Source organism: Burkholderia sp. MSMB1072, from assembly GCF_001524725.1.
Classification (GTDB): Bacteria; Pseudomonadota; Gammaproteobacteria; order Burkholderiales; family Burkholderiaceae; genus Burkholderia.
In genome coordinates this window covers 54,442-112,112 of sequence record NZ_LOYC01000056.1, presented here as the reverse complement: position 1 = coordinate 112,112, position 57,671 = coordinate 54,442, and the positions used below count along the sequence as shown (strand labels likewise).

Genomic DNA, 57,671 nt, shown 5'->3' with positions numbered 1-57,671 from the left:
TACGAATAGGTCACGCGCGCGACCGGCAACCCGAACGCGTCGCGTTCGTCGGCGAGCGTCACGCGGTTGTCCGCGCGCGGCAGCGTCTCGCCGACGATCTTCAAGCCGGCCTGGAAGTTGTAGCGCGCCATCTCGCGCTTCAGCGCGTCGCCCCACAGCCCGCGCGCGGCGACCTTGCGCGCCCATTCGATCGGCAGCGGCCCCTGGCTCATCCAGCAATAGCCGCCGAAGAAATCCTTGCCTTCGTCCGCATAGTTCCAGTGCTCGGTGATCGACAGCGACGGCGGCCCCTTGTACCAGCGCACTTCGTCGTCCATCGTCCCCCACGACGCCTGGTTGAGCTGCGCCATCAGGTAGCGGCCGACGAGGCCCGAACGGTTCGCGAGCCCCTGCGGATGCCGCCCGTTCGCGGACAGCAGCAGCAGGCGCGGCGTCTCGATCGCATAACCGGCGACGACGACGTTGCGCGCGCGCTGGAACCGGGTGCGGCCGTCGCGCGCGTAGTGCACGCCGGTCACGCGATCGCCGTCGGCCTCGATCCGCAGCGCCATCGCGAGATCGCGCACTTCGGCGCCGGCCGCGACCGCCCGCGGAATCCACGTGACGAGCGCACTCTGTTTCGCGTTGGTCGCGCAGCCGGCGATGCAGAAGCCGCGGTACACGCACGGATGCGCGCGGCCGCGCGGCGCGGACAGCGTCGCGAGCGGCGTCGGCGTCCAGTCGATGCCCAGTGCCTCCGCGCCGCGCGCCAGCACGAGCGCGGCCGCGTTCAGTTCGTGCGGACGATACGGATAGCGCGGGCGCGACGGCCCCCACGGGTAGTTCACCGGCCCGCTGATCTTCAACGCCTGTTCGACCTCGCGGTAGTAACGCCACATCTCGCGCCAGTCGAGCGGCCAGTCGACGCCGTAGCCGAGCGCGGTGCGCGAGCGAAACCACTCGGGCCGGAACCGCAGCGACACCATCGCGAAGTGCACGGTGCTGCCGCCGATCGCGCGGCCGCTGTTGTTGGTGCCGAGCGTGAGCGGATCGGCGCCGTCGCAGATCCGCTCGTCGGTCCAGAACAGCTTGTGCTGATGCGTCTCGTCGGACGCGAATTCCTCGAGGGGCCGCCACCATGCGCCCGCGTCGAGCGCGACGACCGAGAAGCCGTATTCGGCGAGCTTGCACGCGAGCGTGCCGCCGCCGGCGCCGGTGCCGACGATCACGAAATCGACCGCGTCGTCGTCGCGGAACATCCGCATCGGCGACCAGCCGCCGACCCGCAACGGATCGGGCGCACGGCCGTCGCGGCCGCGCGGCGACGGGGCGGACAGCGGTTCATTGGCGGCCATCGCGATCGCCCTCCTCCACGCGCATTTCCGCTTCCCACGGGTCGCGCCGGTTGAAGTCCATCCGCACGTAGCCGCGCGGGCTCGCGGGGCCGCCGAAGCCGATCTCGTTCCACGCGAACGGATGGCCGTAATACGCGCCGCAGATATCCATCAGCACGCGCTTCGCGAAGAACGTGCGCGGGTCCATGCCGGCCCAGGCCGGTTCCATCTGTCGATCGACGTCGCCTTTCTGTACCGCGTGCAGCAACGCGTCGGCGTCGCGCGCGGCGAGCGCCGCGAACGGGCAGCCGTGCGCGTGCAGCGCCATCGCGTCGAGCGCGGCGAGGCCCGTCTGCCACGCGGCGCGCAGCGGGGGAAGACGCGCATCGCGATAGCCGTCGCCGTCGTCGGCCGCGAGCCGCGCGTCGACCAGCGCGGCGGTCGGGATCGCGCCCGCGCCGCCCGGCTGCTGCGGCACGATGCGCGTGCACAACGCACCGAGCGTCGCGAATCGTTCGGCATCCAGATGACGCGGCGCATTCGCAGCCACGCGCAGGCGCGCATCGATCGCGCGCCGCGTCGCATCGTTCCACGACGGCGTGTCGCGCTTGGCGAGCACGTCGTAGCCCGGATAGCGCGGCAGCGCGACCGGCTTGCGGTTCGCATCGCTCATGACGCCTCCTGTTCGGCGAGCGCGGTCGCGGCCAGCCCCGCGATCGCGAGCGCGGTGAAGCTCGGCGGCGCCGGCAGCGGTGGGCCCGACAGCAGGTTCTGCGACCAGTTGCGCCAGCCGCCCATCTGCCGCGCGACGCCGCGCGCATGAAACGCGACGCCGACGAACCCGAGCACGGCCGTCGCGCGCAGCCACCCGCGGCAGAACCGCCGGTCGGCACGCGGGCGCGACAGCGCGAGCCGGGCAGTCGCCAGCGCGGCAAGCGGCGGCACGACGAGCGGTGCGAACATCGCGCGATGCTGGAAGGCGCCGCGAAAATGCAGCAAGCCGACTTCGCCGAGCGTGCCGACGAGCCCTGCCGCGACCAGCCCGGCAAGCGCCCGCCCGGCAGGCAGCCCGGCGAGCCGCGGCGCATCGGCGGGACCCTCGCGCAGCCGCTCGCCCGCCGCGCCCAGCGCGCCCGACAGCAGCAGCGCGAACGGCGCGCCGAGCGGTGCGCCATAGAACAGGTTGTGCCAGCTGAAACCGCCCGGCCGCTTCGTCACGTTGTACAGGTGGAACGCGGAACCGGCGACGCCGACCGCGGCCGATGCGACGTGCACCGCGTCGCGCAGCCGGTGACGCACGGGCGTATCGTCCGCGTGGCCGTGCACGCTCGCGATCACCGACAGCGTCGACATCGCGAGCGGCGCGAGCATCGCGCGATTGTGAAAGGTGCCGCGATAGTGCTCGACGCCGCTGTCGGCGAGCACCGAGCCGGCCAGCAGCAACGCGCTGCGGTTCAGCAGCCGCGCGGCGTCGGCCAGCAGCCTGTCGCGCTCGGCGGCGCGATGTCGGCGGTGTCGCATCGTTCCTCCTCGTCGGGGTTAAAGCGCGAAATCCAGCAGATCGGCGGTGCGCAATTCGAGGCCGAGCCCGGCGCGCGTCGCGTCGATTTCCAGTGCGCCGTCGACGAGCATCGGCGCGCCGTCGAACAGCATCCGCTCGATGCGGACGTGATCGTGAAACCATTCGACGTGGCGCAGGCGCGGCGCCGCGCAGCCGATGTGCCGATGCAGCGCGGGCGCGCAATGCGCGGACAGGTCGACGTGGTGCGCATCGGCGAGCGCGGCGGCCGCGAGAAAACCGCTGACGCCGCCGCAGCGCGTCGCGTCGGCCTGCAGCACGTCGACCGCACGGCCTTCCAGCAAGCGCCGGAAATCGTCGGGCGTATACGCGTACTCGCCTGCCGCGACGTCCACCCGCGCGCCGACGTGCTCGCGCACGAATCGCAACCCGGCGACGTCGTCGCTGCTGACGGGCTCCTCGAACCAGCGTATGTCGCAATCGGCGGCCGCCTGCGCGAACGCGAGCGCCGTGCGCGGCGCGTACGCGCCGTTCGCATCGACGAACAGGTCGACGTCACGCCCGAGCGCATCGCGCGCCGCGTGCACGCGCGCCGGATCGCGCGCGTCCTCCACGCCGATCTTGATCTTGCACGCGCGCACGTGCTCGGCGCGCCATCCGTCGAGTTGCGCGGCGAGCGTCGGCGCATCGTAAGTCGTGAACCCGCCGCTGCCGTACACCGGCACGCGTTCGCGCAGGCGGCCCAGCAGCAGCGCGAGCGGCACGTCGGCGAGTTTCGCCTTCGCATCCCACAGCGCGGCATCGAGCGCCGATATCGCGGTCGCCGCGATCCCGCTGCGGCCGAGGTTGCGCACCGCGCGCCACAGCGCGTCGACGGCGGCCGGGATGTCCACCGCCGGCCGGTGGCGCAATACGCCGGCCAGCAGCGACGTCACGAGTGGCACGGCGCTCGCGTCCGTGTACGTATAGCCAAGCCCCGTCACAGGCCCCGCGTCGATCTCGACGACGACGACCGTCGTCGCGGTCCATGCATAGGTGCCGTCGGCTTCGGGCCGGTCGGTCGGCACGCGATACGCGCGAGCGCGCACGTCGTCGATCGCCGGCGCGGCGGAAAGGGCCATCGTTGCGCTCCGGTCAACTTGCTTTTTGCTTGCGGACCACGCGTGCAACCGCTGTGCCCGACGCGCGCGGCGCGGCACGTGCCTTGCGCCGCTGCCTCGCATCGGCTCATCCCGAACCAAGGAGAAACGGCATGGCGACAGTGGCGGATTTCATCGTCGAGCGGCTGTACGAGTGGGGTGTGCGCCGCATCTACGGCTACCCGGGCGACGGCATCAACGGCTTTTTCGGCGCGCTGAATCGCGCCGCCGGCAAGATCGAATTCATCCAGGCGCGCCACGAGGAGATGGCGGCCTTCATGGCGTCCGCGCATGCAAAATTTACAGGCGAGCTCGGCGTATGCGTCGCGACGTCGGGCCCCGGCGCCGCCCACCTCGTGACCGGCCTGTACGACGCGCGGCTCGACCACATGCCGGTGCTCGCGATCGTCGGCCAGCAGGCGCGCGCGTCGCTCGGCGGCCACTATCAGCAGGAAGTGGATCTTCCGGCGCTTTACAAGGACGTTGCGGGCGCATTCGTTCAGCTTGCGACGGTGCCGGGCCAGGTGCGCCATCTGGTCGACCGCGCGGTGCGCACGGCGCTCGGCGCGCGCACGGTCACCGCGCTCGTGCTGCCGAACGACCTGCAGGAGCTCGACTACGCGCCGCCGAAACGCGCGCACGGCACCGTGCATTCGGGGGTCGGCTATACGGCGCCGAAAGTCGTGCCGTATGCGGACGACCTGCGGCGCGCGGCCGACGTGCTCAACGCAGGGTCGAAAGTCGCGCTGCTGGTCGGCGCCGGCGCGCTGCACGCGACCGACGAGGTCATCGCGGTGGCCGACCGGCTCGGCGCGGGCGCCGCGAAAGCGCTGCTCGGCAAGGCCGCGCTGCCGGACGACCTGCCTTGGGTCACCGGCTCGATCGGGCTGCTCGGCACCAAGCCGAGCTACGAGCTGATGACCGAATGCGACACGCTGCTGGTCGTCGGCTCCGGTTTTCCGTATTCGGAATTCCTGCCGAAGGAGGGCCAGGCGCGCGGCGTGCAGATCGACCTGAAGGCCGACATGCTGAGCCTGCGCTACCCGATGGAAGTCAATCTGGTCGGCGACAGCGCCGAGACGCTGCGCGCGCTGCTGCCGCTCTTGAACGAGCGTCGCGATACCGCGTGGCGCGACCGGATCGCGAAATGGAACCACGACTGGCACGAGACGCTCGCGGCCCGCGCGGCCGCGAAAGCCAGCGCGGGGCGTGGCGTCAATCCGCAGCGCGCGTTTACCGAGCTGTCGCCGCGCCTGCCCGACGACGTGATCCTGACGAGCGATTCGGGCTCCTGCGCAAACTGGTATGCACGCGATCTGACGATGCGGCGCGGAATGATGGGCTCGCTGTCCGGCGGGCTCGCGTCGATGGGCGCCGCGGTGCCCTATGCGATCGCCGCGAAATTCGCGTATCCGGTGCGCCCGGTGATCGCGATGGTCGGCGACGGCGCGATGCAGATGAACAACATGGCCGAGTTGATCACGGTCGCCAAATACTGGCGCCAGTGGCCCGACCCGCGCTGGATCTGCATGGTGCTGAACAACGAGGACCTGAACCAGGTCACGTGGGAGCAGCGCGTGATGGAGGGCGACCCGAAATTCGACGCGTCGCAGCAGATCCCGAACGTGCCGTACTACCGCTTCGCGACGCTGCTCGGCCTCAAGGGCATCTACGTCGACGATCCGGAGCAACTCGGCGCCGCGTGGGACGAGGCGCTCGCGTCCGACCGGCCGGTCGTGCTCGAAGTGAAGAGCGACCCCGAGGTGCCGCCGCTGCCGCCGCACGTGACGCTGCAGCAGGCGAAGCATTTCGCCGAAATGCTGGTGAAGGGCGACGCGCGCGAAGCCAACGTGATCGTCGAGACCGCACGGCAGGTGCTGTCGGCCGTGCTGCCCGGCAACGGCGAACACAGCGACAAGGCCGGCAAGGGCAGCAAGGAAGGGAAAGGCGAATCGTAAGCCCGGCAAGCGCGGAACGGCGCGACTAGTCGATGTCGACGTCGTCCCGCCCGTCGCCGTGCAGCGCGAGCGCCGCATTCACGAGCCCGACCTGCGCGAGCGTGAACGGAAAATTCCCGCACATGCGCCGCGCGTTCACGTCGTACTCCTCGGACAGCAGCCCGACGTCGTTGCGCAAGCCGAGCAGCCGCTCGAACAGCGCGTGCGCGTCGTCGTCGCGCCGCTGCATCCGGTACACCTGCACGAGCCAGAAGCCGGCCGCGAGAAACGCGCCTTCGTCGCCTTCGCAGCCGTCCGCGAAACGCGGCGGGCGATAGCGGAACGGCAAGCCGTCGTCGGCCAGCTCGCGCTCGATCGCGGCGACCGTCTCGACCACGCGCGGGTCGGACGCGTCGAGCATCCCCGTGAGCGGAATCAGCAGCAGGCTGACGTCGATGCCATCGCCGTCGAAACGGTCGACGAAGCGGCCGAGCTGCGCGTGGTAGCCGCGCTCGAGCACCTCCGCGCGCACCGCGTCGGCCCAGCGGCGCCACACGTCGAGCGGCGCGTGGTGGCCGAACGCGCGCGCGGAGCGGTACGCGCTTTCGACCGCGGCCCACACCATCACCTTCGACGACGTGAACGGGTGCCGGCCGCTGCGCACCTCCCAGATACCTTCGTCCGGCTCGCGCCAGATCGTCGCGAGATGCTCGAGCAGGCGCCGCTCGAGCGTCCACGCGTCGTCGTCGGGCGGCAGCCCGTGCCGGCGCGCCTGATACAGCGCGCCGAGCACCTCGCCGTACACGTCGAGCTGCAACTGGTCGGCCGCCGCGTTGCCGAAGCGCACCGGCTGCGCGCCTTCGTAACCGGCCAGATGCGCGGCCTCCCACTCGGCCGCGCGCCGGCCGCCGTCGGCCGCATACAGCACCTGCAGCTGCGACGGATGATCGGCGATCGCCCGCACGAGCCAGTCGCGCCAGCGCGCGGCTTCGTCGCGATAGCCGCAGCGCACCAGCGCGCGCAGCGTGAAGCTCGCATCGCGCAGCCAGCAGAACCGGTAGTCCCAGTTGCGCGCGCCGCCGAAGCGCTCGGGCAACGAACTGGTCGGCGCCGCGACGATGCCGCCGGTGCGCAGGCTCGACAGCAGCTTGACCGTGATCAGCGCGCGTTCGACCGCGTCGCGATACGGGCCGTCGGCCGCGTTGCAATCCGACCAGACGCGCCAGAATGCCTGCGTGTCGCGCAGCGACGCATACGCATCGGGCACGGCCGGCGCCGGGTCGAACGAACGCGCGTAACTGATGCAGAAATCCGTCCGCTCGCCCGCCGAGATCCGGCGTGTGCCGACGAGCCGGTCGCGCTGCACGTCGAGCCGCGCATCCGTGTCGAGCCACATCGCATCGCCGCCCGTCATCATCCGCCAGCGCCGGCCGAAACGTCGGCACCACGGCAGCGCGCTGCCATAGTCGAAGCGCACGCCGAGATCGACGTCGATGTCGACCGTCCCACGCTCGCCGCACACGCTGCGGATCAGGCACGGATCGCGCGCGTTCCAGCTCATCCAGTCGGTGATCACGATGCAGCCGGACGGCGTATCGAACGTCGTCTCGAGTATCGCGGTGCCCGGCAGATAGCGACGCGTCACGCGCGCATCCGGGTCGCTCGGCGCGATCCGGAACCGGCCGTTGTCAGGCGTACCGACGAGCGCGGCGAAGCACGGCGGCGAATCGAAGTCCGGCCAGCACAGCCAGTCGATGCTGCCGTCGCGGGCGACGAGCGCCGCGCTGCGACCGTCGCCGACGAGCGCGTAATCCTCGATCCGCATCGCCCTCACCGGTTCCACTTGCGCGCGACGGCGAGCGCGGTCGCGAGCACGGCGAGCACCGCGCCGAACGCGAGCGCACGCGATGCGCCGAGCCCGGCCTCGACGCCCGTGCGGCACGCTTCGTCGGTGAACGCGCCGCGCGTCGCATGCCCGCCGGGCACGGTCGCCCACAGGTTCGACGGGCGCGGCCCGGCCGGCGCGGCGCGCTGCTGGCCGCGCACCGCCGTTCGTGCGAGATAGCGATCGAAGCAACCGGGCGCGATACCGTTCGCGACGATCGCGGCGAGCGACGGCCAGCCGACCCAGCGCTCGCGGCACGGATGCCGCGCGGCGTGCACGATCGCGTCGGCCGCCACCTCCGGCGCATAGACCGGCGCAACCGGACGCGGCGCGTGCGGCAGCACGGATTCGGCCCAGTCGAACTGCGGCGTGTCGATCGCGGGCAATTGCACCATCGTCAAGCGCACACGGCTGTGCGCATGCAGCAGTTCGCAGCGCAGCGCGTCGGTAAAGCCGCGGATCGCGTGTTTCGCGCCGCAGTACGGCGTTTGCAGCGGAATCGACCGATACGCGAGCGCCGAGCCGACCTGCACGATCGTGCCGCGGTTGCGCGGCGCCATACGCGCAAGCGCGGCCCGCGTGCCGTACACGCAGCCGAGGTAGGTCACGGCCGTCACGCGCGCATAGTCTTCCGGCGAGATTGCGTCGAACGGCGCGAACACGGTGACCATCGCATTGTTGACCCACACGTCGAGCGGCCCGAGCTCGTGTTCGATCCGCTCGGCGGCCGCGTCGAGCGCGGCCGCATCGCTGACGTCGACGGCGATCGGCAGCGCCCGGACGCCGTACGCACGCACCTCGCACGCGGTGTCGTGCAGTGCGCCCGGGTCGCGAGCGAGCAGCGCGACGTTCGCGCCGCGCCGCGCGAACGCGTGGGCGGTCGCACGGCCGACGCCGGCGCTCGCGCCGGTGATCGCCACGGTCTTCACGGTCGGTTCCTCCCGTTTTTCGATTTTTTTCGATGAGGGCCGGCATGCCGACGAAGCTTTTGCGCCGCTGCGTGCCGGAACGCGATCGGCGCAGCAAACGACATGCCGCGGACGATGTGGACCCATGCGGACCGTACCGTGCCGGCGCGCGCCGTGAACGGCCACCCGATTTACAAACCGGCTGTAACGCACCGGCGCGTTGCGTGCGCCATTCCGCCTCGCCGCGGCCGCAAGCGTGCGAGCCGCGTACGCACGAAACTTGCTCGGCCGCGAACGGCTTTCGTCATGCCGCCGCCATCGGCAAGGAGTCGCGTTGCTCGTTCCGCTGTTCAGAAAAACGCGTCATATCGCATGCATCGCACCGTTCGCGTGGGCGGTCGCGCCGCTCGTCGCGCGTGCGGCCGCCGAGCCTGCGGAGTCCGGCAATCCGGCCGCGCCGCTGCCGCTCGCCTACGTCATGCACGCGGCCGGCCCCGCCGCGCAGCCGGTCTTCGTGCTCGGCTGGGCGCTGCTCTCGCTGTGCCTATTCGTCTGCGTCGCGATCGCCGTGCTGCTGCTGATCGCGCTGTTTCGCCGTCGCGCGCGGGCGGGCGGCGGCCATGGCAGCGGGCTGACGATCGTGACCGTGGGCTCCGCGATCTCGATCCTGCTGCTGTTCGGCGCGCTCGTCTACATGCTGCGCGTGCTCGGCGCGATCGCGACACCGCCGCGCCCGCCCGCACTGACGATCGCGGTGACCGCGTACGACTGGTGGTGGGCCGTTCGTTATCCGGACGATGCCGGCGGCCCGGCCTTCGTCACCGCGAACGAAATCCATATTCCGGTGGGCGAGCCGATCGCGATCGAACTGAAAAGCGCCGACGTGATTCATGCGTTCTGGGTGCCGCAACTCGCCGGCAAGACCCAGACGATTCCCGGCCAGACCAATCGCCAATGGCTGCAGGCCGACCGGCCGGGCGTCTATCGCGGGCAGTGCTCGCAATACTGCGGCGCGCAGCACGCACACATGGCGTTCGAAGTGGTGGCCGAGCCGCCGGCCGCATTTCGTGCGTGGCTCGCCGCGCAGCGCCAACCGGCCCAGGCGCCCGCGGCCGGCGCCGAACGCCGCGGCCAACGCGTGTTCGCCGCGCGCTGCGCGGGCTGCCACGCGGTGCGCGGCACCGACGCAACGGGCGACGCGGGCCCCGATCTCACGCACGTCGGCACGCGCCGGCTGCTCGCGGCCGGCACGCTCGACAACACGCCCGACAACCTGCGCCGCTGGATCGCGCATGCGCAGCAGATCAAGCCGCAATCGCTGATGCCGTCGATCGCGCTCGCGCCGCGCGACGCCGACGATCTCGCCGCGTATCTCGCGACGCTGCACTGAACCGAGGATGCCGATGGCCATTGCCCGCGACACGCCCACCCCGCTCAGCCGCGTACCCGATCTCGGCGAAGCGCCGCCCGGTTCCGCGCACGAGCGCGCGCTGGCCGAGCAATGGGAGTCCGAACCCGGCTGGCGCGGCTGGCTCGGCACCGTCGATCACAAGCGCATCGGGTTGCGCTACATCGTCACCGCGTTCGCTTTCCTGCTGCTGGGCGGCGTCGAGGCGCTCGTGATGCGCATCCAGCTCGCGCGGCCGAACGCGACGCTGCTCACGCCCGCGCAATACGATTCGCTGTTCACGATGCACGGCGTCACGATGATCTTCCTGTACGCGTTGCCGGTACTGTCCGGCTTCGCGAACTACTTGTGGCCGCTGATGCTCGGCTCGCGCGACATGGCGTTTCCGCGGCTCAACGCGTTCTCGTACTGGGCGTTCCTGTTCGCCGGACTGTTCCTGTATGCGAGCTTTCCGCTCGGTGCGGTGCCGGACGGCGGCTGGTTCAACTACGTGCCGCTCACGTCGCTCGACTACAGCGCCGGTGCGAACATCGACATCTATGCGCTCGGGATGATCCTGCTCGGCATCTCGACGACGGGCGGCGCCGCGAACTTCGTCGTCACGCTGCTGCGGATGCGCGCGCACGGCATGTCGATCGACCGGCTGCCGATCATCGTGTGGGGCACGCTGACCGCGTCGGTCGCGAACCTGGTCGCGGTGCCGTCGGTGAGTCTCGCGTTCCTGCTGCTGTGGCTCGACCGCAATGCCGGCACGCACTTCTTCGACGTCGCGCACGGCGGCCGGCCGCTGTTGTGGCAGCACCTGTTCTGGATGTTCGCGCATCCGTGGGTCTACGTGGTCGTGCTGCCGGCGATGGGGATCGTGTCCGACGCGCTGCCGACCTTCTGCCGGCGGCCGCTCGTCGCATACGAGGCCGTCGCGGTATCGACCGTCGCGACGATGCTGATCGGCTTCGAAGTGTGGGTCCACCACATGTTCGCGACGGGCATCGCACCGCTCGCGCTCGCGTTCTTCGGCGCCGCGAGCATGCTGATCTCGATTCCGAGCGCGGTCGCGGTGTTCGCGTGGATCGCGACGATCTGGACCGGCCGCCCCGTGTTCCGCACGCCGTTCCTGTATTTCGCGGGCTTCGTGCTGATGTTCGTGATCGGCGGCGTGTCGGGCGTGATGACCGCGGCCGTGCCGCTCGACTGGCAGCTCACCGATACGTACTTCGTCGTCGCACACCTGCATTACGTGCTGCTCGGCATCAACGTGTTTCCGGTGCTCGGCGGCGTCACGTACTGGTTCCCGAAGTTCACCGGGCGAATGATGAACGAGCGGTTCGGACGCTGGACCTTCTGGGTCGTGCTGGTCGGCTTCAATCTCGGCTTCTTTCCGATGCACGTGTCCGGGCTGCTCGGGATGCCGCGCCGCATCTATACCTATCCGTCCGGGATGGGCTGGGACACGTCGAACCTGCTGACGACGATCGGCTCGTTCGTGTTCGGGATCGGCATCGCGATGTTCGTCGTCAATGCGCTGGTGAGCGCGCGGCGCGGCGCGCGCGCCGGCGACAACCCTTGGGGTGGGGCCGGCCTCGAATGGTCCGTCGCGTCGCCGACGCCGGTGTACAACTTCGCGGTGCTGCCGCTCGTCGCGTCGCGGCATCCGCTGTGGGAAACGCGCGACGATCCGGCGCGCACCAGCCTGCGGGTCGGCTACCGGCTCGCGGACGGGCGCGAGGCGCTCGCGGTCACGCCGCTCGCCGCGGCACCCAGCGCGATCCTGAAGATGCCCGAAGACAGTTGCGTGCCGTTCGTGCTCGCGCTGCTGGCGACCGCCGTGTTCGCGGCGATGCTCGCGCGCTCGCCGACCCTCGTCTGCGCGGCCGTCGCCGGTTGCGCGATCGCCACTGCCGCGTGGCTGTGGCCGCGCCGCACGCTCGGGCAGCGCGCGCGCCTGCCGGCCCGCGCCGACACGCAGGCGCCCGCCGCGGCCGCCGGGTCGCATCCGGACGAGCCGCCGTCGGCGACGGCGCCGGCCGGCGCCCCGGCCGCGTGCATCGAGCCGCTGCCGGTCGGCAGTTGCGGCGAGCGCGCAGGCGGCTGGTGGGGCGTGCTCACGCTGATCGTGACGGAGGCCGGGCTGTTCGGCTACCTGCTGTTCTGCTACTTCTACCTGCAGTCGCAATGGTCCGCGCCGTGGCCGCCCGAAGGAATGCCGAAGATCGGGCTCGCGGCCGCCAACACGGTCGTGCTGCTGTCGAGCAGCGTGTTCGTGTGGCTCGCGGAACGCGCGGTGCGCGCCGACCGGCAAGTGCGCGCGGTCGCGATGCTCGTCGTCGCGCTGGTGCTCGGCGCCGCGTTCGCGCTGGTCCAGTGGCACGAATGGCGCGACCATCCGTACGGCCCGACCGCGCATCTGTACGGCAGCCTCTATTTCACGATCACCGGCTTCCACCTCGCGCACGTCGTGGCCGGCCTCGCGATCCTTGCGCTGCTCGCCGGGTGGACGGCCGCCGGTTTCTTCGGCCGCGAGCGACGCGTCGCGCTGACGGTCGGCGGGCTCTACTGGCACTTCGTCGACATCGTGTGGCTGTTCATCTTCACCGCGCTGTACGTATCGCCATTCTGGCTGAGGAGTACCGGATGAACGACGCACGCCGCGCGTGGACACCGCTGCTCGCGATCGCGGCCGGCCTGGTCGGCGCGCCCGCGCTCTGGTTCGCGCAGATGCTCGTGTCGGAGACGCTCGCGTCCACCGCGTGCTATCCGCTCGGCGTCGCACAGGCCGCGCCGCGCTGGGCGCACGTCGGCGTGTGGCTCGCGCTGATCGCCGCGGGCGCGTTCGCGCTGGCCGCGGCCTGCGCAACGTGGCTCGCGCGCGCGTGGCGGCACCGGCGCGATGCCGATGCGCCCGTCGCGACGCGCGACGACAGTACGCGCTTTCTCGCGCGCTGCGGGATGCTCGCCGCGCTCGGCTTCGTGATCGGTCTGGTGTTTACGGGGATCGTCACCGCTTTCGTGGGGCCTTGCAGCCCATGGCGCTGATCTCGTTCGCTCCGTGCTTCGTGCCGGGCCGCCGCGCGGGCGCCGCGGTAGCGGTCGCGATATGCGTCGCGCTCGGCGGATGCGACATGCAGCGCGACGACAACGCGGCCGCTGCGGACACGGCCGGCGCAGCGTCGGCGGCGCAAGCGCCCGAGCCAGCATCGGGCTGGCGGTTCGTGCGGATTCGCACGTCGGCGGCCGATGCCGGCGCGTCGATGTCCGCTCGCGCGCGAGACGACCCACGCCTTTCCCGGTCGCGGGCGGCGGATTCCGGCGCATCTGGCGCGGCCGCCCATCCTCCGCATGCCGCTTCCGCTTCGACCGCCCGCCGCCCGACGATCGCCGCGGCTGCCGCGAGCGCCGACGCCGCGACGCTCGCGCGCGGCCGCTACCTCGCGCTCGCCGGCGATTGCGCCGCATGCCACGACGCGGCCGACCATACGCCGTACGCGGGCGGTCAGCCGGTGAATTCGCCGTTCGGGCCGATCTATGCGCCGAACATCACGCCGGACCCGACGCACGGAATCGGCCACTACACGCTGCGCCAGTTCGACGATGCGTTGCGGCGCGGCGTGCGTGCGGACGGCAGCCGGCTGTATCCGGCGATGCCCTACCCGTCGCTCGCGCACCTGAGCGACGACGACGTGCGCGCGTTGTATGCGTATTTCATGCGCGGCGTCGCGCCTTCGCCGAACGCGGCGAAGCTCACGCAGTTGCCGTTTCCGTTCAACCAGCGCTGGGCGCTCGGGCTGTGGAGTCTCGCATTCGCGAACCGCGACCGGTTCGCGCCGCAGCCGTCTCGATCGGCGGAATGGAATCGCGGCGCCTATCTCGTGCAGGGGCTCGGCCATTGCGGCGCCTGCCATACGCCGCGCGGGCCGGCCTACAACGAACGCGGCTACGACGAGCGCAGCCCCGCGTTCCTCACCGGCGGCATCAACGATCACTGGTTCGCGCCGAACCTGACCGGCGCGGACCCGGACGGTCTCGGCCGCTGGTCGGCCGACGACATCGCCGCATTCCTGCGCAGCGGCCATGCGGCGCGCGGTGCGGTGTTCGGCGCGATGGCGCCGGTCGTCGGCGAAAGCACCGCGTTGCTGACGGATGCCGACCGCCATGCGATCGCGGTGTACCTGAAGTCGTTGCCGGCGCAACCGACTGCCGCGACGAATCCGGTGGGGGTCGGCGTGCCGCGGCTGACGGTGGCCGGCCCTCGTCCGGAAAGCGGCCAGCAGGCGCCGGGGGCCGGCGTGTATGCGGGGTTCTGTGCGCGTTGCCACGGTGCCGAAGGCAAAGGCGTCCCCGATCGCGGGCCGGCGCTCGCGGGCAGTTCGATCGTGCTCGCGGCCGATCCGACCAGCACGATCCGGATCGTGGTCGAAGGCGCGCGGCCCGCGCCCGGGAAGACGGGGCCGGTGCAGCGGATGCCGGCGATGCGCGGCGCGCTGACGAGCGGCGAGATCGCCGCGGTGGTCAGCTACGTGCGCGGTGCGTGGGGAAATCGGGCCGCGCCGGTGTCGGAGCGGGATGTGAAGCGGTTGCGGGGGGCGATTCACAAGTAGGGTGTCGGTTTCGTCGCCAAGCAGCAGCCGGCTGCGTCACCTGTCGACATCACCACCCCTCACGCCGGAGGACGCAAAGTAGCGTTCGGCGACGAACCGAATCAGCGTGCCAGCACCGCCACCGCCTTGATCTCGACGATATAGCCGGGCGAGCCGCCGAGCATGTGCGCGCCGGTCGCGGTCCACGCCGGCCGCGGATGCGCATGGAAATAGCGGTCGCGTACCTGCATGAACAGCGGCAGGTCGCGCATGTCGGTGTGAAACGTCGTGAGATCGACCACATCGTCGAACGATGCGCCGGCCGCCTCCAGCACTTGCCGCAGGTTCTCGAACGCCTGCACGATCTGGGCTTCGCGGCCCTCGATCAACTGCATCGCCGCGTCGCGGCCGATCTGGCCGGATACGTAAACGGTATCGCCGACCTTGATCGCCGGCGCATAGCCGATTTTTTCGTACACGGCTTCCATGCCGGCCGGGATGATCGCTTCTCGGTTGCTCATGAATGTCTCCGTGGCCGGGCTCGCCGGCCGGTTATGTGACGGCCGTCGTCGCGCGCCCTGCCGCGGCACATGCCCCCGTGAGGCAAGCAGCTCGGCAGGCGCGCCCTTCAACCCGTATCCCCGCCCGCGACCGGCAGCACCGTACCCGTGATGTAGCTCGCCTCGTCCGACGCGAGGAACAGGATCGGCGCGATCTGCTCGTCGAGGCTGCCGTAGCGCTTGAAGTACGTCGATTCGGTCACCTGCCGCACGGCCTCGGCCATCCACGCCTGTTCCTGCTCGGTGTCGCCGGCCGCATTGCGCGGCACGCGGCGCGGCGGCGCGTTGGTCCCCCCGGGCGCGGTGGCGACGACGCGGATGCCGTGTTCCGCGTATTCCATCGCGAGCGCCGACGTCAACGCGTTCACGCCGCCCTTCGCCGCCGAGTACGGCACGCGGCGAATGCCACGCGTCGCGTTCGACGAGACGTTGACGATCGTGCCGCCGCCGCGCGCGATCAGATGCGGCAGCACCGCATGGCACGCATAGAGCGTCGGCATCAGCGAACGGCGGATTTCCGCGTCGATCTGTGCCGGCTCGAACTCGGCGAACGGCCGCATGCGGATCGCGCCGCCGACGCCGTTGATCAGGATGTCGATGCCGCCGAAGGCCTGCACCGCGCACGCCATCGCCGCATGCGCGCCGTCGTACGTCTCGAGATCCGCGACGAAGCCGGCCGTATTGCCGCCCGGCGCCTGCGCGGCCACCTCGGCCACGAAATCCGCGCGATCGACGAACAGCACCTTGCCGCCCTCGGCCGCCGCGCGCAGCGCGACACCGCGACCGATGCCCTGCGCCGCGCCGGTGACGACGACGACCTTGCCGGAGAATCGTTGCATGGTCATGCCGCCTTTGCCGTGACGTTGGGGGTGAACTTCTCGTAGTGGAAGCTGTGCGGCTTCACGCCTGCGTCGTCGAAATACTGGCGCACCGCATCGACCATCGGAGGCGGCCCGCACAGATACACGTCGACGTCGCCGTCGTTCAGCGCGTCGGCCGGGATGTGCTGCGTGACCCAGCCCTTGCGCGGATGGCTCGACGCGGCGTCCGCGACGACCGTCGCGAAGCTGAAGTTCGGCAGCTTCGCCGCCACCGCCTCGATCGCGTCGACCAGCACGAGATCGAGATCGCGCGTGACGCCGTACACCAGATGCACCTTCTGCTGCGACCCGCTGCGCGCGAGCACGTCGAGCATCGACAGGAACGGCGCGAGGCCCGTGCCGCCGGCGAGGAACAGCAGCGGCCGCTGTACGTCGCGCAGATAGAAGCTGCCGAGCGGCCCGTGCAGTTCGAGCGTGTCGCCCGGCCGCGCCGATTCGAGCCACGTGCTCATCACGCCGCCGGGAATCTTCTTGATCAGGAAGCCCACCTTCGCGTCGCCCGGCGCGGACGAGAACGAATACGAGCGGTGCTGGCCGCTGCCCGGCACGCCGATGTTCACGTACTGGCCCGGGAGGAACACCGACGCGCTCGCGCCGACATCGAGTTCGAGCACGACGGCCGCATCGTTGTGCTGCTCGACCTTCGCGACCGTCGCGGCAAAGCTGCTCTGCCCGGTCTTGCAGGCGACCGACGACGTCGGCACCGCGATCACGCAATCGCTTTGCGGCACCATCTGGCACGTCAGCACGAGGCCGCCGTCCTTCTCGTCCTCGGTGAGCGCGTCGTCGATGTAATCGTCGCCGAGATCGTAGCGGCCGCTTTCGGCGCGGCACTTGCAGGTGCCGCACACGCCGTCGGAGCAATCCATCGGCAGGTTGATCTTCGCGCGAAAGGCCGCGTCGAGCACTTTCTCGCCAGCCTTGCAGTCGATGAAGCGGGTGACCCCGTCCTCGAAATTCAGTGCAATCTTGTAGGTGGACATGACGTCGCCTCCCTTTCCTTCCTGTCGAAACGATCGGCGTCAGACGTGGTACACGTCGAGCACCTGCCGGATGTAGTCGTTCTTCAGCACGATCTTCTTGTGCGAGATCAGCAGCGCGTCGCCCACCTTGCGCAACGTGACGAACATCGTGCCGAAGAAGTGATCGGTCACGCGGTAACGGTGGTTCAGCGTGTGAAAGTTGTAGCGCACGTCCACCTCGCCATCGCGCTCGGCCAGCACCTCGACGTTCGTCACGTTGTGGCTGGTGCGCGGCTCGGGTGTCGATGCGCCGCTGCGCTCGGTCTTGATCCGGAACACGCGATCCTCGAGGCCGCCGCGGTCCGCGTAGTACATCAGCGAGATCTGGCTGGTCGGATCGTCGGTCGGGCGATCGTCGTCGTCCCACGCGGGCATCCAGTACGTGACGTCCTCGGCGTAGCAGGTCAGCCATTCGTCCCACGCGCGATCGTCGAGCAGGCGCGCTTCGCGATACAGCGCCGCGCAAATCGTCCGGTAATCGAAGCTCATGCCGCCACCTCCCCGCGTTCCTTCTTCAGCGCATCGCGCATCACGTTCACCCAGTGTTCGTGCTGGCACACGAACAACCCTTCGTCCTCGCTGCGCTCGCCGGAAATACGCGGGTTCAGCCCCATCCTTCTCGCGTTCTCGTCCGGCCCGTCGATCCACAGCGGCGCGCCGCGCGACAGGTCGTTCCACATCGCCGTGATGCCCGCATAGCCGGCCTGGCACGCGCGGAACTCCTCGAGATCGTCGGCCGTGCCCATGCCGGTCACGTTGAAGAAATCCTCGTACTGGCGAATCCGCGTCGTGCGATCCGCTTCACTCTCGCCCTTCGGCGCGAAGCAGAAGATCGTGACCTCGGTCCTGTCGACGCCGAGCGGCCGCACCACGCGAATCTGCGTGCTGAACTGGTCCATCAGGAACACGTTCGGGTACACGCACAGGTTGCGCGTCTGGTTCACGATGAAATCGGCCCGCACGTCGCCGACGCGCGCACGGATTTCGTCGCGGTGCCGGTACACGGGCCGCACTTCCGGGTTCATCGTCCGGGTCCACAGCAGGATGTGGCCGTGGTCGAAGCCGTACACGCCCGCGACCGACTTGCTCCAGCTGTTCGCATCGACAGCCTTGGTGCCGTCTTCCTTGCGACGGCCCATCGTCGCCGCATAGTTCCAGTGCACGGTGCTGACGTGATAGCCGTCGCAGCCGTTCTCCATCTGCATCTTCCAGTTGCCTTCGTAGATGTAGGACGAGTTGCCGCGCAGCACTTCGAGCCCGTTCGGCGCCTGGTCGACGATCTGGTCGATGATCACGCGCGCTTCGCCGAGGTAATCTTCGAGCGGCAACACGTCCGCGTTGAGGCTGCCGAACAGGAAGCCGCGATAGTTCGCGAAGCGCGCGACCTGCTTCAGGTCGTGCGAGCCGTGCGTGTTGAACTGCACCGGATACTCGGTCGTCTTCTCGTCCTTCACCTTCAGCAACTTGCCGGTGTTCGAGAAGGTCCAGCCATGGAACGGGCACGTGAAGCTGCCCTTGTTGCCGTGCTTGCGGCGGCACAGCATCGCGCCCTTGTGCGCACACGCATTGATGACCGCGTGCAGATCGCCGGTCTTGTCGCGCGTGATGACGATCGGCTGGCGGCCGATCCACGTCGTGTAGTAATCGTTGTTGTCCGGAATCTGGCTTTCGTGCGCCAGATACACCCAGTTGCCCTCGAAGATGTGCTTCATCTCGAGCTCGTACAGTTCCGCGTTCGTGAAGATGTCGCGGCGGCAGCGGAAAATGCCGGCCTCCTTGTCATCCTGCACGGCGGTTTCGAGCAGGTGATCCAGTGTGTCGGTGTGGTCGATCGTGACGGACATGATGGCTCCTTCCATGCGCGTGCCGCGTCCTGCAAGCACGCTCGCATCGGTATCGGTTGAATCTCGGGGGACCGGCCGGCAGCGGCGGCGCACGCGCGCCGCCCGAGCCGCCGGCGGTTATGCCGCGGCGGAAGCGCGCGGGCGTTCGACGATCTGGTTGTCCCGGCCCTGCACCAGCGGCGTCAACACGAAGTTGAACTCGATGTCCTGGTACGCATCGGCTTTCATGCCGAGCGCCGTGCCGCCGGTCCTGGCGACCACGGGCGGAATCAGCTCCTCGCGCGTCGCATACGCGAAGTCGTCCCAGATCAGCGGATCGCCGTCGATGTTGAACTGCGTCGTCAGCTTGCGGTGACCGGGACCGTCGACGAAGAAGTGCACGTGCGCCGGGCGGTTGCCGTGGCGGCCGAGACGGTCGAGCAGTTGCTGCGTCGCGCCCTGCGGCGGGCAACCGTAGCCGACCGGCATCAGCGTGCGGAATTCGTATTTGCCGTCCGCACCCGTCCTCACCGCGCCGCGCAGGTTGAAATCGCTCTGCGCACCCGTCGGGTCGAAGTGCGAGTAGAAGCCATGCGAGTTCGCGTGCCAGCACTCGACGAGCGCGCCGGCCACCGGCTTGCCGTCGAGGCCCGTGACCGTGCCGTGGATCACGAGGGGGCCTGCGCCGTCGTCGGCATCGAGGTCGATCTTCGCGACGCCTTCGCGCACCGGTGCGCCGGCCACGTACAGCGGCCCTTCGATCGTGCGCGGCGTGCCGCCGCTCAGCCCGATCGCTTCATCCTCGGCGTCCATCCGGATGTCGAGATATTTCTCGAGACCGAGGCCGGCCGCGAGCAGCGCTGCTTCGCCATCCTGACCAAGCTTGTTCAGATAGTTCACGCCGGCCCAGACTTCGTCCGGCGTGATGTCGAGATCGTCGATCGCCTTGAACAGGTCGCCGAGCAGGCGCAGCACGATCTGCTGCGTGCGCGCGTCGCCCTTCGTGCCGTTCGCGCCCGCGTTCGACGCGGCCTTCAGCAGGTCCTGCACTTCCCTGGTATCGAAAACTTTGACGCTCATGATGCTGTCTCCACGTGTATTTGGGGGAATGACGGTCTTTGCCTGACCCGATTACCGCACGACTTTCGTCAGCCCGTCGCGGGTGAAGCGCCTGACCTTGTCCTCGTCGAGCGCGATGCCGAGACCGGGGCCGTCCGGCACGGTCAGTTCGAAGTCGCTGTAATCCAGCGGCTGCGTCAGGATTTCTTCGGTGATCAGCAACGGCCCGAACAGCTCGGTGCCCCACTGCAGGTTCGCGACACTCGCGAACAGGTGCGCGGACGCCACCGTGCCGAACGCACCTTCGAGCATCGTGCCGCCGTACAGCTCGATGCCAGCCGCGTCCGCGATCGCGGCCACGCGCTGCGCGGCGAAGAGGCCGCCGCTCTGTTCGATCTTGATCGCGAACACGTCCGCGCCGTGATGCTTCGCGATGTCGAATGCGCTGTCGGGGCCTTGCAGGATTTCATCCGCCATCAGCGCGACGGGGAAGCGGCGCATCAGGCGCGCCAGCGCCGCCGCGGACGCCACCGGCTGCTCGACCAGCTCGCAGCCCGCATCGGCGAGCGCCGGAATCGCGCGGGCGGCCTGCGTTTCGCTCCACGCCATGTTCACGTCGACGCGCACCGACGCGCGATCGCCGAGCGCCTTCTTGATCTCGGCGACGTGGCGGATATCCGTTTCCGGCGCTTTCGCGCCGATCTTCAGCTTGAATACGTTGTGGCGGCGCAGGTCGAGCATCCGTTCTGCTTCGGCGATGTCGGTGGCCGTGTCGCCCGACGCGAGCGTCCACGCGACCGGCAGGCGATCGCGGCGACGGCCGCCGAGCAATTCGCTGACCGGCACGCCGAGCCGCTTGCCGTGCGCGTCGAGCAGCGCGGTTTCGAGCGCGCTCTTCGCGAAGTGATTGACCTTCGCGAGCTTGCCGACGAACGCCATCAGCGTCTGGACGCGCGTGGCGTCCTTGCCGACGATCGCCGGTGCGAGGTACGCGTCGATCGCGAGCTTCATCGCTTCCGGGCTTTCCGGGCCGTAGGCCATCCCGGCGATCGTCGTGCCTTCGCCGATACCGATCGCGCCGTCGCTGCAGAACACCTTCACGAGCATCAGCGTCTGGCCGTGCATCGTAGCCACCGACAGCTTGTGTGGACGGATCGTCGGCAGATCGACGAGGCGGGTTTCGATGCGTTCGATGGTGGCGGAGGACATGGGGCTCGCTGCGTGGGGGGAGTTCATGGGACGGATTTATACGCGGCGGGGAAATGGAGCGTCCAATACTTTTGGTCGGGATTTTTGATACCTGATGGGTATGGAAATGCCGGTCAAGATGCGGAATATTGCGTTGCACCATACCTGATTTGGTTGGGTATGCGGGCTGGAAGGCTTGCTGGGGCGCGGTCGCGGGGGGCGGGATATCGCTTGGGTGAGAGCGCGATGCAGCTGCTTTCTGCAGCGGGAAAACCGGCCGAAATCGGCGGCCGGCCTGGGTCGATCAGGGTTTTCCTGATGGGAAAACGGTGGCGCGGGACGCGCCGGCGTTCGGTTTTGGTTTCCCCGAACGACAGGAAGGAAGTGGATAAGCGGTTATCGATCTTCGTCGTCGATGCTTATCGTTCATCAGAAATCGACGGCAGCTATTGGCTAGTTTCAGTCACTCGACTCCGGTGCTTAGATAGTCGACAATCGTGTGAAAGCGTATCGCGTCCCGCGACTGAATCAGGTGAGTACATGCAATCAAAGCTTCCTATGGCTGATGCCGTGCCACGTGGTATCAACAAGGCAAAAATTCAATCCCAAGTGCGCAACAAGTTTGCAGGGGCGTTGGCCAATGACACGAAATGGAACGAGCTAATTTCTTTCATGCGCGGTCTGGACGGGTGGCGACCTTCCTACCGTTCAAAGTGGGTCAATGGCCATGTATCCGCATAGGATGTCGAGTGGTTCTACCACCTGCCGTTTCCATTCGTGGGAGTTGAGTGGATTGATATCGGATTGCGTGAGCAGGCTTTGGTCAGGCACGAGACGATCGATCACTCAGTGCTTATCTTGAGTAAGCTCACAGAAATTGGCTTGGAGCTTGAGGCGAGATGTGGCGTTGCCAGAGTCTGGGGCTATGCCCCGAAGTCTTATGAAGATTTTCCGCCAGAAGCATCGCTCTGACCAACAGGGACGGAGGAGAGTCCGCCAGTTCAAGTTGGTCGATAGATTGCCTAGACCGTCGACAATCCTGGGAGGCAAGTGCACAACCCCTGATGACGCACCTGAAAACACTGCGTTCAACGAATACGAGCCGCTTATGCTGATTTGGGCACCAACACGGAAATCCCTTGATGGCCGAGGGGAAAGCCAGGGCACGACCGCGAAAGTCGCGATTGAAGAACTCGACGACGGAGTCTTTCTACTGATGCGGTACGAATCCCTGGACGCGCCATTTCCGACCTCTGATCATTTATATATGTCAATCGACGAGGCATACGACGAATGTGATTGCGTCTATGGCATCGGTCGCGATGATTGGCATCAAAAGTGACTGCATCCGGGACGTCGGGCATCGTCCTGGGACTCAGTACGAGGAGCTGTCATAGCTTGGCCACCAAACCGGCCGCTGATACGCGGCGCCGAGATCTCTTTTCTACTGGGATTTGAAGATTCCAATTCCTTTGCTCGGGCGTTCCACGCATGGACAGGAAAAACGCCGCAAAAGGCACGAACGGAAATGGGCGCGATCATCGGTGAGCCGAATACGGGGGTGGCTGGGGAGTAGAGAATTCCAACGACTCGTCGGGATTCGATCTGGGCCAGCCATCGGCCAAGAGCTGTCCTTTACTCTGGCAGGTTGATGTCCAATTTGATCACGTTCGCGAGCATTCGCCCCGCGAGCGCTACTTCAGGTCTCAGCAATGGATTCAAAAGGGCTGATCCATCGTCTTAACATGTCTCCCTCGCCGTCATGAGTACGGCATTTGCGACTCGATCTGGCCTGTGCCATATTGCGACTCATGCACGTAAACACTGTCCTACGCGACTATTTTTTTGAATTCGGCGAAGACGTCCATGTCGATGCCAATAAGCCACTGTTGCGTGCGAGCGAGGTCGCCAAATACCTGTACCTCATTCAGTCCGGTGCAGTGCGTCTCTGTGTGCGCAATGCCGAAGGTGCGGAAACTACAGTTCAGTTCTTCTTCGAAGATGACATGGTTTGCTCGCTGGAAAGCATGCTGAGCGGTTGCCCTAGCGGACTTGAACTGATCACTATGGAAGCATGCCAGTTGCGTGTGCTGCATCGGGATACGGTGCTGACCAAGTTTCAGTCCCATGCGACCATGCCATCCGAACTGCTGGCGCTCACGCAACAGCGACTCGTCGAGTACATCAATCTTTACACGACCGCCATCGCCCAAACGCCGACACAGCGCTACCAGACCATGCTGGTATCCCAGCCGGACAAGCTCGCACGGATTCCGCTGCACATTCTGGCGGGCTATCTGGGCGTGACCCCGGTGCATTTGAGCCGCATTCGGCGAAGACTGAAATCCGGCCCGGGATCACAGGCGTTCTGAACATTTGTAAATGACAGCATTGCATCGACCGCGCACCATCGGCCCATCACGACTTTCGTTGGGCCTCATCGAGCGTATCTCCCTGACGGAAGTAGAGCGACGGTATAACGACTCCCACATATTCCGGAGAACCTTCGATGGCGATTGATGCGTCTGTTGTACTGCAATTGGGCGGCGCGGCACTTTTAATCTGGGCACTGGTTGGGCTGGCCCGCTGGCTTTGGCTCTATCTTTGGCTACCACAGCGGTTGAATGGAGAGCACCTGGCCGAGCGTTTTGGCCCCGGAAGCTGGGCGCTCATCACCGCGGCCAGCGATGGACTGGGCAAAGCCTTCGCACAGGATCTGGCGCGCCACGGCTTCAACCTGATTCTGGTATCGCGCACGCAGTCCAAACTCGACCGATTAAAAGAGGAAATGCAGGCGCTGGGCGTTCAAGTTCGCACTGTGGCAGCAGACCTGTCGAACACCGCCCCGCAAACCTACGAATCCCTGGTCGCTGTTGCCCAGGATGTTGATTTGTCGGTGCTCATCAATTGCGTGGGCACCACGGTGCATCGGCGCTATGGCGATGTACCGCCCAAGACCCTGCGCCATTTGCTGGCCGTAAATGTCAGCACAACGGCCATCGTGACATACACGCTGCTTCCGCTCCTGTTGCGCCATGCCGCGTCCACCGGACGGCGTGCGGCGCTGTTGAACGTGGGCTCCATCGTCGGCCGATTTTACTGGCCTGGCACTCAGCTCTATGGGGCATGCAAGGCATTTATCGACCACCTGAGCATTCCACTGGCCTATGAGTATCGCGATCAGTTGGATGTGCTGTCCTTCCAGCCCACCGTAATGGCCACGGCCATGGCTGCAGGCACCGAACCAGCGGCCATCACCATCCCTCCACAACAGGCCGCACATGCTGCGCTGTCACAACTGGGGCACGTGCTGACGTCCCATGGCCACTGGCGCCATGGCCTAATGGCTGCGTTCTTGGCGGTCTTGCCACGCGGGATCCGCAATGCACTTCTCTTAAAACAGGCACTGGCAATGGGGGAGGTCGAGTTGGCGAGAAATGAGTAAGCGACGGAATCAGAAAGACTGCTCTGACGTCCAAAGAAGGGGCAGTAAGTTCCACCTCAATGGTTCGCTTGTAGGCAGGACGACCGAAGTTGGCAGTAAAGCAAGCATTCGCCGGAGTCGGGTGTGTGGCTGCAATGGGTCGGCAACCGCCGCGCCGAAGAAGCATGAAGCGCATACGTCTATCTCGGCGCAGCTGCGCGCCGAGCCTTCAGACGCGGAATAGGTCGTACCGCACAACGATATCTGCGTGTTATCCGACAGCATGCGGCAAAAACTCCACAGCAACTGTTCAATTTCCGCACACATAATCGCAAACACCTCCCAATCCACGCGCCCTCCGCGCGTGGGAAGAAACCCGGATAGCCCGCCACTCCGCCCCCGCCTACCCTCCCGCGCATGCCGGCCAGCACCCAAGCAAAAACCCGCCCCGGCCGATCCGAATTTCCCCAGGAGCGCACATGGATAGCACCCACCCCGCCCTATTCGACCCCGACGTCTGGCGCGGCAAGACCTTCACCGGCCGCTGGCACGCGAGCCCGCACGCGGCCGACGTGATCGAACCGGCGACCGGCAACACGCTTGGCCGCATCGGCCTCGCCGACGGCGCGGCCATCGCCGAAGCATCGGCCGCCGCCCACCGCACCCAGCCCGCATGGTTCGCCCTCCCCTACGACGAGCGCGCAGCGGTCCTGCGCCGCGCCGCAACCGTCGCGCAAACGCACTTCGACGCAATCGTCGACTGGCTCGTGCGCGAAAGCGGCTCGACGCGCGCGAAGGCGGCATTCGAAACGTCGGTCACGATCAAGGCGCTCCACGAAGCAGCCGGCCTGCCATCGCGCGCGGCCGGCGAAGTGCTGCCGTCCGCAGCCGGCCGGCTGTCGCTCGCGCGCCGCCGCCCGCGCGGCGTGGTCGGCGTGATCTCGCCGTTCAACTTCCCGCTGTACCTCGCGATGCGCGCGGTCGCACCCGCGCTCGCGCTCGGCAACGCGGTCGTGCTGAAGCCCGACCCGCGCACCGCCGTGTGCGGCGGCGTCGCGATCGCGCGCGTGTTCGAGCTCGCCGGCTTGCCGGAAGGCGTGCTGCACGTGCTGCCCGGCGACGGCGCGGCCGGCGCGGCGCTGGTCGCCGATCCGCACGTCGCGATGATCCAGTTCACCGGCTCCACCGCGGCCGGGCGCAAGGTCGGCGAAGCGGCGGGCCGTCACCTGAAGAAGGTGTCGCTCGAACTCGGCGGCAAGAACTCGCTGATCGTGCTCGACGATGCCGATCTCGACCGCGCGATCGCCAACACCGCATGGGGCGCGTACCTGCATCAAGGCCAGATCTGCATGGCGACCGGCCGCGTGCTCGTGCAGCGCGCGATTCACGATCGCTTCGTCGCGAAGCTCGTCGAGAAGGCGCGCAGCCTGCGCGTCGGCGACCCGGCCGCCGGCGACGTCGGCCTCGGCCCGCTGATCAACGCCGCGCAACGCGACCATGCCGCGAACCTGATCGACGCGGCGCGCCGCGCGGGCGCACGCGTGGAGACGGGCGGCGGCCATCGCGGCCTGTTCTTCGAGCCGACCGTGCTGAGCGGCGTCGCGCCGGGCAATCCGGCTTTCGACGAGGAGATTTTCGGGCCGGTGGCGGTCGTCGTGCCGTTCGATACCGACGAAGACGCGATCGCGCTCGCGAACCGGACCGAATACGGGCTGTCGATGGCGATCCTGTCGGCCGACGTCGGCCGCGCGCTACGCATCGGCGAGCGCTTGAACACCGGGCTGCTGCACATCAACGACCAGACGGTCAACGACGAGGCGATCAACCCGTTCGGCGGCGTCGGCGCGTCGGGCAATGGCTCGAGCATCGGCGGTGCGGCAAACTGGGAAGAATTCACGCAGTGGCAGTGGCTGACGATCAAGGGCGAAGCGCCGCTCTATCCGATTTGACGAGGAGACCGACCATGTACACCGAACACGATACACGCGCCGTCACCGCGGCCGTCGCGCGCGCCGCCGGCGCGCCCTTCTCGATCGAAGCGGCACGGATCCGCGCGCCGCGCGGCGACGAGGTGCTGGTGCGCGTCGTCGCGACCGGCTTGTGCCATACCGACCTGATCGTGCGCGACCAGTACTATCCGGTGCCGCTGCCGGCCGTGCTCGGTCACGAAGGCGCCGGCGTGGTCGAGGCGGTGGGCCCGAACGTGAAGACGCTCGCCGCGGGCGATCACGTCGTGCTGACCTACGGCGCGTGCGGCCACTGCGCGTCGTGCGTCGGCGGTCACGGCGCGTATTGCCGGCAGTTCTTCGCGCTGAATTTCGGCGGCGCCGACGCCGACGGGCAGACCGCGATCCGGGACGAAGCGGGGCAACCGCTGCACGATCATTTCTTCGCGCAGTCGTCGTTCGCGAGCTACGCGCTCGCGCGCGAGAACAACGCGATCAAGGTGCCGAAGGAAGCGCCGCTCGAGCTGCTCGGCCCGCTCGGCTGCGGGATCCAGACCGGCGCCGGCGCGGTGATCCATTCGCTCGCGGTGCGCCCGGGCAGCAGCTTCGCGAGCTTCGGCGCGGGCGCGGTCGGCATGAGCGCCGTGATGGCCGCGCGCATCGCGGGCGCGACGACGATCATCGCCGTCGACATCGTGCCGTCGCGGCTCGCGCTGGCGCTCGAGCTCGGCGCGACGCACGCGATCGACAGCCGGGAAGTCGACGTCGTCGACGCGATCCGCGAGATCACCGGCGGCGGCGCCGACTTCGCGCTCGAATCGACCGGGCTGCCGGCCGTGCTGTCGCAAGGGATCGAAGCGCTCGGCTCGCGCGGCACGATGGGCGTGGTGGGTGCGCCGAAGCTCGGCACGAAGGCCGAATTCGACGTGAACAGCCTGCTGCTCGGCGGCCACACGATCCGCGGCATCGTCGAAGGCGACAGCGTGCCGCAGACGTTCATCCCGCAGCTCGTGCAACTGCACCTGCAAGGGCGGTTTCCGTTCGACCGGCTGGTGAAGTTCTATCCGCTCGACCAGATCAACCAAGCGGCGGCGGACAGCAGCGACGGGAGCACGCTCAAGCCGATCCTGCGCTTGCCGCACTAGTTGGGGGCACCGCCGGCCGCCCGCCGACGCCAGTCGGCGCCATGCGGCGGGCGCCGTTGCCGGGAACGAAAATACCCGGCTTCGGGCACCGGGCTATATTACGCATTCGCGCGACACGCCGGGCCGGCAACACCGGCCCGGACATCGACCCAACTGGAGCGCAGCGTGAAGCCAGCCCCCGAATCCCTTTCACGGCCGGTCGACCTCGACCGGCTCCGCGCCCGCTTCGCCGCGGGCGAGCCGCTGCCGGAAACGGCCTTGCCGGCCAGCGTCGCGCGCTCGTGGCTGCGTTCGCGCGACGCCGGGCTGCGGCCGTGGCAAGCCGCCCGCTATGAAATGCAGCGCGAACTCGACGAATCGCGCGCGGACCGGCGGCTGATCCGCTGCGTCGCGCAGGAAATCGAACCGCTGTGGGCCGCATTCGGCGGCAGCGAATGGACGATCATGTGCGTCAATCCGCACGGCACGATCGTCCATGTGCGGCGCAGCCCGCAATGCGACGACGCGCTGCTCACGCCGATCGTCGCCGGACGCCGGATCGTCGAACCGAACATCGGCACGACCGCCCCGAGCTGCGTGATCCACGACGGCGCCGAAACCGTCGTCGCGGGCGCGCAGCACTATCTCGACGCATTTTCGCGGGTGTTCTGTCTCGCGGTGCCGCTGGTCGGCTTCGACGGCGAAGTGATCGGCGCGCTGGACATCACCGGCGTCGGCCGGCGCAACGTCGCGCAGTTGCGCGAGTCGTTCCGGCACGCGTCGCTGTCCGCCGAGCAGCGGCTCTATGCGATGCTGCGCGACTGCCATCTGCTGCAGGTTCAGCATGACGCGCGCTGGCTCGGCACGCCGCTCGCCGGCGTCGTCGCGCTCGACGCAGCGGGCCGCGTGCGCGCGGTGAGCCGGCTGGCGCGCCGCATGCTCGATCTCGCGCCGGACGGGCCGCTCGGGCCGTACGATCTCCGGCAACTGTTTCCCGGCGCGACGCCCGCGCAGCAGCGTCGCTTGCTGACACCGTCGCGCACGCCGCAGCGGATCGCGCGCGACGACGGTAGCCACGTATGGGTGCGCACCGTGCGTGCGCCGCTCGATCGCGCGACGCCCGCGCGTCAGGCCGATGTGCTGGAAGAAGCCGCCGACGTATGCAACCCGGCGCCGGCCGCCAGTCCGCAGACGAGCCTGCACGAACAGTCGCTCGATGCGATCCGCCGCGCGCTCGACGAGCACGACGGCAATGTGTCGGCGGCCGCGCGGCAACTCGGCATTTCACGCACGACGCTGTACGCGAAACTTCGGCAGCTCGATGCGGCGGGGATCCGGCACGACGGGCCGCATCGACGATTCGGGACGAAGCCCTAAGCCGCTGCCCGCCGCTCATGCAGCCGCAACGCGAGCCACGCGATTCCGGCCGCGAAGATCGCGACCACGCCGCCGAAGGTGCCGATCCACGGCAGCCCGAAGTCGCCCGCGATATGGTTGCCGAGCAGCGCGCCGGCGCCGATGCCGACGTTGTACAGCCCGGAATAGATCGATACGGCCAGATCGGTCGCCTCCGGCGCCAGCTTCAGCACCCACGCCTGCATCGCCAGCCCGAAACAGACGATCGCGCCGCCCCACGCCAGCGTGTGCACGGACAGCGTGACGACGTTCAGCGCGCACGGGAACAGGATCAGCAGGCAGCCCGACAGCGCGACGATCGACGCCAGCAGGAAATCGTCGGGCCGGTGCGGATAGAGGCGATTGAAGCAGACCGCGGCCGGCAGGCCGGCGACGCCGAACAGGATCAGCACGTACGTGATCCGGCTGCTGCTCGCATGGTTGACGCTCTGCACGAACGGTTCGATGTACGTGTACGACGTGAAGTGCGCGGACACGACGAGCACGGTGATCGCGTACAGCGCGACCAGCGCCGGCTTGCGCAGGAACACCCCGATGCTGCTCAGCGATCCTGCGCCCTGGCTCGGCAGCAACGGCAACGTGGCGCGCAGCAACAGCAACGCGACGCCTGCCGCGCCCGCGATGATCAGGAACGTGACGCGCCAGCCGAACGCCTCGCCGATCACGCGGCCGAGCGGAATCCCGGCCACCATCGCGATCGCCGAGCCCATCGCGAGCAGGCTGAGCGCACGGCTTTTGCGGTCGCTCGGCGCGAGCCGCACGGCGAGCGGGACCGAAATCGACCAGAACACCGCATGCGCGCACGCGATGCCGAGCCGGCCGATCATCAGCACCGTGAAATTCCACGCGACGCCGGTCACGACGTGGCTGCCGACGAACACCAGCAGCGCGACGCTCAACAGCTTGCGGCGCTCGACGTGACGCGTGACGAACGTCAGCGGCAGCGATACGACGGCAACGGCCCATGCGTAGATCGTCAGCATCAGGCCGACTGCGGTCGGCTGCATCTGCAGGCTGTCGCCGATCGCGCTCAGCAGCGCGACGGGCACGAATTCGGTGGTATTGAAGATGAAAGCGGCGAGTGCCAGGGCCAGAACGCCCCACCACGATTGTTCGGAACTGACGGCGTCGGGGGTTGCCATACGGGAATTCGAAGGTTGGGCGCGCGGGCGGCCCGCCCGGCGCATCGGCGCGATTGTACCAGCGCTGTTCGACACGCTGCCGCGGGCGCGGCGCGTGCCACGCGGGACATGGCGGTGACACGGCCGCGCGCCGATAATGTAACGAACCGTGTTTTGCCGACGATTTGCCCGAACGCTACCGGGCCAGGAGATTCGCATGCGTATTGAAACGTCATTTCTGTTCGATCTCGACGGCACGCTCGTCGACAGCGTCTATCAGCACGTACTCGCGTGGAAAGAAGCGCTCGATGCCGAAGGCATCGAGCTGTCGGTGTGGCGCATTCACCGCAAGATCGGGATGAGCGGCGGCCTGTTCCTGAATCAGCTGCTGCGCGAGACGGCCGGCGACATCGACGCGGCGCGCGTCGAGCGGCTCGCGCGGCTGCATGCGGCCGCATACCAGCGGCTGCGCGCGCAGGTCCGGCCGCTGCCGGGCGCGCGCGAGCTGCTGGCCGCGCTGTCGAATGCCGGCATCCGCTGGGCAATCGCGACCAGCGGGCGGATGGAAACCGCGGCGATCAATCTCGAGGCGCTCGGCGTCGATCCGGCGAAGAACGTGGTCGTCACGCGCGATCAGGTGAAGTATGCGAAGCCGGACCCGGACCTGTTCCTGACCGCCGCCGCGAAGCTGAACGTGCCGATCGAGCATACGGTGGTGGTCGGCGACAGCATCTGGGACATGCTCGCCGCCGCCCGCTGCCGCGCGCTCGGCGTCGGCCTGCTGTCAGGCGGGTATGGCAGCGACGAACTGGAACGCGCCGGCGCACTGCGCGTGTACGACGACCCGGCGGACCTGCTGTGGCACCTCGACGAGGTGGCGGCGCGGCCCTGAGCGCCGGGCGACCTGTTGACGTCGGCAACCGGCCCACACGAGGGTCGGTGCGGCAAGCGCATGTAAATTTCCGGCAGCTTGCGTGGGCGACAAGCTCGACGTGAAGGCGCGGCCTGCCTGAATCGGCAGGCCGCGCGCATCGTCGTTACTGCTTCACCGGAGCGGCGATGCCGTCGATGTCGGGCGCCCAGCCCGTGGGGTTCGAGAATCGCAGCGTGTTCGCACTGCCCTGCTGGAACGTGCCGGTCACCGTCAGCGTCGATACGTTCCCCCAGCCGCCGGTCGACGGGAACGATACCGTGACCGGCGTCGCGCCGTCGAAGCTGATCTGCGCGTTACGCGGCGCCCCATCGCCGTTCGCATAGCTGATCGAAACACTATACGTCCCGCTCGCCGCCACGCTGATGCCGTTGATCGTCAGCGTGCCGTTGCTGGTTCCGTCGCCGTTGCCGATGTAGCCGACGTCCTGGCCGCCCGAGCAGCCGTTGCAGGACGCAACGCGCGCCGCACCACCGAGCGTGTTGGCGGGCGCCTCGGCTTCGTACGCCAGCGGCGGCGGGGGCGGCAGTTTCACAGGCCCGGCCACCACGGCGACCGACGCGATCTCGGGCGCCGGCGTGGCACCGTCCAGGCTCGACAGCGTCAACGTGTTCAGCCCCGACTTCAGCCCGACGTATACCGTCACGGTGCCGACAGACGCACCGGCAGGCGGAAATGCCACCGTCGTCGGATTGCCGCCGTTCACGCCGAGCTGCGCTTTGGCGGTTTCCGGCCCGGCATTCAGGTAAGCGATCCGGACGAAGCCGCCGACCGTCGACGACGCGACGTTGTCGAACGTCACCGTGCCCAGCCCCGTGACTTTCCTGCCGCCCGCACAAGCGATGCAATTCGCATACGCGGCGCCCCCCGACAGCGTGCTCGGCAGGAACGTGGACGACGGCGCGTCCTTGCCGCGCAGCACCAGCATCACGGTGCCTCCGGCCGGAACGCTCGCGACCGTATAGGTGTCGGCGGCCGTGCCGAGATTCTTGTGCGCCCAGACATCGCGCACCGTGGCTCGGGTGCCCGCAGCCAGCCCCAGTTGCTTCCACGTCACCGTCATCGGGCTCGCCGCGGCGCCGGTGTTGAACAGCAGGACCGCACGCCTTCCGCTGCCGGCCAGCAGCTTCGCCCAGATCTGCTGCCCGTTGGCGTCCGCGACCTTCAATCCCTGCAATCCCAGCGCATCCTGGTCGATTGCGATCAGTTCGGGGTTGGTGAGCAGGGTCACGCTGTCGCTCGAAAGCGGCTTCGACAGATCGTTGCCGAGGATCATCGGCGCGCCGGCGATCGCCCATAGATTCACGTGAGCGAGATCGTTCGCCGCCGTCATGCCCATGCCGGCAACCATCATGTCGGGATCGTTGTAGTAGCCGGTGTGCTGCCCTTCCGGATGATAGTTTCCGTTGAAGTTGCCCAGCACCGAGCTGAACTTCGGAACGCCGCTTCCGGGGCCGTAGATGTCCCCCGTCGTACGCCACGACGTGGCGATCCCCGCGCCCCAGGCCCACGGCCCCAACCCCGCATCGGGATAACCGCTCTTGCCCAACGTGCCCCAGTCGCACATGTTCAGCACCAGCAGCTTTCCGGTAGCGGCGTAGGCTTTCTGAATGGCCTGCGAAATGGCCGTATACGCTTGTTGCGGATCGTATCCGGCCGCGCTGCCGCCGCACCAGTCGACCTTGACGAAGTCGTAGCCCCATTGAGCGAACTGCAGGAAATCGTGATCGTAGTGCGCGTAATCGCTGCCGACGAAGTGCACGCCGTTCGTGCTACCGCAGCCCTGCGGCCCGGAGTCGATATAGATGCCCGCCTTCAGCCCCTTGCCGTGAATGTAGTCGGCCATCGCCTTCATGCCGCCCGGCCACTGGTTGGTGGGATTGCCGTTCATGTCGACGTTGATGATGAAGTTGCCGTTCGCGTCGCGCTTTCGGGAGGTCCACCAGCCTTCGTCGATATTCACATACTGGTATTTGTTGCCCGACGCAATGCTTTCGTTCAGCTTGGCCAACCCGTCCGCTTGCGCCTTGATCGTATCGAAACTGACATCTTCCGCGAGGCTGTTCCATGACGACCAGCCCATCGGCGGAGGATTCACGGCGATCTGCTTTCGCGCGGCCGGTGCCGCGTCCATCGTCGTGCCACCGTCGGACGTCGCGGCCGTCTCGGTACCGCCGGCTCCGGTAGCCGCCATCGCGACGCTGCTACTGACGGAGGCGGGGCTCGTATCGTCACCGCCGCACCCGGATATCACGCCGGCCGCCAGCAGCATGCCGACCGTCAATATTCCTAACTTATTTTTCAAATTCATCTGCGTCTCCAGATTATTTGAGTGGCGCGTACCCGTGTGTGCGGCACGCGTTCGCAGATTAGTGAGTTCCTTGGCGTTTATTCAATCTTTGCGACGCGCGGCCAGATACTGGGATCATTTCCGCAAGCAATCCGAAAGATGCAATTATTCAAGCGATTCAATCAATTTCGGTTGACAGTCTTATGCTGCCGGACCGCTCCCACCGGCGTGGATAGCGTCGTCTTGCTGTCCGATCCTGTCGATGCATGAGCCGAGCAGCCGGGTCGCGGCGTGCGACGATCTCGCCAGCAACCCGCTTATCGCGTCGACATGCCCCGCAGGCCCTGCGTCTCGATTTCTGCGTGGATCGCGACTATCGCATGCTCCTGCACCATCGCAAATGCGCCCTTGATCGCGTACACATGCCGCAGCATTGCTTCGGTATCCTTATTCGCTATCGCGGCGCGCGTCTGGACAATCGCGTTCATCCAGGCGTTGACGGTCAAGGCGATTTATATGAGACCAAAAAGATGACCTCGGTGAGGCGTGGAGGCGGCTAAGCGGACAAATGCACGGGATTGAAGGTTGGCACGTGAACCGGGATTCGAGGTTTGTGCGCTGAATGTCGAGAACGATCGGAGGCACATGGTCGAGCATCGAACGTACGTCGGGGCCTCCAGCACGGTGATCCCGAGACACATTGCGAATGACGCAGCGACCACGACCCACGTCATGCGCTATTCATAGTTTCAGCCGGCAACCATGCCGAAGCGATAGACCTTTCCACGACGACCCATCGAAGTCGTCCGCGTCGCGCTTCATCGCCATGTCGCCTTCCAGGATGGACGGCCGGACTGCGCAACGACCTCTGCTGCAACGACTGATCGCAGTGTTGTCACAAGTTCCACGGCACGCATTCAGGCGTCACACGTCACACCGTCCGCCTGACCAGCATCGTCCGGATTTCCGAAATCGCCTTCGTCGGATTCAGCCCCTTCGGACACACGTCCGTGCAGTTCATGATCGTCCGGCAGCGGAACAACCGGTACGGATCCTCGAGATCGTCGAGCCGCTCGGCCGTCGCCAGATCGCGCGAATCGGCGATGAAGCGGTACGCCTGCAGCAGCCCGGCCGGCCCGACGAACTTGTCCGGGTTCCACCAGTAGCTCGGGCACGACGTCGAACAGCACGCGCACAGGATGCATTCGTACAACCCGTCGAGCTGGTCGCGCTCTTCCGGCGATTGCAGCCGCTCGCGCGCGGGCGGCGTCGTGTCGTTGATCAGGTATGGCCGGATCGAATGGTACTGGTTGAAGAAGTCGGTCATGTCGACGATCAGGTCGCGCACCACCGGCAGCCCAGGCAACGGCCGCAGCACGATCTCGCGCGGCAGCGTCTGCATGTTGGTCAGGCATGCGAGGCCGTTCTTGCCGTTGATGTTCATCGCGTCCGAGCCGCAGATCCCCTCGCGGCACGAGCGCCGGTACGCGAGCGTCTCGTCGTCGCGCTTCACGCGGCCGAGCACGTCGAGCAGCATGCGGTCGGCCGGGTCCACGTCGATCTCGTAGCGCTGCAGGTACGGCTGCGCGTCGCGATCGGGGTCGTAGCGGTAGATATGCAGGGTGCGCGGATCGCTCATCGGTTCCTCCCGGCGCGGGGCCGGCATGGGTTCACGGGTGCTGCGGGGTGGCGTTGCGGCACACGGCGCCGCAAGCGCCATGCCGGTCAATCGTCGTCCACGCGCTTGTCGACCAGATAGCGGCCGCGCTCGACGCCCGCGCGCAGCGCCTCGACCTCGGTCAGCCATTCGGGGCCGGCGGCCTCCGGTACAGCCAGTTCGATGCGCGCGCCGGCGGCGTACACCTGTACCTCGTCGCGCCACGCGCCTCGCTCGTTGGGCCGCGCCCATACGAGGATTTCGTGACCGCGATACGGATCTCGAACCTGTGCGTCCTGTTGATGTGCCACGGTGGCCTCCTGTCTTATCTGCGATGACGATGCAAAAAATGCGCGCCGGCGGCGCGCCGCGCACGCCATCGGTCTCGTGCGCACGCGTCGTGCCCGGCCGGCACGCCGCTTGCGTCCCTTTTCCGCATCGAAGCGCAACGGGCCCGCATCGCGCAGGGCCGGAAAGGATGCACATCATGATCGGCCACCTCGAATTACTCGGACGCCTGCTGCTGGCCGCGCTGCTCGGCAGCGTGATCGGGCTCGAACGCGAGCGCCTGAACTGGGCCGCCGGGCTGCGCACGCACATGCTCGTGTGCGTGGGCGCCGCGCTCGTGATGCTGGTGTCGACGTTCGGCTTCGAGGACGTGCGCGGGCAAAACGGCGTCGTGCTCGATCCGTCGCGGGTCGCCGCGCAGGTGGTGTCCGGCATCGGCTTTCTCGGCGCGGGCTCGATCCTGCTGCGCGGCGAAATGGTGCGCGGGCTGACGACGGCCGCGAGCCTGTGGGCGGTGGCCGGCGTCGGGCTCGCCGCGGGCGGCGGCATGGTGGTTGCGTCGATCGGCGCCACCGCGATCGTGCTCGCGATCCTCGCGGGCGTGAAGCCGCTCGAGCGCCGCTTCATCGCGCAGCGCCAGCAGCGCACGCTGCTGCTCGTGGCCGAGCGCGGCGGCCTGACGCTCGGCACGCTGCACGAAGCGCTCGGTCCCGGCCGCGTGCGCGTGAAACGGTTCATCGTCCAGCAGTCGGACGACGATCCGGACACCGACGACATCTCCGTCTCGTTCTCGCGCACGAGCGGGCCGGAATTCGCGGCGATCTGCGAGACGCTGCAAAACATCGCGTGCGTCCGGACCTGTCGACCCGACACCTCGTCAAGGAGTTTCGCGTGACCCAGACCGACCTGCTCTCCTATCTCGTGACGAGCCAACTGGCCGCGCGCATGCGCAGCGGGGCCTGGCTCACGACCGGCCAGCTGGTCGGCGCGCTGCGCGCGTGGCTCGCGTGCCGCCACGCCGAATGCGACTGGCTGGACCGGATCAGGATCGCGCACGCGTCGGCGACGATCGCGCAGGAGATCTACGAGATCGCGGTCGCGCACGGCGATCCGCACAGCGGCGAACGCGTGCGGATCGACGCGGATTCGCCGGAACTGCAGGCGCTGCGCGCACGCTGCGATACGCTGTTGCAGTGGCTCGACGGCGACCGGGACGTCGGCGCCCGATGATCGTGCCCGATCGCATCGCCCCCGCCGACGACCGTCGGCTCGACGCCGCGCCGGCGGACGGCCCGCTGCGGCACGGCCTGCTCGAGCGCGGGCGCAACTGCGACGCGATCCGCGGCGCGGACCGCTTCGCGATGCTGGTCGACGGCGACGCGTACTTCTCGACGCTGCGCGCGGCGCTGCTGCGCGCACGCCATACGGTGTTCATCGTCGGCTGGGACGTGGACAGCCGGATGCGGCTCGCGCCGGGCGGCGCCGACGACTCGTTGCCCGACACGCTCGCGGCCTTCCTGCACGCGCTCGCATCCGCCCGCCATAACCTGCGCATCTACGTGCTCGCGTGGGACTTCGCGATGATCTACGCGCTGGAGCGCGACTGGCCGCCCGTGTATCGGGCCGGCTGGCGCGCGCATCGCGGCATCCGGTTCCGGCTCGACGATGCGCACCCGCGGGGCGCGTCGCATCATCAGAAGCTGGTCGTGATCGACGATCGGCTCGCGTTCGTCGGCGGCCTCGACCTGACGCGCGCCCGCTGGGACACGCCCGCGCATGCGGCGGACGATCCGCGCCGCCGCGACGAGCACGGCATGCCGTACGGGCCGTTCCACGACGTGCACGCGATGTTCGACGGCGACGCCGCCGCCGCGATCGGCGAACAGGCGCGCTCCCGCTGGCTGCAGGCATGCGGCCGCCCGATCGCGATCCGCGCGCGGCGCCATCTCGACCGGGCGGACGACGACCCGTGGCCGCCCGATGCGCGCGTCGACGTGCGCGACGTGCGGCTCGGCATCGCGTACACGGCGCCGCGCCACGGCGGCCGCGAGCCGGTGCGGCAGGTGCGCGCGCTCGTCGAGGACGCGATCCGCGCCGCACGGCGGCACCTGTATGTCGAAAACCAGTACTTCACCGCAGCGGTCGTGCGCGAAGCGTTGTCCGCGCGCCTTGCCGACGCGCACGGGCCGGACGTGACGGTCGTCGCGCCGCGCGTGCAAAGCGGCTGGCTGCAGGAAGCGACGATGGGCGTGCTGCGCGCGCGGCTGCACGCGACGCTCGCGGCGGCCGACCGCTTCGATCGTTACCGGCTGCTGTATCCGCACGTCGACGGGCTCGGCGACGCGTGCGTGAACGTGCACAGCAAGGTCGCGATCGTCGACGACGAATGCATCGTGATCGGCAGCGCGAACCTGAACAACCGCTCGATGCTGCTCGATACCGAATGCTGCATCGCGCTCGTCGCGGCCGGCGACGCACGCATTCGCGGCGCGATCGCCCGCATGCGCGAGCGGCTGCTGGCCGAGCATCTCGGCACGACGCCCGATGCGGTGGCCGACGCGTTCGCGTGCGGGGAACGGCCGAACGTCGTGCTCGACCGGCTGCGCGCGAAGCCGGGCCGCACGCTGCGCACGCTCGACCCGGCCGTGTCGCCGCAATTCGAGGCGCTCGTGCCGGTCAGCGCGCGGCTCGACCCCGAGCAGCCGATCGAGCCGGACCGGTTCGTCCGCGAATTCGTGCCGCACGAGCAGCATCGCTCGCTCACCGCGCGCTTTTTCGTACTGGGGGCGATCGTGCTGGCCATCGCCGCGCTGGCGCTCGCGTGGCGCTTCACGCCGCTGGGCGTGCACCTGAACGTCGCGTCGCTGTCGCGCGCAGTGGCCGGCATCGCGCGGCTGCCGGCCGCGCCGGCGCTGCTGCTCGCGGCCTACGTGGTCGCGGCGACCTTCGCGGTGCCGATCACGCTGCTGATCGCCGCGACGGGGCTCGTGTTCGGCGCGTGGCCGGGCTTCGCGTATGCGGGAGTCGGTTCGATGGCGGCCGCCGCGGCGACCTACGCGCTCGGTCGCTGGCTCGGGCGCGACGCGGTGCGCCGGCTCGCCGGCCCGCGCGCGAACCGGCTGAGCGAGCACATCGGCCGGCGCGGCGTGGTCGCGATGGCCGTGCTGCGGCTGCTGCCGATCGCGCCGTTCACCGTCGTGAACCTCGTCGCCGGCGCGTCGCACATCGGGCTGCGCGACTTCCTCGTCGGCACCGCGCTCGGGATGCTGCCCGGCATCGTGCTGACCGTCACGTTCGCGCACCAGTTGACGGCCGCGCTCAGTCATCCCGGGCCGGGCGCGTTCGCGTGGCTCGCGGCGATCGGCCTCGCGCTCGTCGGCGTGTCGATCCTGCTCGTGAGGATGCTGCGACGATGGCGCTGAGCACGCACGCGGCCCCGCCGCCGCAGGTCGTCACCGCCGACGCGGCGCCCGTCGCCGCGCCGGGCGGGCGCGACCTGCGGATCGCGACCTACAACATCCGCGGCGGCTACGGCGTGTGGCACGCGCGCGCGGCCGACCGGATCGCGGCGGTGATCGACGAACTCGACGCGGACGTGATCGCGCTGCAGGAAGTACCGCTCGGCGGCACGCGCGCGCCGGACGTGCTCGCGCACCTGCGCGACGCGACCGGCATGCACGCGGTGGCCGGCCCGACGATCGACACGCCCGAGCGCCGCTACGGCAACGCGGTGCTGTCGCGCTGCCCGATCCGCGCGGCGCGCACGCTCGACCTGTCGTTCCACCCGCGCGAGCCGCGCGGCGCGCTCGACGCCGACATCGACTGCAGCGCCGGCACGATCCGCGTGGTCGCGACCCATCTCGGGCTGTCGGCCAGCGAGCGCAGCGCGCAGGTGCAGCGGCTGCTCGCGGCGTTCGACACGGGCGCGATGCCGGTGATCCTGCTCGGCGACATCAACGAATGGTTCGTGCGCGGCCGCGCGCTGCAAGCGCTCGTCACGCGGTTCCGGCGCGCGCCCGCGCCGCGCACGTTTCCGACCGTGTGGCCGGTGTTCTCGCTGGACCGGATCTGGATCCATCCGGGCGAGTTGCTGGTGGACGTGGTCGTGCATCGCAGCGCGCGGGCACGGCACGCGTCCGATCACTACCCGCTGGTGGCCCGGATGCGCGCGACGCCCGCGACGGGCACGGCACTTGCGCGGTGAGCTTTTTTCGATACGACGGAGCCCGCTCATGCGAACCGACGCACTCGACGGAAAGGATCTCGATTACTGGTGCGCACGCGCGTTGTGCGCGGATGACGAAGACACGCTGCGCTTCACGGCCGTCTCGCCCACCGTCGTCGTGACGGCCGCATGCGACGCGCTCCGGCACCTCGACGCGCCGTTCGCGCCTTCGGCATCGTGGGCCGATGCCGGCGCGGTGCTCGATCGCGTGACCGACCTGCGGATTGCCGGCCACGGCAACACCGTCGAATGCGACGCGACCTTCGTCGACGGCCCGTCGACCTGCGGTGCTCGCGGCCGCACGGCGCGCGAAGCGCTGCTGCGCGCGTTCGTGCGCGCGCGCTTCGGCGACGAGGTGGACGAGCCGCCGCCGTTCCCGCACCGGATCGAACATGGCGCGGTGGTGCGGTATGACCCGGGAGCGCCGATTCCGGACACGGATGACGATCCGGCGGCCGGCGACCCGGCGGCCGGCGATCCGGCGACAGGAGACAGTTCGGATATCCGGTCGATACCGCGCATGTAAGTGCAGCCGCCGGTCCGTCAGGCATGTAAAAACGACAGCCCCTTCAATTCGCATTCCCGCGGACGCCCCGCCCCGCCGACGGTCGCGCAGCAGGCACGCGCGTTGCGACGCACCGGCTTTACCGCTCGCCGCCACTCGCCCGCGCCACGCCATGGACTCCACACCGCCGTTCGCTCCGCACCTCTACTTCTGCGACGCCCGTCTCGTGGGACCGCTCGACGCGTGGCCGCCGACCTTCGCGCATATCGCCGGCATGGGCTTCGATCACGTGCTCGTCGGCGCGTTCTGGGCCGCGAGCGTCGCCGGCTTTCCGCGCCACGTGGCCGATTTCCGGCAGCCGGCCCAATCGTTCGCGACGCGCGCCAGCGCACTGGAAACCTTCTCGCGGCTCGCGCAACTGGCGAAAGGCCACGGGCTGCGCCTGCTGCTCGAAGTCGTGCCCGATCGCATCGCGCGCGAGAACCCGCTGCGCGCCGACCATCCCGACTGGTACGTCGAGCACTCGCACGACGATGCGCTGATCGACCCGCGCGGCACCGCGCACGCGCTGGATATCGCGCAGGCGAACACCGGTGACGCAGCAACGCGCGACGCGCTCTCGGCATGGTGGTGCGCGCATCTCGCGACGTTCGCCGACGCGGGCGCGGCCGGCTTCCTGATCGACGCCCCCCATCATCTGCCGGCCGACTGGTGGCCCGGTTGGCGCGCGGCGCTGCGCCGTACGCGCCCGGACGTCGCCGTGCTCGCCGGCGTGCCCGGCCATGCGCGCGACGCGCTCGCACAGCTCGAAACCGCCGGCTTCGACGCGGTGTTCTCGTCGGTGCGCTGGTGGGACCTGCGCGCGCCATGGTTCGCGGACGAACACCGGCTGCTGCGGCGCATCGGCGCGCCGATCGCGTTTCCCGATGCGCCGGACGGCCCGCGTCTCGCCGACGACTGGCCCGACGCACCCGACGACACCGTCGCCCGCGCGTATCGCCGCGCGCTGTGGACGGCCGCCGCCGTCGGCACCGGCTGGCTCGTGCCGATGGGCTTCGAGCGCGGCGTGACGGTGCCGCTGATGGCCCGCGACGCGGATGCCGAACGCTACCGCGCCGCGTTCGAGCACGCCCGTTTCGACCTGTCGGGCGCGATCGCCGATGCGAATGCATGGCGCCGCGCCACGCCCGTCGTGGCGGCCCGCGGCGAAATCGTGCAACTGAGCGCGCCGGGCGCGCATGCGACCGCGCTGCTGCGCGGCACCGGTCCATTGCTCGAACACGACGACACCGCGTTGCTGATCGCGTTGAATCCCGATCTCGACGCGCCGGCCACGGTCGACCCGGCGACGATCCTGCCCGGCGTGCCGGGCGGCTTCACGCGCGTCGCCACGCACGACGGCGCGCAAACGCATCCGCCGGCCGCGATCGAGCCGTTCACGCTCGCGCCCGGCGCGTATGCGCTGCTGCACGCGTGGCAGGCGCCGCCCGTCACCGCGCGTCCCGACGCCGCGCGCGAGCGCACCGTGCTCTCGGCGGCGCTCGCGGCCGACCGGATCGCGATCGAGCGCGTCGAGCCGTCGGTCGACGACGGCCGCTTCGCGATCAAGCGCGTGATCGGCGAGCCGCTCGTCGTTCATGCGTCGATCTTCACGGACGGGCACGCGCATCTGGCGGCCGTGCTCCAGTGGCGCGCCGCCGCCGACGACGCCTGGCGCGAAATCCCGTTCGAAGCCGAGCCGAACGACCGTTGGCATGCGCGCGTCATGCTCGACCGGCTCGGTCGCCATGAATTTCGCGTGATCGCGTGGCGCGACGACTGGGCGTCGCTGGTCACCGACATCGCGAAGAAGCGGGCGGCCGGCCAGGACGTGACGCTGGAGGTGCGCGAAGCGCAACTGCTGCTCGCGACCGCGCTGAAGCTCGCCGAGCCGGCCGATCCGCGGGCGGTCGCGCAAATGGAACGGCTCGCCGCCGAGCTCAAGGACGCGTCGCCCGACGACCGCCTCGCGCTGATCGGCGCGCCCGCGCTCGCCGACGCGTTCGCGGCGCTGCGCTACCGCCCGTTCGTCACGCACGACGCGACGACCTACCCGGTCGACGTGGAACGCCGCAAGGCACGCTTCTCGAGCTGGTACGAGATGTTTCCGCGCTCGGCGAGCGACGATCCGCACCGGCACGGCACGTTCGACGACGTGATCGCTCATTTGCCGCGCATCCGCGACATGGGTTTCGACGTGCTGTATTTCCCGCCGATCCACCCGATCGGCACGTCCGCCCGCAAGGGCCGCAACAACAGCCTCACCGCAGGCCCCGACGACGTCGGCAGCCCATACGCGATCGGCTCCCCCGACGGCGGGCACACGGCCGTGCATCCGGAACTCGGCACGCTCGAATCGTTCCGTGCGCTGGTCGACGCCGCGCGCGGGCACGGGCTCGAGATCGCGCTCGATTTCGCGATCCAGTGCTCGCCCGACCATCCATGGCTCGCCGCGCATCCGGGCTGGTTTGCATGGCGGCCCGACGGCTCGCTGCGCTTCGCCGAAAATCCGCCGAAGCGCTACCAGGACATCGTGAACCCCGATTTCTACGCGCCGGACGCGCTGCCCGACCTGTGGCTCGCGCTGCGCGACGCGGTGCTGTTCTGGGTCGACGCGGGCGTGCGGATCTTCCGCGTCGACAACCCGCACACGAAGCCGCTGCCGTTCTGGGCGTGGATGATCGCCGACGTGCGCGGCCGGCATCCGGACGTCGTGTTCCTGTCCGAGGCGTTTACGCGGCCGGGGATGATGTACCGGCTCGCCAAGGTCGGCTTCTCGCAGTCGTATACGTACTTCACGTGGCGCGAGTCGAAACGCGACTTCATCGACTACCTGACCGAGCTGACGGCCGGCCCGGCGCGCGAATTCTTCCGGCCGAACTTCTTCGTCAACACGCCCGACATCAACCCGCGCCACCTGCAGAACGCGCCGCGCTCGCAGTTCGTGATCCGCGCGGCGCTCGCGGCGACGCTGGCCGGCTCGTGGGGCCTGTACTCGGGCTTCGAGCTCGGCGAATCGGCACCGCTGCCGGACAGCGAGGAATACGCGGACGCCGAGAAATACGAGCTGCGCGCGCGCGACTGGAGCAAGGCCGCGCACATCGGCACGGAAATCGCGCGGCTGAATCGCGCACGGCGCGATCATCCGGCGCTGCAGACGCATCTCGGGCTCACCTTCGTCGAGGCCGACAACGATTCGGTGCTCGTATTCACGAAGGCGACGCCCGCGTTCGACAGCGTGGTGGCCGTCGCGATCAGCCTCGACCCGTGGCATCCGCAGGCCGCGAACTTCACGCTCGATGCGGCGCTGTGGCGCGGCCTCGGGCTGGCCGACGGCGAACCGCTCGATGCGCTCGAACAGGACGCCGCGCACGCGGAAAGCTGGCGGGGCCATCGCCAGTACGTCTCGCTCGACCCGCACGTGCGGCCGTACGCAATCTGGCGGCTCGCGCCGTCTCCGGGCGCCGCGCGGGCGGCGGCGCCCGCACCGGACGACGCCCGACCCTCCTCGGGAGCCCACGGATGATGAAACGCGAAGATTCCCTCGACGACGTACGGCGCGCGCAGTTCCCCTCGCTCGCGCCGGCCGGCACGCCGCGCCGGCGCCGCGCGCGCCGCCGCGAACCCGCGCTCTGTGCGGACGATCCGCTGTGGTACAAGGACGCGATCATCTACCAGGTGCACGTGAAGTCGTTCTACGACTCGAACAACGACGGCATCGGCGATTTCCCCGGCCTGATCGCGAAGCTCGACTACATCGCCGAACTCGGCGTCGACACGATCTGGCTGCTGCCGTTCTATCCGTCGCCGCGCCGCGACGACGGCTACGACATCGCCGACTACCGCGACGTGCATCCCGACTACGGCACGCTGGCCGACGTGCGGCGCTTCATCCGCGAAGCGCATGCGCGCGGCATCCGCGTGATCGCGGAGCTCGTGATCAACCACACGTCGGACCAGCACCCGTGGTTCCAGCGCGCGCGCCGTGCGAAGCCGGGCTCCACGCATCGCGACTATTACGTGTGGTCCGACACCGACACGAAATACGCGGGCACACGGATCATCTTTCTGGATACCGAAACGTCGAACTGGACCCACGACCCGGTGGCCGGCCAGTACTACTGGCACCGCTTCTATTCGCACCAGCCGGACCTGAACTTCGACAACCCGGCCGTCGTGCGCGAAGTGATCCAGGTGATGCGCTTCTGGCTCGACCTCGGCATCGACGGGCTGCGGCTCGACGCGGTGCCGTACCTGGTCGAGCGCGAAGGCACGAACAACGAGAACCTGCCGGAGACGCATGCGATCCTGAAGCGGATCCGCGCAACGATCGACGCCGAGTATCCGAACCGGATGCTGCTCGCCGAGGCGAACCAGTGGCCGGAGGACGTGCAGGAATACTTCGGCAACGAGGACGAATGCCACATGGCGTTCCACTTCCCGCTGATGCCGCGCATCTACATGTCGATCGCGAGCGAGGATCGCTTCCCGATCCTCGACATCATGCGGCAGACGCCGGCGCTCGCGCCGAGCAACCAGTGGGCCGTGTTCCTGCGCAACCACGACGAGCTGACGCTCGAGATGGTCACCGACTCGGAACGCGACCTGCTGTGGCAGGCCTATGCGAGCGACCGGCGCGCACGGCTGAATCTCGGCATCCGGCGCCGGCTCGCACCGCTGATGGAGCGCGACCGGCGCCGCATCGAGCTGATCAATTCGCTGCTGCTGTCGATGCCCGGCACGCCGGTGATCTACTACGGCGACGAGCTCGGGATGGGGGACAACATCCACCTCGGCGACCGCGACGGCGTGCGCACGCCGATGCAGTGGTCGTCGGATCGCAACGGCGGCTTCTCGCGCGCCGACCCGGAACTGCTCGTGCTGCCGCCGGTGATGGGCTCGCTGTACGGCTACGACGCGATCAACGTCGAGGCGCAGACGCGCGATCCGCATTCGCTGCTGAACTGGACACGCCGCATCCTCGCGACGCGCCGCGCGTCGCAGGCGTTCGGGCGCGGCACGATCCGCTTCCTGCGCCCGGAGAACCGCAAGGTGCTCGCGTACCTGCGCGAGCTGGAGGGCCACGAGCCGGTGCTGTGCGTCGCGAACCTGTCGCGCGCGTCGCAGGCGGTCGAACTCGACCTGTCCGAATTCGCGGGCCGCGTGCCGATCGAGATGACGTCCGATTCGCCGTTTCCGCCGATCGGCCAGCTCCCGTATCTCCTCACCTTCCCGCCGTACGGGTTCCTGTGGTTCGTGCTCGCCGAGCACGGCCGCGAGCCGTCGTGGCGGCAGCCGCACGCGGAGCCGCTGCCCGAATACGTGACGCTCGTGATGCGGCGCGGCGATACGCGGCCGGACGTCTCGCAATTGCATGCGCTCGCGCACGACGCGCTCGCGTCGTGGCTCGCACGGCGGCGCTGGTTCGCGTCGAAGGATCGCGCGATCGGCGACGCGTGGCTGAACGTCGTCACGCCGGTGGCGGACGAGCCGTTCCAGTATGCCGAGGCGTGGGTGTCCGCAAGCGACGGCGGCGTCGAACGCTACGTGGTGCCGCTCGCGACCGCCTGGGGCGGCGAGACGTCTCATCCGTTGTTCACGCAGCTGGCCCTGGCGCGCGTGCGGCGCGGCCACACGGTCGGCTACCTGACCGACGCGTTCGCGCTGCCGGCGTTCGCGCGCGGGATGCTGCGCAAGCTGCGCGACGGCGCGACGGTGCCGACGGCCGACGGCGGCCGGCTCGACTTTCTTCCGGAAGACGCGCTCGCCGGGCTGGACCCGGGCGACGACGCGGAGGTGCGCTGGCTCGCGGCCGAGCAAAGCAACAGCTCGCTCGTGATCGGCGACGCGATCGTGCTGAAACTCGTGCGCAAGGTCGCGCACGGCGTTCATCCGGAAGCCGAAATGAGCCGCCACCTGACGCGCATCGGCTATGCGAACACCGCGACGCTGGCCGGCGAAGTCGTGCACGTCGATCCGGACGGCTCGCCGCACACGGTCGCGATCCTGCAGCGCTACGTCGACAACCAGGGCGACGCGTGGACGCGCTCGTTCGATTTCCTGCGGCGCGCGATCGACGAGCTCGCGCTGCCGGCCGCGGACGAAGGCGAGGCCGCCGAGACGGATGAAGCGCCCGATGCGCTGCTCGGCTACGCGGCGTTCGCGGGCATCATCGGCACGCGGCTCGGCCAGTTGCACGTCGCGCTCGCGCAGCCGTCCGACGATCCCGCGTTCGCGCCGGAGCGCGCGACGCCCGAGCACGTCGACGGCTGGTGCGTGGACGCGATCGCGTCGTTCGAGCGTGCGCTCGAGGTGCTGCGCACGCGGCTCGACGCGCTCGATGCGGCCACCCGCGCATCGGCCGACGCGCTGCTCGCATCGCGCGACGCGGCCGTGCGGGCGCTCGGCGAACTCGTGCCGCGCACGCTCGATGCGCAATGCACGCGGATTCACGGCGATTTTCATCTGGGCCAGGTGCTCGACGTGCAGGGCGACGCGCTGCTGATCGACTTCGAAGGCGAACCGGCGCGCCCGCTCGAGCGGCGTCGCGCGAAGTCGCATCCGCTGCGCGACGTGGCCGGCCTGCTGCGCTCGCTGTCGTACGTGAGCGCGACCGCGCAGTTCGCGATCGAAAAAGCGCCGCCGCAGGCCGCCGGCCGCAAGCGCGCGCTGTTCGACCGCTTCGGGCAGGCCGCCGCCGACCGCTTCGTCGAATGCTATCGCGCGGCCGCGGACCTCGCGCCCGCGCGCTTCGTCGACCCGCGCTACGCGGACCGCCTGCTCGCGCTGTTCCTGATCGACAAGGCGTCGTACGAGCTGTGCTACGAAGCCTCGAACCGGCCCGACTGGCTGAGCGTGCCGGTCGGCGGGCTCGCGGCGCTGGTCGATCGCCTGCTCGGCGACGGCGTGCTGCCCGACGACGGAGGAAACCCATGACCGACACGCTGTTCGAACGCGCCGACATCGACGCACTGCTCGCCGGCCGGCATCCCGACCCGTTCGCGTGCCTCGGCCCGCACGAACAGGCCGACCGGATCGTCGTGCGGGCGCTGCTGCCCGGCGCCGAACGGGTGCGCGCGCTGTCGCCGGACGGCGCCGAACTCGGCGCGCTCGCGTGCATCGATCGCGCCGGCTGCTTCGCGGGGACGATCGCGCATGACGGCGGCTGGCCCCATTACCTGCTCGCGATCGACTGGCCGGGTGCGCATCAGGTGACCGACGACGCGTACGCATTCGGCACGCTGCTCGACGACGCAGCGCTCGCGCGCTTCTCGGCCGGCGACCCGGCCGCCGTGCTCGAGTGCCTCGGCGCGACGCCCGTGCGCATCGACGATACCGACGGCGTGCGCTTCGCGGTCTGGGCGCCGAACGCACAGCGCGTCTCGGTGGTCGGCGATTTCAACGGATGGGACGGGCGCCGCCATCCGATGCGGCTGCGACGGCCGTCGGGCGTGTGGGAGCTGTTCGTGCCGGGCATCGGCGCGGGCGAGCGCTACAAGTACGAGCTGCGCGCGGCCGACGGGCGCGTGCTGCCGCACAAGGCCGATCCGTGCGCGCGCGCGACCGAAGCGCCGCCGCGCACGGCGTCGGTGGTCGCCGACGTCGCGGCGCTCGACGCGTTCGCGTGGCACGACGACGGCTGGATGCAGGCGCGGCCGCGCCACGACCGCTATCGTGTGCCGTGGTCGATCTACGAGGTCCATCCGGAGTCGTGGCTGCGCATACCCGAGGAAATGGAGCGCAGCGCGACGTGGGACGAGCTGGCGGAGCGGCTGATTCCGTACGTCAAGGGCATGGGCTTCACGCACGTCGAGTTCATGCCGATCGCCGAATACCCGTTCGGCGGCTCGTGGGGCTACCAGCCGCTCGCGCAGTTCGCGCCGTCCGCGCGCTTCGGGCCGGTCGACGGCTTCGCGCGCTTCGTCGATCGCGCGCATGCGGCCGGCATCGGCGTGCTCGTCGACTGGGTGCCCGCGCATTTTCCGAACGACGCGCACGGGCTCGCGCAATTCGACGGCAGCGCGCTGTACGAGCACGCCGATCCGCGCGAGGGAATGCATCCCGACTGGAACACCTGCGTGTTCAACGTCGGGCGCACGGAGGTCGGCGCGTTCCTCGTCGCGTCGGCGCTCGCGTGGGCGCGCCGCTATCACGTCGACGGCATCCGCGTCGACGCGGTCGCGTCGATGCTGTACCGCGACTATTCGCGCAAGGAAGGCGAATGGGTGCCGAACGTATACGGCGGCCGCGAAAACCTCGAATCGGTCGCGTTCCTGCGCCGGTTGAACGACACGCTACACGGTGCGGCCGCGCCGGCCGGCGTCGTCACCGTCGCGGAGGAATCGACCGCGTGGCCGGGCGTCACCGCGCCGACCGGCGACGGCGGGCTCGGCTTCGACTTCAAGTGGAACATGGGCTGGATGCACGACACGCTCGCGTATCTGCACGAAGACCCGATCCACCGCCGCTATCACCACGACCGGATGACGTTCGGGCTCGTGTACGCGTTCTCCGAGCGCTTCGTGCTGCCGCTGTCGCACGACGAGGTCGTGCACGGCAAGGGCTCGCTCGTCGCGAAGATGCCCGGCGACGCGTGGCAGCGGCTCGCGACGCTGCGCGCGTATTTCGGTTTCATGTGGGCGCATCCCGGCAAGAAGCTGCTGTTCATGGGCAGCGAATTCGCACAATGGGCCGAGTTCGCGCACGACGCGTCGCCGCACTGGGACTTGCTCGACGCGCCCGCGCATCGCGGCGTGCAGCGGCTCGTGCGGGACCTCAACCGCACGTATGCGGCCGAACCGGCGCTGCATGCGCTCGACTGCCATGCGGCCGGGTTCTCCTGGCTGATCGGCGACGACCGCGACAACAGCGTGTTCGCGTTCGCGCGCCGCGACGATGCGGGGCACCTGGTCGTCGCCGTCTGCAACTTCACGCCCGTGCCGCGCGCCGGTTACCGCCTCGGGCTGCCCGCGCCGGGTCATTGGCGCGAACTGATGAACACCGATGCCGCGTCGTACGGCGGCACCAACGCCGGCAACGACGGCGCCGTGTGGGCCGAAGCCGTGCCCGCCCACGGCGAGGCGTGGTCGGCGACCTTGCGCCTGCCGCCGCTCGCCACGCTGTGGCTCACACCTGCCTGATTTCCCCGCGCCCTCGACACGGAGACCGCCCCATGCCGACCGCCCTGCCCGCCCGTCTCGACCCCGGCCGCTGCTACCCGCTCGGCGCCACATGGGACGGCCTCGGGACCAACTTCGCGGTATTTTCCGCGCATGCGCAGCGCATCCAGCTGTGCGTGTTCGATCCGACCGGCCGCAAGGAACTCGCGCGCCTCGACCTGCCCGAATGCACCGACGAGGTGTGGCACGGCTACCTGCCCAACGCGCATCCGGGCACCGTGTACGGCTTTCGCGCGGACGGCCCGTACCAGCCGCAACACGGCCACCGCTTCAATCCGACCAAGCTCCTGCTCGACCCGTACGCGCGCAAGCTGGTCGGCCAGTTCCGCTGGTCGGACGCGTTGTTCGGCTATCGCGTGCATTCGAACCGCGCGGACCTGTCGATCGACCGCCGCGATTCGGCACCCGCGATGCCGAAGGCCGTGGTCGTCGACGAGGCATTCGACTGGAGCACCGACCGCCGCCCGAACGTGCCGTGGCGCAGCACCGTGATCTACGAGACCCACGTGCGCGGCGCGTCGATGCGCCGCGCGGGGCTGCGCCCGCCGGAGCGCGGCACGTTCGCGTCGCTCGCGCATCCTGCGTTCATCGATCATCTGCTGTCGATCGGTGTGACGACGGTCGAGCTGCTGCCGGTTCACGCATTCCTGCAGCAGCGCGCGCTCGTGCATCGCGGGATGCGCAACTACTGGGGCTACGACACGGCCGCGTTCTTCGCGCCGGAACCCGCGTATCTCACGACCCGGCGGCTCGACGAAATGCGCATCGCGATCCGCCAGTTGCATGCGGCCGGCATCGAAGTGGTGCTCGACGTCGTCTACAACCACACGTGCGAAGGCAATCAGCTCGGGCCGACGCTGTCGTGGCGCGGCCTCGACAACGCGAGCTACTACCGGCTGCGGCCCGACGATCCGCGTTACCACGTCGACGAAACCGGCTGCGGCAACACGCTGAACATGTCGCATCCGCGCGTCGTGCAGATGGTGATGGACTCGCTGCGCTACTGGGCGACCGCATTCAACGTCGACGGCTTCCGCTTCGATCTCGGCGTGACGCTCGGCCGCGAGGATCACGGCTTCGATCCGGGCGCGGGGTTTTTCGACGCATTGCGGCAAGACCCGGTGCTCGCGCAGCGCAAGCTGATCACCGAGCCGTGGGATCTCGGCCCCGGCGGCTATCAGCTCGGCCGCCATCCGCCCGGTTTCGCCGAATGGAACGACCGGTTTCGCGACACCGTGCGGCGCTTCTGGCGCGGCGATGCCGGACAGCGCCCGGAACTGGCCGCGCGGTTGTCGGGTTCGGCCGACCTGTTCAACCACGGGCGGCGCCGCACGTGGGCGTCGGTCAATTTCATCACCGCGCACGACGGCTTCACGCTCGCCGACCTCGTGTCGTATGCGGGCAAGCACAACGACGCGAACGGCGAGGACAACCGCGACGGCCACGACGACAACTGCAGCGCGAACTGGGGCGCCGAAGGGCCGACCGACGACGCGGCGATCCGCGATGTGCGCGCGCGCGTCGCCCGCTCGATGCTCGCGACGCTGTTTACCGCGCTCGGCACGCCGATGCTCGTCGCCGGCGACGAATTCTGCCGCACGCAGCAGGGCAACAACAACGCGTATTGCCAGGATAACGAACTGTCGTGGCTCGACTGGGACCTCGCGCACAGCGACGACGGCGTGCAGATGACGCGCTTCGTGTCGCGGCTCGCCGCGCTGCGACGCATGTACCCGGTGATGTCGGCGCCGCGTTATCCGTCGGGCGACCGCGACGGCGCGCCGGGCATGCGCGAGATCGAGTGGTTCGACGAACGCGGCGACGCGCTCACCGTGCCCGCATGGGAAGACGGCGAAGGCCGCGCGCTGACGATGCGGCGCGTCGGCACCGGCCGCACCGGCCGCACCGAGGCGTTGCTCGTGATGCTGAACGCGTCGGCCGCGACCATCACGTTCATGCCGCCCGCGCCCGTGCTCGAATACCGCATCCTGCTCGATACCGCCACACCCGACGCCGGCCCGCGCTCGTGGCCGCAAGCCGGGCTCGACGTCGCCGCGCACGCGGCCGTGATCGCGGTCGCGGCCGTGCCGCCCGATTACCCTTCGTGAGGACCGCCATGACCACCCGTTCCGCGCGCCCCACCGGCACGCATGCATTCGAATCGTCGTTCGGCGCGACCTGCGTCGATGCCGAGCGCACGCGCTTCCGGCTGTGGGCGCCCGCGAGCCGCACGGCCGCCGTCGAGCTGCAGGACGAAGGCGGCCGCGCGATTCCGATGACGCCGGCCGGCGACGGCTGGTTCGAGACGGTCGCGCCGTGCGGCCCCGGCACGCTGTATCGCTATCTGCTCGACGACGCGCTCGCGGTAGCCGATCCCGCGTCGCGCTTTCAGCCCTACGACGTGCTGGGCCCGAGCCAGGTCGTCGATCCGGCCGCATACCGCTGGCGCCACGACGGGTGGCGCGGCCGCCCGTGGCACGAGACGGTGCTGTACGAGCTGCACGTCGGCGCATGCGGCGGCTACGCGGCCGTCGAGCGGCGGCTGCCGTCGATCGCCGAACTCGGCGCGACCGCGATCGAGCTGATGCCCGTCAATGCATTCCCCGGCGCGCGCAACTGGGGCTACGACGGCGTGCTGCCGTTCGCGCCCGATGCGTCGTACGGGCGGCCCGAGGAGCTGAAATCGCTGGTCGACACCGCGCACGGGCTCGGACTGCAGGTGTTCCTCGACGTCGTGTACAACCACTTCGGCCCCGAAGGCAACCTGCTGCCGCGCTACGCGCCCGAGTTCTTCCGCGCGGACCGGCAGACCGCGTGGGGGCCGGCGATCGACTTCTCCCGCCCGCAGACGAGCGCGTTCTTCATCGACAACGCGCTGTACTGGCTCGACGAATACCGTTTCGACGGGTTGCGCATCGACGCCGCGCACGCGATCGACGACGACGCGTGGCTGCGCGAACTCGCGCGCCGCGTGCGCGCGTACGCGGGCGATGCGCGCAACGTGCATCTCGTGCTGGAGAACGAGCGCAATACCGCGAGCCTGCTCGGCCCCGGCGGCTTCGACGCGCAATGGAACGACGACTTCCACAACAGCGCGCACGTGCTGCTGACCGGCGAGCGCGACGGCTACTACCGCGCCTACGCCGACGCGCCGCTGCGCCATTTCGCGCGCACGCTCGGCGAAGGCTTCGCGTACCAGGGCGAGCCGTCGCCGCTGCACGACGGCGCCGCACGCGGCGAGCCGAGCGCGCATTTGCCGCCGACCGCGTTCGTCGCGTTCCTGCAGAACCACGACCAGATCGGCAATCGTGCGTTCGGCGAACGGCTGCGTGCACTCGCGAACGACGACGCGGTACGCGCGGCGACCGCGCTGATGCTGCTCGCGCCCTCGATTCCGCTGCTGTTCATGGGCGAGGAAGACGGCAGCACGCAGCCGTTCCAGTTCTTCACCGACTATCGCGGCGCGCTCGCCGACGCGGTGCGCGACGGCCGGCGCCGCGAATTCGCCGCGTTTCCCGCGTTCGCCGACGCCGCGCATCGCGACGCGATTCCCGACCCGAACGACATCGCCACGTTCGTGCGTTCGTCGTCGCACCATCCGCCCGACGAGTCATGGCCCGACGCGGCCGCGTGGCGGCGGTTCTACCGCAGCGCGCTGGCCGTGCGCGCGGCGCTCGTGACGCCGCACCTGGCCGGTGCGCAGTCGCTCGGCGTCGACCTGCTCGCGGGCGACGGCGACCCGCAGGCGCTCGTCGCGCGCTGGCGCCTCGGCGACGCCAGCACGCTGACGATCGCGCTGAACCTCGGCTCGCACGACGCGACGCTGCCCGCGCTACCGGTCGGCAAGATCGTGTTCGAAACGCCGCCGCGCGCACGCGACCGGCTGCCGGGCCGGCAATTGCCGCCGCGCGCGTGCATCGTGTGGCGCGACGGCGCGGTCAACCAGGATGCGCGGCAGCATCGCGCGAACGGACGGAGCCCATCATGACGACCGACGTCCCGATCGCCGCGCTCGCCCGTGCGGCCGGGCTGGAGCCCGACTGGACCGACGCGGGCGGCGTCGCGCGGCGCGTGGACGACGACGCGCTCGTCGCGCTCGTCGACGCGCTCGGCTGGCCGTGCGGCACCGCGATCCAGCGGGTCGACAGCGCGGCGGCGCTCGCCGACGCGAACGCGACGCCGCCGCGCGTCGTGACCGGCGACGCCGGCCTGCCGCTGACGCTGCCCGCGACCGTCGCGTCGCCGGGCGCGCGCTTCCGGATCTCGCTCGAAACCGGCGGGCACGTGGACGGGCGCGTGGGCGACGCAGGCGAACACGGCACGCTGCCGCCGCTCGCGATGCCCGGCTATCACGCGCTCGACGTCGGCGAGCAGCGCATCGGCCTGGCGATCGCTCCGCCGCGCGCGCAGCCGTTCGACGCGTTCGCACGCAGGCACGACGCGAGACGCTGGGGCATCGCGGCGCAGCTCTACAGCCTGCGCCGCGCCGGCGACGACGGCGCGGGCGACTACACGGCGCTCGCGCGGCTGGCCGCGCAGGCGGCGCGCCACGGCGCGCAGGCAGTGGCGATCAGCCCGACGCACGCCGGCTACCCGGCGCTCCCCGCGCACGACAGCCCGTATTCGCCGTCGTCGCGACGCTGGCACAACGTCGCGTATCTCGACTGCAACGCGGTGCCGGGCGCCGATGCCGCGTCCCGCGCATCCGCGACCACGGCCGACACCGCGCTGATCGACTGGCCCCGCGTGCTGCCGATAAGGCTGCGCCGCCTGCGTGCGTGCTTCGACGCGTGGCGCGCCAGCGACGACCCGTCGCGCGACACGTACCAGCGTTTTCGCGCGGCGGGCGGCGCGGCGCTCGACGCGCATGCGCGCTTCGATGCGCTGCAGGCGTTCTGCATCGAGCACGGGATCGGCGCGGACTGGCGGCAGTGGCCCGCGCCATGGCGCATGCCGGGATCGGCGGAAGTCGACGCGTTCGCGCACGCGCATGCCGACACGATCGCATTCCACACGTTCCTGCAATGGTGCGCGTCGCGCGCGCTCGGCGACGCGCAGCACGCGGCGCGCGGCGCGGGCATGGCGACCGGGCTGATCGCCGATCTCGCGGTCGGCTCGGATCGCGCCGGGAGCGACGCGTGGGCGCACGGCACGACGCTGCTGCGCGGCGTGTCGCTCGGCGCGCCGCCCGACCTGTTCAACGCGGCCGGCCAGGCGTGGGGCGTGACGACGTGGTCGCCCGAGGCGCTGCGCGCGGACGGCTTCGTGCCGTTCATCGAGCTGCTGCGCGCCGCGTTCGCGCATGCGGGCGGCATCCGTATCGATCACGTGCTCGGCTTCGCGCGGATGTGGATCGTGCCGGACGGCGGCTCGCCGCGCAGCGGCGCGTACCTGCGCTACCCGCTCGACGATCTGGTGCGGCTCGTCGCGCTCGAGGCGGCCCGCCATCGCGCGATCGCGATCGGCGAGGATCTTGGCACCGTGCCGGCCGGATTGCGCGAACGGCTCGGCGCGCAAGGTGTCGCGGGCATGCGCGTGCTGTGGTTCGAGCGCGAGGCGAATGGCGCGTTCCGGCCACCGTCCGCGTGGGATCGCGATGCGATCGCGACGACCTCGACGCACGATTTGCCGACCGTGGCCGGCTGGTGGCGCGGCGTCGATCTCGGATGGCGGCGCATCGCAGCCGACGCCGAAGCCGCGAAACGACACGACGCCACGCCGCCGCGCGACGTCGCCGCCCCGGCGCCGGACGACGCGAGCGCGCACGATTCGGACGAGATCGTGCAAAGCATGGCGTTCGGACACGACACCGTGCAGCGCCCCGAACCCGGCAACCCGACGCCTCCGCCGGCGCCGCCTGCCGAGCTGCCCGCCGCGCACGCGGAACGCGCCGGCGAGCGCACGGCGCTGTGGCGCGCGCTGCAGGAGGCCGGGTGCGTGCCGGCCGGCGCCGCGATGCCGCCTGCCGACATGCCGCCGGTGACCGCGATCCTCCGATACGTCGCGAGCGGCCCGTCGCCGCTCGCGCTGCTGCCGCTCGAGGATCTGCTGGCGCTCGACGCGCAGCCGAATCTGCCGGGGCCGCCGTGCGGCCATCCGAACTGGCGGCAGCGGCTGCCGCGCACGATCGACACGCTGTTCGACGCCGACGTGCGCGCCCGCATCGCCGCGGTCGTGCACGCGCGCCGCGCGCCGAGGCACGGCCCATGATCCCGCGCGCGACGCTGCGACTGCAGCTGCATGCGGGCTTCACGTTCGACGACGCGGCCGCGCACGTCGACTACTTCGCGCGGCTCGGCGTCAGCCACCTGTACCTGTCGCCGGTGTCGACGGCCGAACCCGGCTCGCTGCATGGCTACGACACCGTCGACTACGGCGCGCTCGGCGCGGAACTCGGCGGCGAAGCCGGCTTCATGCGGCTCGTCGACGCGCTGCGCGCGCGCGGCCTCGGCATCATCGTCGACATCGTGCCGAACCACATGGGCGTCGGCGGCTCGTCGAACGGCTGGTGGAACGACGTGCTCGAATGGGGACCGGCGAGCCCGTACGCGCGCACCTTCGACATCGACTGGCACCCGCCCGACCCGGCGCTCGACGGCAAGGTGCTGCTGCCGTGCCTCGGCGCGCCGTACGGCGAGGCGCTCGCGGCCGGCGACATCACGCTGCGTGCCGATCCGGCCACGGGCCGCTTCACCATCGCGTGCCCGGGACGGCAGCTGCCGGTCGCCGTCGCCACCTACGCGGAGATCCTGCGCATCGCGAACCGCGCGGACCTGAACGCGCTCGCCGAGCGCTTCGACGCCGCGCCGGCACGCGACAGCGCGCGGCTCGCCGCCGCCCATGCGGCGCTGCGCGACCATGCAAGCACGCACGGCCCGCACGCGTTCGACGCGATATTGCGCGGCGCCGACCCGCGCCGCGCGCGCTCGCGCGCGTGCCTGCACCGGCTGCTCGAACGTCAGCACTACCGGCTCGCATGGTGGCGCACGGCCGCCGACGAACTGAACTGGCGGCGCTTCTTCGACATCGCGACGCTCGCGGCCGTGCGGGTCGACGATGACGCGGTGTTCGACGCCGTGCATGCGCTGCCGCTGCGCCTCCATGCGGCTGGGCTCGTCGACGGCGTGCGCGTCGATCACGTCGACGGCCTCGCCAACCCCGGCGCGTATTGCCGCCGGCTGCACGCGCGGCTCGCCGCGCAGCGCGACGCGCGACCCTACGTCGTCGTCGAGAAGATCCTCGCGCCCGGCGAGGCGCTGCGCACCGACTGGGCCGTCGACGGCACCACCGGCTACGACTTCATGAACGACGTCGGCGCGCTGCTGCACGACCCGGCGGGCGCCGAACCGCTCGCCGCGCACTGGGCGGCCGTATCGGGTTCCGCACGCACGTTCGCGCAGGAAGCCCTCGACGGCAAGCGGCGCGTGCTGATGCGCCAGCTCGCCGTCGAGCATGCGCGGGTCGCGCGGTTGCTGCACGGGATCGCGCGCGCATCGCCTGCGACGCGCGACGTCAGTCGAATCGCGATCCAGCGCGTGCTCGGCGAGCTCGCGGTGCGGCTCCCCGTGTACCGGATGTATCCGGCGCCGGGCGACGAACTCGCCGAGGCCGACCGTCGCGTCCTCGCGCATGCGTACGACGGTGCGTACGCGGCGGTCGATCCGGCCGACCGGTTCGCGCTCGAACGCGTCGCCGCGTGGCTCGGCCTGCCGGTCGTGCGCGTGCCGCGCGCGAACCCCGACGCGCTGGCCGCGGCGCGTGTCGCGTTCGCGCAGCTCACCGCGCCGCTGGCCGCGAAGGGCGTGGAGGATACGGCCAACTATCGCTATGGCCGGCTGCTGTCGCGCAACGAGGTCGGCGCCGACGCCGGCGACTTCAGCCTGTCGCGCGGCGCCTTCCATGCGCGCAACCGGCGCCGCGCGCGCACCGTGCCGCACGGGCTCGTCGCGACGGCCACGCACGACCACAAGCGCGGCGAGGACGCGCGTGCGCGGCTCGCGGTGCTGAGCGAAGCGCCCGATGCGTGGCGCGCGGTGTCGCTCGACTGGTCGACGCTGAACCTGCCGCATCGCGGCGGCGCGCACCGCGACCTCGCGTGGACGCCCGGGCCGGCCGCCGAGGCGATGCTGTACCAGACGCTGGTCGGCTGCTGGCCGCCGACGCTCGCGCCCGACGATGCGGCGGGGCTCGCCGCGCTCGCGACGCGCGTCGTGCAATGGCAGACGAAGGCGCTGCGCGAAGCGAAGCAATACACCGACTGGCTCGCGCCCGAGCCGGATTACGAGCGCGGCTGCGAAGCGTTCGTTCGCG

General features: G+C 69.5%; 42 protein-coding genes and 1 pseudogene (2 of these 43 only partly in view). 25 read left to right on the top strand and 18 right to left on the bottom strand.

Features of this window, described 5'->3' with window-relative positions; genetic code table 11:
• The 4 genes in view from WS89_RS25330 to WS89_RS25315 are tightly spaced (at most 18 nt apart) and all read right to left on the bottom strand, a layout consistent with a single transcriptional unit that may run on beyond the window.
• Window positions 1-1,334, bottom strand: the 5' portion of a protein-coding gene (locus WS89_RS25330; RefSeq protein WP_059794224.1) for a GMC family oxidoreductase. Its footprint begins 337 nt before the window's first position; only the first 1,334 of its 1,671 coding nucleotides appear in the window; its start codon is at window positions 1,332-1,334; the stop codon falls past the left edge of the window.
• Window positions 1,321-1,986 (bottom strand): gluconate 2-dehydrogenase subunit 3 family protein, encoded by a 666-nt coding sequence (locus WS89_RS25325; protein WP_059794223.1) that lies wholly within the window; start codon window positions 1,984-1,986, stop codon window positions 1,321-1,323. Before WS89_RS25325 ends, WS89_RS25330 begins: the two co-directional genes overlap by 14 nt.
• On the bottom strand, window positions 1,983-2,834 hold the full coding sequence (locus WS89_RS25320) for a hypothetical protein (RefSeq protein ID WP_059794221.1): 852 nt from the start codon (window positions 2,832-2,834) through the stop codon (window positions 1,983-1,985). Before WS89_RS25320 ends, WS89_RS25325 begins: the two co-directional genes overlap by 4 nt.
• Window positions 2,835-2,852: 18 nt before the next feature.
• The gene (locus WS89_RS25315; RefSeq protein WP_059794219.1) at window positions 2,853-3,953 is read right to left on the bottom strand and encodes an enolase C-terminal domain-like protein; all 1,101 of its coding nucleotides are present in this window, start codon (window positions 3,951-3,953) and stop codon (window positions 2,853-2,855) included.
• A gap of 131 nt (window positions 3,954-4,084) precedes the next feature.
• Here WS89_RS25315 and WS89_RS25310 point away from each other — a divergent pair, with 131 nt between their 5' ends.
• Window positions 4,085-5,929 carry a thiamine pyrophosphate-requiring protein gene (locus WS89_RS25310; RefSeq protein ID WP_059794217.1) on the top strand — a complete coding sequence of 615 codons (1,845 nt, stop codon included), beginning with the start codon at window positions 4,085-4,087 and terminating at the stop codon, window positions 5,927-5,929.
• A 25-nt stretch (window positions 5,930-5,954) separates the two neighbouring features.
• Here WS89_RS25310 and WS89_RS25305 read toward each other — a convergent pair whose 3' ends face one another.
• Complete coding sequence (locus WS89_RS25305) at window positions 5,955-7,733, bottom strand: glycoside hydrolase family 15 protein (RefSeq protein WP_059794216.1); 1,779 nt, start codon at window positions 7,731-7,733, stop codon at window positions 5,955-5,957.
• Window positions 7,734-7,738: 5 nt separating this feature from the next.
• A complete protein-coding gene (locus tag WS89_RS25300) occupies window positions 7,739-8,722 on the bottom strand; it encodes an SDR family oxidoreductase (RefSeq protein WP_059794214.1) in 984 nt (327 codons plus the stop codon).
• A gap of 313 nt (window positions 8,723-9,035) precedes the next feature.
• On the opposite strand from WS89_RS25300, the gene coxB reads away from it, so the two are divergent.
• From coxB to WS89_RS25280, 4 genes are read left to right on the top strand one after another with little or no spacing between them, the layout of a single operon-like run.
• Window positions 9,036-10,091 (top strand): cytochrome c oxidase subunit II, encoded by a 1,056-nt coding sequence (gene coxB / locus WS89_RS25295; RefSeq protein ID WP_059794212.1) that lies wholly within the window; start codon window positions 9,036-9,038, stop codon window positions 10,089-10,091.
• Between the two features lie 13 nt (window positions 10,092-10,104).
• Window positions 10,105-12,744, top strand: a complete 2,640-nt coding sequence (ctaD, locus tag WS89_RS25290) for a cytochrome c oxidase subunit I (protein WP_059794601.1) — start codon at window positions 10,105-10,107, stop codon at window positions 12,742-12,744.
• Window positions 12,741-13,142, top strand: a complete 402-nt coding sequence (locus WS89_RS25285) for a hypothetical protein (RefSeq protein WP_059499302.1) — start codon at window positions 12,741-12,743, stop codon at window positions 13,140-13,142. The genes ctaD and WS89_RS25285 overlap by 4 nt, the downstream gene beginning before the upstream one ends.
• Window positions 13,133-14,704: a c-type cytochrome gene (locus tag WS89_RS25280; RefSeq protein ID WP_059794210.1), complete on the top strand. Its 1,572-nt coding sequence runs from the start codon at window positions 13,133-13,135 to the stop codon at window positions 14,702-14,704. The genes WS89_RS25285 and WS89_RS25280 overlap by 10 nt, the downstream gene beginning before the upstream one ends.
• Before the next feature lie 101 nt (window positions 14,705-14,805).
• On the opposite strand, the gene WS89_RS25275 is transcribed toward WS89_RS25280, so the two are convergent.
• From WS89_RS25275 to WS89_RS25245, 7 genes are all read right to left on the bottom strand, one after another.
• On the bottom strand, window positions 14,806-15,204 hold the full coding sequence (locus WS89_RS25275) for a RidA family protein (RefSeq protein WP_059794208.1): 399 nt from the start codon (window positions 15,202-15,204) through the stop codon (window positions 14,806-14,808).
• A 107-nt stretch (window positions 15,205-15,311) separates the two neighbouring features.
• A complete protein-coding gene (gene benD, locus WS89_RS25270) occupies window positions 15,312-16,088 on the bottom strand; it encodes a benzoate diol dehydrogenase BenD (RefSeq protein ID WP_059794205.1) in 777 nt (258 codons plus the stop codon).
• A complete protein-coding gene (gene benC / locus WS89_RS25265) occupies window positions 16,085-17,107 on the bottom strand; it encodes a benzoate 1,2-dioxygenase electron transfer component BenC (RefSeq protein ID WP_059794204.1) in 1,023 nt (340 codons plus the stop codon). The genes benD and benC overlap by 4 nt, the downstream gene beginning before the upstream one ends.
• Before the next feature lie 39 nt (window positions 17,108-17,146).
• Window positions 17,147-17,635 carry a benzoate 1,2-dioxygenase small subunit gene (gene benB, locus WS89_RS25260; RefSeq protein WP_059499297.1) on the bottom strand — a complete coding sequence of 163 codons (489 nt, stop codon included), beginning with the start codon at window positions 17,633-17,635 and terminating at the stop codon, window positions 17,147-17,149.
• Entirely contained in the window at window positions 17,632-18,990 is a 1,359-nt protein-coding gene (locus WS89_RS25255) for a Rieske 2Fe-2S domain-containing protein (RefSeq protein ID WP_059794598.1), read from the bottom strand. Before WS89_RS25255 ends, benB begins: the two co-directional genes overlap by 4 nt.
• Before the next feature lie 117 nt (window positions 18,991-19,107).
• On the bottom strand, window positions 19,108-20,049 hold the full coding sequence (gene catA / locus WS89_RS25250) for a catechol 1,2-dioxygenase (RefSeq protein ID WP_059794202.1): 942 nt from the start codon (window positions 20,047-20,049) through the stop codon (window positions 19,108-19,110).
• Window positions 20,050-20,100: 51 nt separating this feature from the next.
• Window positions 20,101-21,237: a muconate/chloromuconate family cycloisomerase gene (locus tag WS89_RS25245; protein WP_059794200.1), complete on the bottom strand. Its 1,137-nt coding sequence runs from the start codon at window positions 21,235-21,237 to the stop codon at window positions 20,101-20,103.
• A 159-nt stretch (window positions 21,238-21,396) separates the two neighbouring features.
• Here WS89_RS25245 and WS89_RS34870 point away from each other — a divergent pair.
• From WS89_RS34870 to WS89_RS25220, 7 genes and pseudogenes are all read left to right on the top strand, one after another.
• Window positions 21,397-22,188, top strand: a pseudogene (locus WS89_RS34870) (DUF6678 family protein).
• A gap of 136 nt (window positions 22,189-22,324) precedes the next feature.
• Entirely contained in the window at window positions 22,325-22,558 is a 234-nt protein-coding gene (locus WS89_RS34445; RefSeq protein ID WP_156440611.1) for a hypothetical protein, read from the top strand.
• Window positions 22,559-22,991: 433 nt separating this feature from the next.
• Window positions 22,992-23,588 carry a Crp/Fnr family transcriptional regulator gene (locus WS89_RS25240; protein ID WP_257128222.1) on the top strand — a complete coding sequence of 199 codons (597 nt, stop codon included), beginning with the start codon at window positions 22,992-22,994 and terminating at the stop codon, window positions 23,586-23,588.
• Window positions 23,589-23,725: 137 nt separating this feature from the next.
• Window positions 23,726-24,661 carry an SDR family oxidoreductase gene (locus tag WS89_RS25235; protein WP_059794198.1) on the top strand — a complete coding sequence of 312 codons (936 nt, stop codon included), beginning with the start codon at window positions 23,726-23,728 and terminating at the stop codon, window positions 24,659-24,661.
• Between the two features lie 458 nt (window positions 24,662-25,119).
• Window positions 25,120-26,589 (top strand): benzaldehyde dehydrogenase, encoded by a 1,470-nt coding sequence (locus WS89_RS25230; protein ID WP_059794196.1) that lies wholly within the window; start codon window positions 25,120-25,122, stop codon window positions 26,587-26,589.
• A gap of 14 nt (window positions 26,590-26,603) precedes the next feature.
• A complete protein-coding gene (locus tag WS89_RS25225) occupies window positions 26,604-27,731 on the top strand; it encodes an NAD(P)-dependent alcohol dehydrogenase (protein WP_059794194.1) in 1,128 nt (375 codons plus the stop codon).
• A gap of 165 nt (window positions 27,732-27,896) precedes the next feature.
• Window positions 27,897-29,087 (top strand): helix-turn-helix domain-containing protein, encoded by a 1,191-nt coding sequence (locus WS89_RS25220; RefSeq protein ID WP_257128221.1) that lies wholly within the window; start codon window positions 27,897-27,899, stop codon window positions 29,085-29,087.
• On the opposite strand, the gene WS89_RS25215 is transcribed toward WS89_RS25220, so the two are convergent.
• Entirely contained in the window at window positions 29,084-30,268 is a 1,185-nt protein-coding gene (locus WS89_RS25215) for a sugar transporter (protein ID WP_059499291.1), read from the bottom strand. The two genes, WS89_RS25220 and WS89_RS25215, sit on opposite strands and share 4 nt — an antisense overlap.
• Before the next feature lie 196 nt (window positions 30,269-30,464).
• Here WS89_RS25215 and WS89_RS25210 point away from each other — a divergent pair, with 196 nt between their 5' ends.
• Window positions 30,465-31,139: an HAD family hydrolase gene (locus WS89_RS25210; RefSeq protein WP_034209221.1), complete on the top strand. Its 675-nt coding sequence runs from the start codon at window positions 30,465-30,467 to the stop codon at window positions 31,137-31,139.
• A gap of 145 nt (window positions 31,140-31,284) precedes the next feature.
• On the opposite strand, the gene WS89_RS25205 is transcribed toward WS89_RS25210, so the two are convergent.
• The 4 genes from WS89_RS25205 to WS89_RS25190 all read right to left on the bottom strand — a co-directional run bounded on the left by WS89_RS25205 (window position 31,285) and on the right by WS89_RS25190 (window position 35,436).
• Window positions 31,285-33,372, bottom strand: a complete 2,088-nt coding sequence (locus WS89_RS25205; RefSeq protein ID WP_257128220.1) for an alpha-galactosidase — start codon at window positions 33,370-33,372, stop codon at window positions 31,285-31,287.
• Window positions 33,373-33,785: 413 nt separating this feature from the next.
• Window positions 33,786-33,974, bottom strand: coding sequence for a hypothetical protein (locus WS89_RS25200; RefSeq protein ID WP_059794192.1), 189 nt, complete (start codon window positions 33,972-33,974; stop codon window positions 33,786-33,788).
• A 425-nt stretch (window positions 33,975-34,399) separates the two neighbouring features.
• Window positions 34,400-35,107, bottom strand: coding sequence for a succinate dehydrogenase/fumarate reductase iron-sulfur subunit (locus tag WS89_RS25195; RefSeq protein ID WP_059500499.1), 708 nt, complete (start codon window positions 35,105-35,107; stop codon window positions 34,400-34,402).
• A gap of 86 nt (window positions 35,108-35,193) precedes the next feature.
• Window positions 35,194-35,436: a DUF6566 family protein gene (locus WS89_RS25190; protein ID WP_034209223.1), complete on the bottom strand. Its 243-nt coding sequence runs from the start codon at window positions 35,434-35,436 to the stop codon at window positions 35,194-35,196.
• A 176-nt stretch (window positions 35,437-35,612) separates the two neighbouring features.
• Here WS89_RS25190 and WS89_RS25185 point away from each other — a divergent pair, with 176 nt between their 5' ends.
• The 12 genes from WS89_RS25185 to treY form a co-directional block, all read left to right on the top strand.
• Window positions 35,613-36,308, top strand: coding sequence for an MgtC/SapB family protein (locus tag WS89_RS25185; RefSeq protein WP_059780008.1), 696 nt, complete (start codon window positions 35,613-35,615; stop codon window positions 36,306-36,308).
• Window positions 36,305-36,643 (top strand): hypothetical protein, encoded by a 339-nt coding sequence (locus WS89_RS25180; protein WP_059794190.1) that lies wholly within the window; start codon window positions 36,305-36,307, stop codon window positions 36,641-36,643. Before WS89_RS25185 ends, WS89_RS25180 begins: the two co-directional genes overlap by 4 nt.
• The gene (locus WS89_RS25175) at window positions 36,640-38,835 is read left to right on the top strand and encodes a VTT domain-containing protein (protein ID WP_059794188.1); all 2,196 of its coding nucleotides are present in this window, start codon (window positions 36,640-36,642) and stop codon (window positions 38,833-38,835) included. Before WS89_RS25180 ends, WS89_RS25175 begins: the two co-directional genes overlap by 4 nt.
• Complete coding sequence (locus WS89_RS25170) at window positions 38,826-39,617, top strand: endonuclease/exonuclease/phosphatase family protein (RefSeq protein WP_059500496.1); 792 nt, start codon at window positions 38,826-38,828, stop codon at window positions 39,615-39,617. Before WS89_RS25175 ends, WS89_RS25170 begins: the two co-directional genes overlap by 10 nt.
• Before the next feature lie 28 nt (window positions 39,618-39,645).
• A complete protein-coding gene (locus WS89_RS25165) occupies window positions 39,646-40,164 on the top strand; it encodes a phage protein NinX family protein (protein ID WP_059794187.1) in 519 nt (172 codons plus the stop codon).
• Window positions 40,165-40,315: 151 nt separating this feature from the next.
• Window positions 40,316-43,708, top strand: a complete 3,393-nt coding sequence (locus tag WS89_RS25160) for a maltotransferase domain-containing protein (protein WP_059794185.1) — start codon at window positions 40,316-40,318, stop codon at window positions 43,706-43,708.
• A complete protein-coding gene (gene treS / locus WS89_RS25155) occupies window positions 43,708-47,118 on the top strand; it encodes a maltose alpha-D-glucosyltransferase (protein WP_059794590.1) in 3,411 nt (1,136 codons plus the stop codon). The genes WS89_RS25160 and treS overlap by 1 nt, the downstream gene beginning before the upstream one ends.
• Complete coding sequence (glgB, locus tag WS89_RS25150; protein WP_059500493.1) at window positions 47,115-49,322, top strand: 1,4-alpha-glucan branching protein GlgB; 2,208 nt, start codon at window positions 47,115-47,117, stop codon at window positions 49,320-49,322. The genes treS and glgB overlap by 4 nt, the downstream gene beginning before the upstream one ends.
• A 32-nt stretch (window positions 49,323-49,354) precedes the next feature.
• A complete protein-coding gene (gene glgX, locus WS89_RS25145; protein ID WP_059794183.1) occupies window positions 49,355-51,469 on the top strand; it encodes a glycogen debranching protein GlgX in 2,115 nt (704 codons plus the stop codon).
• An 8-nt stretch (window positions 51,470-51,477) separates the two neighbouring features.
• Window positions 51,478-53,349, top strand: a complete 1,872-nt coding sequence (treZ, locus tag WS89_RS25140; protein WP_059794181.1) for a malto-oligosyltrehalose trehalohydrolase — start codon at window positions 51,478-51,480, stop codon at window positions 53,347-53,349.
• A complete protein-coding gene (gene malQ / locus WS89_RS25135) occupies window positions 53,346-55,571 on the top strand; it encodes a 4-alpha-glucanotransferase (RefSeq protein ID WP_059794179.1) in 2,226 nt (741 codons plus the stop codon). Before treZ ends, malQ begins: the two co-directional genes overlap by 4 nt.
• Window positions 55,568-57,671 carry the 5' portion of a malto-oligosyltrehalose synthase gene (gene treY / locus WS89_RS25130; RefSeq protein WP_059794177.1) on the top strand. Its footprint extends 662 nt past the window's final position, so only the first 2,104 of its 2,766 coding nucleotides appear in the window; the start codon lies at window positions 55,568-55,570; its stop codon lies off the right edge, out of view. The genes malQ and treY overlap by 4 nt, the downstream gene beginning before the upstream one ends.

What these genes read in the sequence shown, in the direction of transcription:
- WS89_RS25325 (WP_059794223.1), bottom strand. Translation starts at nt 1,986, where the DNA reads ATGAGCGATGCGAACCGCAAGCCGGTCGCGCTGCCGCGCTATCCGGGC.
- WS89_RS25320 (WP_059794221.1), bottom strand. Translation starts at nt 2,834, where the DNA reads ATGCGACACCGCCGACATCGCGCCGCCGAGCGCGACAGGCTGCTGGCC.
- WS89_RS25315 (WP_059794219.1), bottom strand. Translation starts at nt 3,953, where the DNA reads ATGGCCCTTTCCGCCGCGCCGGCGATCGACGACGTGCGCGCTCGCGCG.
- WS89_RS25310 (WP_059794217.1), top strand. Translation starts at nt 4,085, where the DNA reads ATGGCGACAGTGGCGGATTTCATCGTCGAGCGGCTGTACGAGTGGGGT.
- WS89_RS25305 (WP_059794216.1), bottom strand. Translation starts at nt 7,733, where the DNA reads ATGCGGATCGAGGATTACGCGCTCGTCGGCGACGGTCGCAGCGCGGCG.
- ctaD (WP_059794601.1), top strand. Translation starts at nt 10,105, where the DNA reads ATGGCCATTGCCCGCGACACGCCCACCCCGCTCAGCCGCGTACCCGAT.
- WS89_RS25285 (WP_059499302.1), top strand. Translation starts at nt 12,741, where the DNA reads ATGAACGACGCACGCCGCGCGTGGACACCGCTGCTCGCGATCGCGGCC.
- WS89_RS25280 (WP_059794210.1), top strand. Translation starts at nt 13,133, where the DNA reads ATGGCGCTGATCTCGTTCGCTCCGTGCTTCGTGCCGGGCCGCCGCGCG.
- WS89_RS25275 (WP_059794208.1), bottom strand. Translation starts at nt 15,204, where the DNA reads ATGAGCAACCGAGAAGCGATCATCCCGGCCGGCATGGAAGCCGTGTAC.
- benD (WP_059794205.1), bottom strand. Translation starts at nt 16,088, where the DNA reads ATGACCATGCAACGATTCTCCGGCAAGGTCGTCGTCGTCACCGGCGCG.
- benC (WP_059794204.1), bottom strand. Translation starts at nt 17,107, where the DNA reads ATGTCCACCTACAAGATTGCACTGAATTTCGAGGACGGGGTCACCCGC.
- benB (WP_059499297.1), bottom strand. Translation starts at nt 17,635, where the DNA reads ATGAGCTTCGATTACCGGACGATTTGCGCGGCGCTGTATCGCGAAGCG.
- WS89_RS25255 (WP_059794598.1), bottom strand. Translation starts at nt 18,990, where the DNA reads ATGTCCGTCACGATCGACCACACCGACACACTGGATCACCTGCTCGAA.
- catA (WP_059794202.1), bottom strand. Translation starts at nt 20,049, where the DNA reads ATGAGCGTCAAAGTTTTCGATACCAGGGAAGTGCAGGACCTGCTGAAG.
- WS89_RS25245 (WP_059794200.1), bottom strand. Translation starts at nt 21,237, where the DNA reads ATGTCCTCCGCCACCATCGAACGCATCGAAACCCGCCTCGTCGATCTG.
- WS89_RS34445 (WP_156440611.1), top strand. Translation starts at nt 22,325, where the DNA reads ATGCTGATTTGGGCACCAACACGGAAATCCCTTGATGGCCGAGGGGAA.
- WS89_RS25235 (WP_059794198.1), top strand. Translation starts at nt 23,726, where the DNA reads ATGGCGATTGATGCGTCTGTTGTACTGCAATTGGGCGGCGCGGCACTT.
- WS89_RS25230 (WP_059794196.1), top strand. Translation starts at nt 25,120, where the DNA reads ATGGATAGCACCCACCCCGCCCTATTCGACCCCGACGTCTGGCGCGGC.
- WS89_RS25225 (WP_059794194.1), top strand. Translation starts at nt 26,604, where the DNA reads ATGTACACCGAACACGATACACGCGCCGTCACCGCGGCCGTCGCGCGC.
- WS89_RS25215 (WP_059499291.1), bottom strand. Translation starts at nt 30,268, where the DNA reads ATGGCAACCCCCGACGCCGTCAGTTCCGAACAATCGTGGTGGGGCGTT.
- WS89_RS25210 (WP_034209221.1), top strand. Translation starts at nt 30,465, where the DNA reads ATGCGTATTGAAACGTCATTTCTGTTCGATCTCGACGGCACGCTCGTC.
- WS89_RS25205 (WP_257128220.1), bottom strand. Translation starts at nt 33,372, where the DNA reads ATGGCGGCTACCGGAGCCGGCGGTACCGAGACGGCCGCGACGTCCGAC.
- WS89_RS25195 (WP_059500499.1), bottom strand. Translation starts at nt 35,107, where the DNA reads ATGAGCGATCCGCGCACCCTGCATATCTACCGCTACGACCCCGATCGC.
- WS89_RS25185 (WP_059780008.1), top strand. Translation starts at nt 35,613, where the DNA reads ATGATCGGCCACCTCGAATTACTCGGACGCCTGCTGCTGGCCGCGCTG.
- WS89_RS25175 (WP_059794188.1), top strand. Translation starts at nt 36,640, where the DNA reads ATGATCGTGCCCGATCGCATCGCCCCCGCCGACGACCGTCGGCTCGAC.
- WS89_RS25170 (WP_059500496.1), top strand. Translation starts at nt 38,826, where the DNA reads ATGGCGCTGAGCACGCACGCGGCCCCGCCGCCGCAGGTCGTCACCGCC.
- WS89_RS25165 (WP_059794187.1), top strand. Translation starts at nt 39,646, where the DNA reads ATGCGAACCGACGCACTCGACGGAAAGGATCTCGATTACTGGTGCGCA.
- WS89_RS25160 (WP_059794185.1), top strand. Translation starts at nt 40,316, where the DNA reads ATGGACTCCACACCGCCGTTCGCTCCGCACCTCTACTTCTGCGACGCC.
- treS (WP_059794590.1), top strand. Translation starts at nt 43,708, where the DNA reads ATGAAACGCGAAGATTCCCTCGACGACGTACGGCGCGCGCAGTTCCCC.
- glgB (WP_059500493.1), top strand. Translation starts at nt 47,115, where the DNA reads ATGACCGACACGCTGTTCGAACGCGCCGACATCGACGCACTGCTCGCC.
- glgX (WP_059794183.1), top strand. Translation starts at nt 49,355, where the DNA reads ATGCCGACCGCCCTGCCCGCCCGTCTCGACCCCGGCCGCTGCTACCCG.
- treZ (WP_059794181.1), top strand. Translation starts at nt 51,478, where the DNA reads ATGACCACCCGTTCCGCGCGCCCCACCGGCACGCATGCATTCGAATCG.
- malQ (WP_059794179.1), top strand. Translation starts at nt 53,346, where the DNA reads ATGACGACCGACGTCCCGATCGCCGCGCTCGCCCGTGCGGCCGGGCTG.